The sequence below is a fragment of the Pseudonocardia sp. NPDC049154 genome, assembly GCF_040648315.1.
Classification (GTDB): Bacteria; Actinomycetota; Actinomycetes; order Mycobacteriales; family Pseudonocardiaceae; genus Pseudonocardia.
This window is the reverse complement of the sequence record NZ_JBEZDN010000009.1, coordinates 57521-113129: the sequence shown is the minus strand read 5'-3', so window position 1 is coordinate 113129 and position 55609 is coordinate 57521. Positions and strand designations below refer to the sequence as shown.

Here is a 55609-nt window from a genome sequence, read left to right as displayed (position 1 = left end):
GCCGCCTGCTCGGGGGTGCAGAGGCGCAGATAGTACGGCGTGGTCACGAAGAGGTGGACCGGGATCCCGCCGAGTGGGGCGCCCAGCTTGGCCGCCTCCTCCATCAGCACGTAGGGGAAGCGGAAGTCGTCGACCCCGCCGCCGCCGTACTCGGTCGGGACGGCGGTGCCGAGCAGACCCTGCTCGCCGGCCCTGCGGTACGCCTCCTTCGGGACCAGGCCCGCGGCCGTCCACTCGTCCGCGTGTGGGGCGAACTCCTTCTCGAGGAAGGAGCGGGCGAGGGCCCGGAAGTCCTCGTGGTCCTGCTCGAAGAGAGGTCTGTACATCGTGCGCCTCCTTGCCCGGTTCGTCTCCGGGCCTCCGCGTGGTGGTTCGGGGCCTCAGCTCTTGGTGTAGGGCCCCAGACCCTGTGCCGCCCGCTGGACGAACGACAGGTCGAGAGAGTCCTGCAGGCTCATGCCGGCGTCCGTCAGCCAGCCGCCCTGGCGGAAGAAGTCCAGGTCCTTCTGCAGGCTCTCCTCGTTGGGCGCTCCGGAGGGGTCGACCCCGTTGACGACAATGGCCTGCAGGGTCTCCTTCGGGGTCTGGGTCCGCTCAGCGAGGACGTCGATCACCTGGGGTGCCGTGGGCCCGCTGAGCTTGCCGTCGGGGCCGATGGCGTCGTTGAAGGCTCGGACGCCTCGCAGGTAGGCGCGCATGAACCGGTCCGCCACCTCAGGCTCCTCGGTCGCGAACCGCTCGCCGTAGAGCACGACGCTGGTCTGCTGTTCCGGGTACATGCGGTCGGACTCGGGGAGGCGCACCGCTGCGCCGCTGTTCACCGCGGCCGTCACGAACGGCTCGACCGTCACGCTCGCCGCCACACTCCCGTTCTCGAGGGCGGCCATGTGCTGCGAGCCCGTCAGGTAGGTCCGGTTGACGTCAGCGAGGCTGAGCCCCGCCCCGGACAGCCCGGCATTGAGGTAGGCCGACGTTGAGGAGCTCTCGGCGTAGTCGGCGACCAACCGGCCGCGCAGGTCGGCGAGCGAGGTGACCTGGCCGCTGTCGTACACGGGCTTGGCGACCAGCACGCCCATGTAGCTCGCGGTGTCCTGTATGCGGCCCTTGTCGGCGACGATCCGCACCTTCACCCCGCGCTCGATCGCGTTGTAGAGGGCCGCCGTGGCACCCGAGGCGCCCACCTGCAGGTCCCCCGTGCCGAGCGGCGCGATCATGTCGCTCGCCGAGGCGAAGTTCGACAGCTCGACCTTCACGTTCTCCTGAGCGAAGTAGCCCAGCTGGTCCGCGAGGTAGAAGGGCGCGTCGCTCACTGCGCCGCTGATCCCCACCCCGACCGTGGACTGCTCGTTCCCCGCGTCGCCCGACGAGCACGCGGCCACCAGGGACAGGGCGAGGATCCCGGCGGCGAACGCACCGATCCTGCCGAGCAGCCCCGGTCGCCCGGCTCCGTCGCGCCCGCGACGACTCCGGTCGATCGTCCTCATGACATCACTCCCCAGCACTCCGTCGTGTCGGAAGACGTGCCTCCGTACTCATGGGCGGACCGCCGGCTGGCGGCCCTCGTCCACCCATGTGCTTCGTGGCACGAAACAATCCTCACTCTCGCGCGTCCGGTATCGCGTGTCAAGGGCTCCGGTACCGACCACGCGGACGTCTGCGCGGCCTCATCCCGGCAGGGGGGCGACGTACGGACCGAGCTCCGCGCTCGCTTTCTCCGCGAACCCGAGATCGATGCAGTCGTCGAGGGCCACCGACGGGTTGGTCAGCCAGCCGCCCGCGGCGTAGAACCGGATGTCACGTTCGATCCCGTCCCGGTTCAGAGCGCCGCCCGGGTCGACGCCGTTCACGGTGATCCGCCGCAGTACGTCCTCCGACACGCCGGTCCGCTGCGCGAGGATCGGCACGACCTGGCCCGCGGCGGGCCCGGTGAGCCGCCCGTCCGGCCCGATGGCGTCGTTGTAGGTCCGTGCGGCGCGCAGGTAGGCCACCATGAAGCGCTGTGCGGCGTCGGAGTCCTCCTTGATGAACCGCTCGCCGTAGAGGAGCACACTCGTTTGCTGGTTCGGGTACATGTCGTCCGACTCGGGCAGCCGCACGGCGATGCCCTGGTCCACGGCCGCAGTCCCGAAAGGCTCGGGCGTGACGCTGGCTGCCACGCTGCCGTTCTGCAGCGCCGCGAGGTGCTGCGCCCCCGTGATGTAGGTGCGGTTCACGTCTCCGATCGCGAGACCCGCCTTCTCCAGGCCGGCGTTGAGGAAGGCCGAGGTCGTCGAACTCTCCTGGTAGTCCGCGACGGTCCGGCCGCGGAGGTCGGCCATCGACCGGACCTGGCCGGAGTCCCAGAGCCGCTTGTCGACCAGGATGGACTCGTAGCTCTTCCCGGGGATCACCCGGCCCTTGTCCGCGACCATGCGGACCCCGACCCCGCGGTCGATGGCGTTGTAGAAGGCGGCGGTCGCCCCGGAGGCGCCGACCTGCAGGTCACCGGTGCCGAGCGGCGCGATCATGTCGCTCGACGACGGGAAGTTGGTCAGCTCCACCGTGATGTTCTGGTCCTTGAAGTAGCCGAGGGCGTCGGCGAGGTAGAGCGGCGCGTCGCTCACCGCGCCGCTGATCCCGACCGAGACCGTGGTCGGCCCTCCGCCACTCCCGCCCGAGCCGCAGGCGGTGAGCCCGATCCCTAGGAAGACGGCCACCGCCACCCCCGACAGCCAACCCCCACTGCGGACCCGCGAGACCGTTCCCGTCCAGCGCCGTTGCCGTGACGACATGTCATCCCTCTCGTGTCAGGTGGTCGCGGTGGGTGCACCGCGATGGTGCGCGGCGATCGCCCGGGCGATCCCCATCCGCTGCATCTCCGAGCTTCCTTCGTAGATCTCCAGCACCCGCTGGTCCCGGTACAGACGTTCGACCGGGTGCGGCTTGGCGTAGCCCTCGGCCCCGAGTACCTGGACCGCGGCGTCGACCGCGCGGTGGGCGACCTCGGTGGCGTAGACCTTGGCCATCGAGGAGGCGGTTCGGTCCGGGCCCGACCCGCGGTTGGACCGTGCGGCCTCCCAGGTCATCATCCGGGCCGCGGAGATCTCCGTGGCCACGTCGGCGAGCCGGAAGCCGATGCCCTGGTGATCGATGAGCGCGCCGCCGAACGACTCGCGGCTCACCGCCCGACGGGCGGCCTCCCCGAACGCCGCCTCCGCCATTCCGCAGGCCATCGCGGCGGCCAGTACCCGGCCCGTGTTCAGCGCGCGCAGCCCGAGGGAGAGCCCCCTGCCGAGCTCACCCAGCCGTCGGTCGTCCGACACGGTGCAGTCGATGCGGAGGTTGCTCGTCGTGGTCCCCCGCAGACCCATCTTGTCCTGGTAGTCGTCCACGACGAGACCGTCGGAGTCGGCCTCCAGCAGGAAGGCGGTGAGCTTCGCGGTGACGTCGTCCCGGGCGAACACCGTGTAGAAGGACGCCGCGCCCCCGTTGCCGACCAGCCACTTCTCTCCGGTGACCCGCCAGCCTCCGCCGGACCGCACCGCCGTGGTCTTCACCGACGACGGATCGGAGCCGGTGTGCCGCTCGGTCAGCGCGAACCCGATCGCGCGACCCGCCACGACCTCGGTCAGGTAGCGGTCCCGTTGGGCATCCGTACCCGCGTGCAGGACGGGCAGGGCGCCGATCGCGTAGGAGCTCCAGACGGTGCACGTCGACGGGCAGACCCGCCCGATCGTCTCCGCCACGGCGACACCGGTGGTCAACGCCTCCGCTCGCCCGCCGTGGACCACCGGCAGCATGAGCCCGGTCAAGCCGGACTCGGTGAGCGCCTCGACGTGATCCCACGGGTAGTCGCCCGATGAGTCGACCTCCGCCGCCCGTGGGGCGAACCGGTCCCGGGTCAGGTCCTCGGCGACCTCCTGCCAGTGCCTCTCGGGCTCCGTCAACAGCGGTACCCAGGTCATCACGTCGTCCCAGCTCATTCGCGCTCCGTTCCGTCCCGCCGGTCGCCGAAGACCGGATCCCGCCGCTCGACCAGTGCCGCGACGCCCTCTCGGTAGTCCGCCGCGCGCATCATCCGCTCGGTCAGCTCCTTCCCCCGCCGCACCGAGGACGCCGGGTCACCGCCGAGCAGGTCGTCGCCGAGCTGGCTCTTGGCCGCGGCGACGGCCTGTGGCGACGCCGCCGCGAGCAGTTCGGCGTACTCGCGGACGCGCGTCTCGAACTCCTCCGGCGGGTACACGGCGTTGAAGAACCCGATGTCCCCCAGGAAGTCCGTGCTGACCACCCGCCCCGACAGCAGCAGGTCGGTGGCGTGCCCGCGAGCGACGAGCCGGGGCAGGATCCAGGACAGGCCGTACTCCACGGGCAGCCCCAGCCGCGACGTGGCCGCGGTGACCTTGGCACCGGTCATCGCGAACCGGATGTCGCTGTATGCGACCAGGGCGAGGGCGACCCCCGCGCACGCCCCGTTCACCGCCGCCACCACCGGGATCCGCAGGGCGCACTGCCAGGCGAGGTCCGCCGCCCACTCGGGACGCGGGTCCGGCGGGACCGGCAGTCCGTCCGCGGGGTGCCGACGGGCTGCCGCCCCGTTCCGCTCCCCCGCCTCATCGGCCTCGCCGACCAGGGCCCGACTGTCCGCGCCGACGCAGAACGAGCGTCCCGCCCCGGTCACGACGACCACGCGCACAGCGGGATCGGCGTCGAGCGCATGCAGCAGCGCGCGGTACTCCGCGTTCATCCGCGAGGTCCACGAGTTGCCCCGACCGGGCCGGTCGAGCACGACGGTGGCGACACCGCGCTTGCTGACGTCGAACCGGACGACCCGCAGCAGAGCCGCGAGCTCGCTCAGCTCCACGGAAGTGTCCACAGTATCCATGTCTCGTCTCCCGCATCGAGATACTCGCTTGAGAGGCAAGCCCGATTAAGTCGGGTACCGAACCATCCGGAGTCTCCTCACCTCGCCCCGAGGCTGTCAAGGGCACTCGACGGGCGATCTAGCTGCGGAAGGTCAACGCCTTCCCTGATCTCCAGGGTTGACGCTTGATTCGGTACCCGACACAATTTGTCCATGGCTGCCCGACTACCGACGCTGACGGACTTCGGCCGGATGCTGCGGCGCCCCCCGTCCGAGCTGGGCCTGCACGACATCGCGCAGGCGCTGCGGATCCCCGTACAGACCATCGGGGTGTGGCTGAGCGCCGGTTCGCGGCGGGCGATGCCGCCCGCCCAAGCCCGCGTGCTCAGCCAGCTGTCGGTGGGCGACTCGCTGGCGGTGTCCGCGCTCGCGCAGTCCCAGCAGCTGGCGAACTCCTCGATGACCGAGGTGGTCGCCCGCCTGGTCGCGGCGGGCCTGGTCACCAAGACCGCGTCCCCCGAGGACCGACGCGAGGTGCGGGTGAGCATCACCGCGGAGGGCAGACGCAGGCTGGCGGAGGTACTCGAGGAGCGCACCGCGCTGCTGGAGGAGCGCCTCGCCCACCTGTCCGACACTGAGCGCGAGGCGGTGGCCGCGGCGCTCCCGGCTCTGTGGCGGATCGCCGATCTCAGCCCCGACATCTGGCCCCGGATCCCGGTTCGCGAGCCACGCAAGCTGCGACGCGGCGGCGGGTAGCACCCCGTTCCCGCCGGAAGGAGTCACCGATGACGACGAGCACGAGACCGCAGCCGGCAGTGCCACCGCACGAGCGGCGCTCGAAGATCTGCACGCTCGCCGAGGCGGCATGCGCGGTCCCCGACGGCGCCACGCTTGGGCTCGGCGGGTGGACCTTCTACAACACCCCGATGGCGCTGGTCCGCGAGATCGTGCGCGCGGGGACCCGGGACTTGCGGCTGGTCGCCGCCCCGGGGGCGATCGGACCGGACCTGCTCATCGCGGGCGGCTGCCTGCGGGAGATCGCCACGCCGTTCCTCACCATGGAGCAGTTCGGCCTGGCGCCCGCGTTCGCGGCCGCGGCGGCGGCGGGCACGCTGCGGATCGCCGAGATCGACGGCCCGGCCCTCGCCGCGGCCCTGCGCTCTGGTGCCGACGATCTGCCCTACGGCCTGGTGCACGACCTGGGGACGGACCTGCCGACCGTCAACCCGGCCTGGTTCCGCCCCTACCCCGATCCCTTCGACACCGGCGCTCGCCTCCTCGCCGTGCCCGCCGTGATCCCGGACGTCGCCCTCGTACACGCCCAGCGCGCGGACGCGTACGGCAACCTGCAGTTCCTGGGCGCCACGTTCTTCGACCAGCTCGTCGTGCGCGCGGCACGCCGGGTCATCGCCACCGTGGACGAGCTGGTGGACACCGAGGAGATCCGGGCCGACCCGCGGCTCACTCGGGTGCCCGGGTACCTGGTCACCGACGTGGTGCCGATCGAGCGCGGTGCGGCTCCCTGCGGGAGCCACGGGCTCTACCCACCCGACCTCGACCATCTGGCCGAGTACACCCGGCTCGCCCGCACCGAGGTCGGCCGGGCCGAGTACCTGGACCGCTACGTGCACACCGATGCGGCGGTCTGAGGAGGCGTCATGACGATCACGACACCACCACCTTCCATGGACGAATTCCTCGCGGTGGTCCTGTCCCGTGCACTGCGGGACGACACGCTCGGTCTGCTCGGCACGCGGTCGGAGGTCGCCGCGGCGGCGTGCGCGCTCGCGCAGCGCCGGCACGCCCCGGGGCTGTCCGTCCTGTCCGGGCCGTCGGGGGTGGTGAACCCCCGCCCGGGGGTGCTCCGCCCGGTCGCCGACGACGGGTCGATCGCGGAGGCGGAGGCGCTCACCGACCTCACCGACAACATCGACCTGATCGACTGGAGCAGGCGGCGGATCGACTTCGCCGTGCTGGGCGGGATCCAGGTCGACCGGTTCGGCAACATCAACACGGTCGCGGTCGGCGACTGGGCCCGACCGCGGCTGCGCGGTCCGGGTGCGATCGGAGCGAGTGTGCTCGCGGGCCACGCCGCCACGACCTTCATCGTGCTGTCCGACCACGCGGTACGGAGCCTGCCCCCGGTCGTCGACTTCGTGTCCGCCATCGGGTTCGGCCGGACGGGCCGCGAGCGCGCCGAGCTCGGTCTCCCGGGAGGTGGGCCGTCCCTGCTGCTGACGCCGCTGGGCACCTTCGACTTCGAGGGTCCGGACCATTGTATGCGGATCCGGACGGTGCACCCGTGGTCGTCGGTCGAGGAGATCGCCGCCCGCACCGGTTTCCCCCTGGGCACACCCGATGGGGAACCACCGATGACCCCGGCGCCCCTCGCGGCGGAGCTCGCGGACCTGCGCGGTGCCGTCGACCGGACCGGGGTGCTCACCCGTGCCTGACGAACCACTGAGGAGAACACTCGTGAAACGGCCCCTCAACGGCACCTCCCTGGTCGGCGAAGTCGCTGTGGTGACCGGTGCCAGTCGCGGGATCGGAGCCGCGATCGCCCGCGCGCTGGCGGCGGAGGGCGCGGCGGTCGTCGCCGCGGCGCGCTCCACCAGCGAGCGCCCCGGCAAGCTGGCGGGAACGCTCGAGGAGACGGTCTCCGCGATCGCCGACGTCGGCGGACGGGCGATCGCCGTGCCCACGGACCTCACCGATCCCGCCGCCCGGGAGCACCTGGTTCGCGCCGCGGAGCAGGAGTTCGGCAAGGTCGACATCCTGGTGAACAACGCCGCCGTCGTCCACTTCGCACCGGGCAGCGCGTTCCCCGATCGGCAGGCCGAGCTCATGCTCGCGGTGAACGTGCACGCACCGTTGCACCTGTGCCGGATGGTGCTGCCCGGGATGCGCGACCGCGCCTCGGGGCGCATCTGCAACATCACCTCGGACGTCGCGGGCCATCCGCGAACCCCGCCGAGCCGCTTCGGACGAACCGGCACGGCCACGGTTTACGGGATGTGCAAGGCGGCCCTGGAACGGATGACCACCGGGCTGTCCGCCGAGGTGTGGGAGGACGGTGTGCGGGTCACCGCGCTCGGTCCGGCCAAGGTGGTCCCGACCCCGGGCACCGTCTTCCACGGCGTGACCCGGGAGGGCGATCCCCGCTCGGAACCGCCCACGGTGATGGCCGAGGCGGTTGCCCGGCTCTGTGGGCCCGAGGGCGCCGCGATCGGCGGGCGGGTTCTGCGGTCGCAGGACCTCCTGGACGAGCTGGCCGGGGCGGTGAGCAGCGATGTGTGAGCGCGTCCCCGTCGCCGACGTCGCCTGGCTGCGCGGGCTGCAGGTCGTCGAGGTCACGACCGGCGTCGCGGCGCCGCTGATCGGCCGGGTCCTCGGTGAGCTCGGCGCCGAAGTGGTGAAGGTGGAGTCCCGCGCCAAGATCGACGTGAACCGCGCACGGCTGCCCCGGCCGACCGATCCCGAGGGGTACCCGGCGAGCGAGGCGTTCCAGCTGCTGCACGAGGCCAACGCCGGGAAGCGCAGCGTCACGCTGAACCTCAAGACGGCGGATGGAGTGGCACTGCTCCGCACGCTGCTCGCGGACGCCGACGTGCTGATCGAGAACTTCGTGCCCGGTTGGTTGGAGCGGCTCGGGCTGTCGGTCGAGGGGCTGCTGGAGGAGTTCCCGCGACTGGTGATCGTGTCCGCTAGCGGGTACGGGCAGACCGGACCGTCGCGGACCCAGCGCGCGTACGCGCCCGTCATGACCTCGCTCGCCGGGGTCGAGGGCCTGATCGGGTACGCCGACGGGGAGGTGGTGGGGTGCTCGGCACTCGCTTTGGCCGACCTCAACTGCTCCTTCCACGGCGTCTTTCTCACCCTGGCCGCGCTGCACGGCCGACGCGCCACCGGACGGGGACGGCACGTGGACATTTCCCAGACCGAGGCGTGCGTGGCCATGATCGGCGAGGCGTTCGTGGGCAGGCAGCTCGGGCTCGACGAACCCGCGCCCCGCGGCAACACCGACCCAGACGGACGGCCGTGGTCGCTGCTCCCGGCGGCGGGTGAGGACCGGTGGGTCGCCGCCCGCACGGTCGCGGAGCCCGCCGTGAACGGCGGTCGTCCGGATCGGGCGGAGCTGGTGGCCCGGCTGCGCGAGCGCGGGATCGAGGCCGCGCCCGTCCTCACCCCGGCGGAGGTGGCCACCGACGAGGGATACGCCGCGCGGGCCTTCCTGCAGCGTGTGCCGCACCCGGAGCCGCTGATCAGCGAGGTGACCGTGACGAGCGTCCCCTGGCGGCTCGACGGCGCCGTTCCGCGCGTCAGGGCGGCGGCTCCCCGCCTCGGGGAGGCCGACGACGAGGTCTACGGGCGGCACCTCACGCCCGCCCGGCGGGCGGAGCTGGAGCGGGAGGGGGTGTTCCGGTGACGGAGATGCTGACCGGGCTGCTAGTCGTCGAGCTGGGGCGCACCCGCGCCGCGGCCTACGCGGCCAAGCTGATGGCGGACGCGGGCGCCGAGGTGCTCGCGGTGCACGACGACGGCCGGGACGCCGAGCTCACCCGGGCGGCCCGGCTCTACCTCGACGCCCCCAAGGAGGTGCTCGCGGGCGGTCCGCACACCGATCGCGGCGTGCTCGAGGAGCTGGTGCCGCATGCCGCAGTGCTGATCACCGACCTGCCCGAACCCGAGCTGGCGGCCCGCGGGCTGGACTGGGCGACGCTGCACACAGTGGCCCCGCGGTTGACCTACGTCTGGCTGTCGGCGTCCGGCGGCCCGGCGGGCCCGGACGAGGGCGAGCTGACCATCCAGGCGCTGAGCGGGCTCATGCACATGGTCGGCGACCCGGACCGGGAGCCGCTCGCGCTCCCGTATGGGATCGGCGCCGTCCAGCTCGGGCTGCACGGCGCCGGGGCCGCGGCGGCAGGGGCACTCGCGGCCGCCGCGGCCGGCGAGGGGCACCTCGTGGAGATCGCCGGGACCGAGGTGCTGGCCTCCTACGTGCGCATCTACGGCGGCGTCGCCGACTACTACGGCATCCCCCTGCGCCGGGCGGGGGCCCGGGCGCCGGGCTCGGGCGGCCGCTGGCCGTTCGGGCTCTTCCCCTGCAAGGACGGCCACGTCGCGATGATCTGCCGCAGCGAGCGCGAGTGGCAGAACCTGCTGGACATGATGGGCCGCCCGGAGTGGGCGACCCGGGAGCGCTACCGGAACCTCTACGGGATGGCGATCGAGTACCCCGACGAGGTCGACGCCCTGGTCGCGCCGTGGTTGCGGGCCCACACCCGAGACGAGCTGCTGGCGCTCGCACAGCGGCACGCGGTCCCGGTCGCGCCCGTGCGGTCGATCGCCGAGGTGCTCGACGACCCCCAGCTGAGCCGGCACCGGGACTTCTTCGACCGACTTGTCACCGAATCCGGCGTCGAGGTCCGGATGCCCGGCCGCCCGTGGCACTCGGGCGCCCGGGTCCTGCACGAACCGACGGTCTCGGACCCCGTCGACCCGACTCGCACGAAGGAGACCACCCCATGACCTCCGAGCACGACCGACCCCCGGTCCTCGTAGAGCGGGAGGGACCGATCGGCCGGCTGATCCTGGACCGGCCCGCCAAGTCGAACGCCCTCACCTTCGCCGACACCGCCTACCTCGTGGAGTGCCTGCACGAGCTGGAGGACGACGACGCCATCAAGGTCATCCTCCTCAAGGGGCGCGGGAAGTCCTTCTGCGTGGGCCACGACTTCGACGACATAGTGCGGGTCTACGGCCTGGACCAGCGGGACGAGCAGGGCCGACACGTCCGCATGAGCCAACGGCAGCGGCTGCGGATCGACCAGCGCCTCGCCGAGGAGTACATGGCCTTCCAGTACGCCGCAAAGCCGATCATCGCGCAGGTGCACGGCTCGGCGGTGGGTTTCGGGATATACCTCGCCGAGCTGGTCGACCTCGTCGTCTGCGCCGACGACGCGCGGTTCAGCCACGCCGAACAACGGCTCGGCTTCGCCGGCAACACCTGGCACCTGAACACCCTCCTGCTGCAGTACGGGCCGAAGAAGGTGCGCCAGCTGCTGCTATTCGGCTCCGACTTCGACGGCACCGCCGCCGTCGAGCTCGGGCTGGCGAACATCTCGGTCCCGCTCGAGAAGCTCGAGGAGACCGCGGAGAGCTGGGCCCGCGACGTCGCGAAGAACCCCCGCGACGCCCTCGTCACCGGGAAGGCCGTCCACCAGATGGCGCTGGACTCCCTCGGCGCGACCCAGCAGTTCAAGCGCGGGATCGTGGGCCACACCCTGGGCACGAACCTGTCCTTCGAGAAGGAGGACTTCAACTTCTTCCGCGAGCGCAGCCGGGCAGGCACGAAGAGCGCCTTCCGCGGGCGGGACGCTCGGTTCGCGCGGTCGGGGAGCATCGATGAATGAGGCCTTCGCGATCAGGGGCAAGCCGCCCGAGCGCGCGGCGTGGGGGCGCGAGGTCGTGACCGAGACGGTCGCGGGACGACCCTCGCCGGTCTACCGGGACCGGCGCCGGTCCGTGGCGGAGCTGCTCCTCGACGGGCGCCGGTGGCCGGAGCGCTTGCACCTGGTGCAGGACGACCGGCGGCTGACCTTCACCCAGCACGAGCACGCCGTCGCCCGCACCGCACGGTGGCTCGTCGATCGGGGCGTCCGGTGCGGTGACCGGCTCGTGCTGTCGTCGCGGAACCGGCTCGAGCTCGGGGTCGTCTACTGGGCGGGACACCTGCTCGGCGCCGTCGTGGTGCTGGCCAACGCGTGGTGGACGGCCGAGGAGACGGCGCGGATCCTCGTCGGCGTGGAGCCGCGGCTGGTCGTGGCGGACGAGACCGGCCGCGGGCGGGTGCCCGCCGGAACGCCGGTCGCCGCCGTCGAGGAGGTCGCCGACCTGCTGCTCGGGGCGCCCGTGGAGGGCCCGGGACTGCCGAAGGTGGCGGAGGACGATCCCGCCCTGGTGCTGTTCACGTCGGGCAGCACCGGCACCCCCAAGGGCACCGTGCTCTCCCAGCGCTCGGTGGTGAACAACCTGCAGAACCTGCTCGGCACGGCCCGCAGGCTGCCGAGCGAGCTGCCCGCTGACCACCCGGCCTCGGTCAGCCTGATGACCGTGCCGCTGTTCCACCTGGCCGGGATCCAGGTGCTGATGAGCCCTCTGCTCACCGGCGGCAGGCTCGTCTACCAGCCGGGCCGATTCGATCCCGAGCAGGTCCTGCGGCTTGTGGAGCGCGAGCGGGTGCAGACCTGGGGAGCCGTGCCCGCGATGGTGGTGCGGGTGATGGAGCACGAGGCGTTCGACGGGTTCGACACCTCCAGCCTGCGGTCCATCGGGCTGGGCGGGTCGGCGTCCCCGCCCGGCTTCCAGGACCGGATGCGGCGGGCGTTCCCGAACCTGCGCGGCGGCGGGGCGGGTTCGCTCTACGGCATGACCGAGACGGGCGGTCTGCTCGCGATGGGCGGCGCCCGCGAGCTGGCGGACCGCCCGGGGAGTGTCGGGCGGCTGCTGCCGGTGGCCCGCATCCGCATCGTGGACCCGGACGCCGACGGCAACGGCGAGATCCTCGCCCGCAGCCCCGGCCTGATGAGTGGCTTCCTCCCGCCGGCTCCGACCCCGGTCGACGACGAGGGCTGGCTGCACACCGGCGACCGGGGCCGCGTCGAGGACGGGCACCTCTACCTCACCGGCCGGTCGAAGGACGTCATCATCCGTGGCGGGGAGAACATCGCCTGCGCCCGGGTGGAGGAGGCGCTGACCGGGTTGCCGGACGTCGTGGAGGCGGCCGCGGTGGCGCTGCCGCACCCCGAGCTCGGAGAGCAGGTCGGGGCGGTCGTGGTGATCTCCGCCGCGACCACCCCCGCGAACCTGCGGGAGCAGGTGGGTGAGGTGCTGGCCCGGTTTCAGGTGCCGACCCGCTGGTGGCTGCGATCGGCGCTGCTACCCACCGGGCCGCAGGGCAAGGTGCTCAAGGCCGAGTTGCTGCGCGACTGGCTCGAGTCGGGCGCGCAGGACAGGGTCGACCTCGCGGGGGACGCCGGGTCCGCGGTGGGCGTGCGGTGACGGCTCCGGATGAAGCGGTCGGTGTCGCGCTGCCTCGGCCGCTGCTCGGCGGACGGAGCGTCGTCGTCACCGGCGCGGCTCGCGGAATCGGCCGGGCGATCGCCGTGGAGCTGGCTCGCCACGGCGGCCGAGTCGTGGTCGCCGACCTCGACCGGGCGGGCGGGGAGGACACCACCGCCGAGATCCGCGGGTTCGAGGGCGAAGCGGTGGCCGTGCCCACCGACGTGCGCGACCCTGCCGACGTGGTGGCGTTGGTCGACGGATGCCGTCGGCACTTCGGGTCGGTCGACGTGCTGGTCAACAACGCCGGCATCGTCCGCCCGGTCACCTTGCGCCGGATGGCCGACGACCACTGGGACACTGTGGTCGACGTCCATCTCAAGGGGGCCTGGCGGACCATGCGCGCGGCCTCGGCCGTCATGCGCGAGCAGGGCGGCGGCTCGATCGTCAACATCACATCGATCGTGGCGCGCACGGGCGGGGTGGCGCAGGCCCACTACGCCGCGGCGAAGGCGGGGATCATCGGGCTCACCAAGTCCGCTGCGAAGGAGTGGGGGCGGTTCGGGATTCGGGTCAACGCCGTGGCCCCGGGGCTGATCCGCACCCCCGGCGCGAAGGAGATGGGCGCCCCGGGCTGGGCCGAGCGGATCGCCGCGACCCCGCTCGGCCGTGCGGGCGAGCCCGTGGAGGTCGCCCGCGCCGTGCTGTTCCTCTCCGGGGATCTGTCGAGCTTCGTCACCGGGACCGTGCTCGATGTGACCGGCGGTCGGGACATGTAGCGGTTCTCAGCGGGTGCACACCTCGGCGAGCGCGACGAGGGTGTGCTCGGCGAAGCGGGGTCCGACGAGCTGGACCCCGACCGGCAGCCCGCGATGGACCTCGGCCGGGAACACGAGGGCGGGCAGGTACAGCGAGCTGGCGAGCCCCGTCCAGGAAGTAAGCACCAGGCCGGGTCGGTCCACGCCGTCGGAGCAGTGGATCATCCGGTCCCGGAAGCGGCCCCGGCCGTCGTGTGGGAAAGCGAGGGTCGGCACGGCCGGGCACAGCAGCACGTCGACGCGGGTGAACCACTCCGCCCACGCCGCTCGCTGGCGAGCCCGTTCGCGTTGCGACGCGACGAGGTCCCGCACCGGCAGGGGCGCGGCGTCGGGATGGCTCAGCACGGTTTGGGCCCGCAGGGTGGTGCCGAAGCCGGCGAAGATCTCGTCGAGCGGGACCGGGGGGGCCGGGCGGGAGACGATCGCGCCTGCGTCGGCGAGCCGGTCCGTGACCCGCCCGACCGCCGCGACGACGGCGGGGTCGGTCGTGGTGACCGGGTGCTCGTCGAGAACGGCCACGCGCAAGCCGCGCGGGATGTCCGGGCGCGCCCGGGGCAGGGCGACCGACCACGCCGCCTCGTCCCCGCCCGACGGGGCCGCGAGCACGTCGAGCACCACGCCGAGGTCGGCGGCGCTGTGTCCGATCGGCCCGAAGACGTTCATCTCGGGGCCCGGGTCGGCGGCGCCCGCCGGCGTGTCGAGGTAGCCGCCCGCCGGCACGAGACCGTAGGTCGGCTTGAGCCCGAACACCCCGCAGAACGCGGGCGGGATGCGGACCGACCCGCCGATGTCGGTGCCCAGGTCGAACGCGGACAGCCCGGTCGCGATGGCCGCGGCCGAGCCGCCGGAGGACCCGCCCGGCGTGCGGGCGGGGTCCCACGGGTTGCGCGTGACGCCGAAGACCGGGTTGCGGGTCTCCAGGTCGGACGACCACGGCGAGCAGTTGGTCTTCCCGACGAGGACAGCGCCGGCCGCGCGCAGCAGCCGCACAGCGGGCGCCTCCTCGGCCGGGACGTGGGTGCCCAGCTCCGGGGCGCCCGCGGTGCTGCGGATCCCGGCCGTGGCAATCGCGTCCTTGACGGTGAACGGCACACCGTGCAGCGGACCGACGGGGCCGTCCGCCATGAGGTCCTCGTCCCGCCGGGCGGCCTCGCCCAGCGCTCGTTCGGCGGCGACTGTGACCACGGCGTTCTCCGAAGCCGCCGCGATCCGGTCGAGCGCCAGCCGGACGAGCTCCCGGCTGGAGACCTCGCCCGCGGCGACCGCCCGGACGGCCTCGACGAGCCCCGGGCCGGGCCGGGCACCCGGCCGACCCGCCGCCGTTGCGACCCCGGGGAACGGTTCGCCGACGCCGGGCGTCACTCCTCCCCCGCGGGGACGGTCGTCGCCGGCCGCTCCTCCACCGCCGCGGCCTGACGTCCCGTGGTGCGGATCGCGAAGAGCCCCGCCACCGCGAGCAGGGTGATCACCGCCAGGACGATGAAGAAGTCGTCCTTGCTGCCCAGGACGCCCAGGAGCGCGCCGCCGATGGCCGGGCCGAGCACCGCGCCCCACCGGCCGACCCCGATCATCAGCCCCTGGCCGGTGCTGCGTGCCTCGACGGGGTAGGTCTGCGCGCACACGTTGTAGAGGACGTAGAGGCCGCCGTGGACGAACATGCCGGTCAGGGCCACCGCGACGGCGGTGAGCGCACCGGTGCCGGCGATGCCGGTGACGAACACGGTGAGCGCACCGAGCACGCCCCAGAGGATCAGCAGGTTGCGAGTGCCCAGCCAGCGGTCGGCGAGGTAGGCCCCGAGCAACCCGCCGATCAGGGACAACGCCTGCAGCGTGGCGCTCAGCGCGAACCCAGCGCTCATCGTGAACCCGCGCTCGATGAGCAGGGTCGGGGCCCAGCCGGTGATCCCGTAGGCGACGAAGAGCAGCAAGAACGCCGAATACCACAGGGCCAGGGTCCGGCCGAGGAACTCGGGGCGCAGCGGCAGCCGCCAGTCCCGGCGCGCGTGACCCGGACCGGCATTTGCGGAGTCCACGGGAGCCGGCACCGCAGCGGCGACAGCGGCGGCGCGCACATCCGCGGGGGCAACCCGGTCCAACACCGCCCTCGCCTCCCCCGCGCGACCGCGCGAGGCCAGCCACTCGGGCGACTCCGGCAGCACGAACGGGTAGACCGCCGCCAGCACGATCGTGACCCCGCCGATGTAGAACAGCGAGTGCCAGCCCAGCTCGGGCACCGCGTAGACGCCGAACAGCCCCGCCACGATCCCGCCGACGGAGAACCCGGCCGCGCCCAGGATCGCGAGCCGGTTGCGCACCTTGACCGGCAGGAACTCGTTCAGGTAAGCGATCGCGATCGGAAGGATCACCCCCAGCCCGAAGCCGGTCAGCACGCGGAAGGACATGAAGGACACCGGCCCGGTGGCCAGCGCAGCCGTCGCCACACTGAACACTCCCGAGATGAGCATGCCCGCCAGCAGCGCGGGCCTTCTGCCGGTGCGGTCGGCGATGGGGCCGTGCAGAAGCGCCCCCACGGCGATGCCGACCAGTCCGGCCGAAACGAGCAGCCCGCTCTGTGCCGCCGAGAGCCCCCAGTCCTTCTCCAAGAAGGGGATGGCGTAGGCGGGGACCAGGGCGTCGATGCCGTCGAAGACGACGGCCAGCATGACCAGGGCGAGCACCTTCCAATGGAAGGGTCGCAGCGGGACGTGGTCGATCTCGCGCCGGATCGTGACGATGTCGTCCATGACATCTCCTCGGGGTAGTGGTCAGTCCGTGGTGTAGTGCCGCTGCCTCGAGGCGAAGGCCTCGCGTGTCCCGGTGCGCGCGCGTTCCTTCAGGAAGTTGAACTCGTCGTCCTCGAAGCGCAGGTTGGTGCCGAGCGTGTGACCGACGTACCCACGGGCGAACTGGTCGCTGCCGCCGAGGGAGTCCATCGCCATCTGCCACATGGCCCGCCCCGTGACCAGCGCGTCGCGGGGGTGCTGCGCGATGCGGTGCGCCCAGTCCTCCACGGTGCGTTCCAGGTCGGCGCGCGGGACGGAACGGTTGACCAGGCCCATCTCCCGCGCGGCGGGTCCGTCGAAGTCGTCCCCCAGCAGCAGGAGCTCCCGGGCACGCTTGGGCCCGTACTGGAGGATCTGCGAGTTGAGGTGCCAGGTGTTGCCCGCCAGGCCGAGCCGCTGCTCCGCGTGGCTGAACCGGGTGTCGTCCGCGGCGACCGCGAGGTCGACCAGCTCGACCAGGTAAAGCCCCGCCCCTGTGCACACGCCGTGGACCTGGGCGATCACCGGCTTGAGCGCGTACTGGAAGGCCTTGTAGTTCTCCCCCAGCCTGCGGTCCCGGGCGAGCCGCTTGCGCTGGCTCGGGCGGCGGGGCTTGCGGCCGTCCGGGCCGGGCTCGAGGCCGTAGGACAGGGCGGCGTCGTTGTAGTCGTGGCCGGAGCAGAAGGACTTCCCGTTCCCCTTGAGCACGATGACCTTGATCTCGTCGTCGTCCTCGAGGCCGTGCAGTGCCTCGACGAGGACGTCGAGATCGTCGAACCGCAGCGCGTTGTGCTTGTCCGGCCGGTTCATGACCAGCCGCCCCACCGCGCCGTCGCGTTCGACGAGGATCGGGTCGGAGTCGACCATCAGGCTTCTCCCTCGATGTCGGGTTCGGGGTCGGCGGGCCATTGCGCGCGCACCGCTCGGCGCAGCACCTTCCCCGAGGCGTTGGTGGGCAGCGGTCCTTCGGCGAACCACCAGCGACTCGGCACCTCGTGGCGGGCCAGAGTGCGGGCGGCGTGCGCGGCGAGCTCCCGCTCGTTGGCCGACGCGCCGGGGCGCAGCACCACGGCCGCACCCACGACCTCACCCAGGTCCGGGTCCGGCAGGGGGACCACGGCGACCTCGGCGACGTCCGGGTGGGACGCGACGCCTTCCTCGACGTGTACCGCCGCGATGTTCTCGCCGCCCCGGATGATGATGTCCTTGCTGCGGCCGGTCACGTAGAGCCAGCCGTCGTCATCCAGCCGGCCGAGGTCGCCGGTGGCGATCCAGCCGTCCGGGTCGGTCAGCGGCGTCGGGTCGCCGAGGTAGCCGTCCGTCATGGCCGGAGTCCGCGCGTGGATCTCGCCGGTGCCGTCCGCTCCCGCGCCGTCGATGCGCAGCTCGACCACGGGCAGCGCCCGGCCGACGGCGCCCGGTCGGGCCGTGAGCTCGCGACCGGACCCAGCGGCCAGGATCCCGCCCGCCTCGGTGAGCCCGTAGAGGCTGCCGACCCGCGACCGCACCCCGGAGAACCGGCTCCCTACCCGCTCGCGCAGCTGCGGCGAGATCGCGGCTCCGCCCATCGGCACGGACGACACGCTGCTCGTGTCGTAGTCGTCGAAGCCTGGGTGGTCGAGCACGCGGGAGACCATGGTGGGGATCGCGCCCCACACCCGGACCCGCTCGGCCTGGATCAGCTCGAGCACCTCGACGGGGTCGAACCGGCCGCGGAGCAGCGCGATCCGCCCGCCCGAGAGCATCGTGGTGATGCTGACCTGGATCCCGGCGAGGTGGAACAGCGGCGCGGTGAGCAGCCCGACGGTGCCCGGGTGGTCGGCGGGCAGCTCGTCGGGCTGTCTGCCGGTCAGCGAGAGGACGTTCTGGATGTTCGCGACGACCGAGCGGTGCGACATCCGCACCCCCTTGGGCAGCCCCGTGGTCCCGGAGCTGAACATCACCAGCGCCGGCCCGTCCTCGGCGGGCCGGGCGAGGATGAGCTCGGGCCGGTCCTCCCGGTCGACCACCGCGCGGATCTCGTCGAACCGCACGGCGGGCACCGAGGGCACGTCCCGGTCGGTCACGGCCAGTGTCGGCGCGAGCAACTCGGTGATCGCGGCGACCTCGGTGTCGCTCCACCACGCGTTGCCCAGTGCCGCGACCGCGCCGATCGACTGCAGCGCCCAGAAGGTGACGAGCCACTCGATGCTGTTGAACCCCAATAGCAGGACGGTGTCCCCGGACCGAACCCCGCGGTCCCGCAGCGCGGCGGCGACCCGGCCGACCGCATGCTCGTGGTCGGGTCCGGTGAACCGGCGGTCGCCCTGCACGAACAGCACGCGGTCGGCCCAGCGGCGCCGTTCCAGCAACAGCTCACCCACCGAGCGAGGGCGCCGGCGGTAGACGAGGCAGGAGTGGCCGTGCACCGTGGCGCGCTCGACCTCGCGCCCCCAGCGCCGTTCCGCCACGCCCGTGGTCTCCGCGGCCGTCATGCCCGCCCCCGGGAGAAGTCCGGCTCGCGCCGCTCGAGGAACGCCGCGACGCCCTCTTCGTAGTCCGGCTCGCGCATCATTGTGCCGATCAGCCGTTTGCTCTCCTCCACCGCGGCCCGCGCGTCGGTGCTCAACGCGTCCGCCCAGAGCTGCCGCTTGGCGGTGGTGACCGAGGCGGGCGAGACCGCGGCGAGGCGACGGGCGTAGGCGCGCACCGCGTCGTCGAACTCCTCCGCCGGGTACACCCCGTTGAGGAAGCCCATCCGGTCGAGCTCCTCGGCCCGCACCACGCGGCCGGTGAACAGGACGTCCGCGCTGTGGGTCATGCCGATCAGCCGCGGCAGGATCCAGGACAAGCCGTACTCGGCGGGCAACCCCAGCTTGGGCGCCGCGGTGGTGAACTTGGCCCCGGCCACCGCGAAGCGCAGGTCGCAGAAAGCGGCGAGGGCGACGGCGATGCCGGCGCAGGCCCCGTTCACCGCGGCGATCATGGGTGTCCGCAGGCCCAGCTGCCAGGCGAGGTCCGAGTCGAACTCCGGGCGGACCCCGTATCCGGGGTTGGCGGGCTCGGCGGAGAGCCCGGAATCATAGTGCTCCTTGCCGACGTAGCCGCTCAGCGCCTTCGGGTCGGCGCCGATGCAGAACGTGGTCCCGGTGCCGGTCAGGACGATCACGCGGACGGCGGGATCGTCGTCGAGCTGCGCGCAGATCCAGCGGAACTCGTCGTGCATCCGCCCGGTCCAGGAGTTGCGGCGCTCGGGGCGGTGCAGCCACACCGTAGCCACGCCCGCCTCGTCGACCTCGTAGCGGGTCACCTTCAGGTCCATGTCACCGCTCCCCGCGACGACGCCGTCCGCCTGCCCAGCGCCGCTGCCGCGTCGTCCACCATCCGCTCGATCAACTCCCCGACCGAGGCCGTCTCCGTGATGCCGCTCGCGACCTGCCCCATCAGGACCAGGCCGCGCTCGACGTCCCCCTCGATCTGCGCCAGCCGCATCGCCGCGATCTTCTCCGCAGCGTGCGCACGCCCCTCGGCCTGCGCGGCGGCGATCTCCTCCGCGCCGGTGTTGCGCAGGACGCGGCACGGGCCGAACACCCCGTCGATCACCATGTCCTGGCTCTCCTCTGCGGCGAGCACCGCCTCCCGGTAGCCCGCGCTCCACTCCGTGTTCTCCCGGGTGGCCGCGAACCGGGTGCCCAGTGCCACCGCGTCCGCACCCAGGCAGAGGGCGGCGGCGAGGCCGCGGCCGTCCCGCACACCGCCGGTCAGGACGACCGGGACGTCGACGGCGTCGGCGACGTTGGGCACGAGGACGAACGTGTGCATGCGGCTGGTCGGCGCATGGCCGCCCATCTCGAAGCCGGCGGCGATGACGGCGTCCACGCCGGCCGCAGCGGCCTTGCGGGCGTGACGCGTCGAGCCGACCTTGTGCTGGTGCAGCAGCCCCTCGTCGTGCAGCCGCGAGGTCAGGCCCTCGGGGAACCCTGCCGACGTGGTCAACACACGCAGCTGCCGCTCCAGCCCCCCGTCCGCCCGCCGCGCCTCGAGCACGGTGTCCAGGTAGCGCAGGGCCGAGGGCGCCACGCCCCCGCGCCGCTGCCCGACCGGAATGTTGACCGCGAAGGGTCGCGAGGTCAGGGAGGCGCACTCCTCGACGCTGCGCCGCAGGTCGACCGCTGCTACGTCCAGGTCCCCGACGGCGCCGGGGACGCTAACAGTGCCCAGGCCGCCCGCCTCCGACACCGCCGCGGCGAGCCGCGCGGTCCGGAACGGGCCCATGCCCTCCTGGACGACGGGATGCCGGATACCCAGCAGCCGGGTGTACCGGTTCGCGAGCGGGCCGGTCACGGCCCACATCGCGGTGTCGAGATGTAATGCTTCGTTGCACGAACCACATGTGGACTGTCGCCGATCCGTCCGACCGTGTCAAGGAGCCCGAGACCGCCCGGAGTGCTTCGGACCCCGATACGCTTGAGCCCATGAGCGCGGACGCTGCCCCCGACCTCGATCGCGACCTGATCCGCCTCGTCGCCGAACGGAACCCCGCTACCCTGACGACCGAGCAGGTCGCTGCGGCCAGTCGCATCCCGCTCACCATGATCGGGAGCAGACTCCGTGAGACGACCGGGCCGATGGCGTTGACCGCCCCCCAGAGCCTGGTGCTCAGTCAACTCACTGCGGTCGAGGCGTTGCCGATCACAGACCTGGCGAACGCCGACGGCCGGGCGGTGTCGACGATGACCGAGATCGTCGGCCGGCTCGTCAAGGCGGGGCTGGTCCGCAAGCACAACGGCACCGAGGACCGCAGGCAGGTTCTGGTGAGCATTACCGACGAGGGCAGGCGGGCCCTGCGAGAGAGCCGGGCGCTGCGCAACGAGTGGCTCACCCGGCGGATCGCGGAACTGGGAGACCACGAACGGATTGCCCTCGCCGCCGCACTCCCCGCGCTGTGGCAGATCGCCGGTGCAGACCCCGAGATTTGGCCGCGCGTGCCGCCGCGCTCGGACCGGGTCCGCCGCACACGGCGCAGCACGCAGCCCGACTGAGTCTCTTGACATTGCCGTCACCGGCCTCGCACTATCGGAAAATGCTTGGGGCAACGAAACATTTATCCGGGGACAGCACCGTGGCCGTCGCCGACCTCGACTGGCTCGCGGGGCTACGGGTGGTCGAGGTGACGACCGGGGTGGCGGCTCCGTTGACCGGGCGGATACTGGCCGAGCTAGGCGCTGACGTGATCAAGATCGAGTCCCGGGCCAAACTCGACGTCAACCGGGTCCGGGTGCCCAACAGCGCGAAGGCCGGGATCGCCGACGAGGAGACCCTGCGGCTCGAGGGGTTCGGCCTGCTGCACGAGGCCAGCGCGAGCAAGCGCAGCATCCGGCTCGATCTCAAGTCTTCCCGCGGCAAGGACCTCTTTCTTCGGCTCCTGGACACCGCGGACGCCTTCGTGCAGAACTTCGCGCCTGGCTGGCTCGAGCGACTCGGCCTGTCCGTCGACGGCCTGCTGGAGCGCAACCCGCGCCTGATCGTGGTGTCCGCTACAGGCTACGGCCAGGACGGGCCGCTGAGCAGTCAGCGCGCGTACGCGCCGATCATGAGCTCGCTGGCCGGCATCGAGGGTCTCATCGGCTACGAGGACGGGGACGTCGTCGGCGCCTCCGCGACCGCGCTCGCCGACCTGAACTGCTCCTTCTACGGGGCCTACCTGGCACTCGCCGCGCTCAACGGGCGGACCGAGACCGGCGGCGGGCGCCACATCGACCTGTCCCAGACCGAGGCCTGCGCCGCCCTCGTCGGCGAGGCCATGATCGAGTACGCCCGCACCGGCAAGGCGCCCGGTCCGGTCGGGAACGCGACGCCCGCGGGCAGCCGCGAGGTCGTGCCGTGCGCCGACGGCGGCTGGGTGGTGCTCGAGGACCTGCCCGCCCACGGCGACGCCCACCGGGACCTGCTCGGCCAGGCGTCCGGACGCGCGGAGCTGGTCGCCGCCCTGCGGGCTCGCGGGATCCGGGCCACCGCGGTGCTCAGCCCCGACGAGGTCGTGGCCGACGCGGGCTTCCGCGACCGCGGACTGTTCCAGCAGGTCGAGCACCCGGTGCTGGGCCCGCTCACCACCTCCAGCATCCCGTGGCACCTGGACGGGGCGGTCCCCCGCGTCCGCGCCTCGTCCCCGCTGTTCGGCCACGACACCGCCGCCGTGATGGCCGAGCTCGGCCTCACGCCGGAGGAGATCGCGGAGCTCGAGACCGAGAAGGTGCTCTACTGATGTACGACTCCATGTCCGGCGTGACCGTCGTCGAAGTCGCCGGCACCCGGGCCGCGCGGTTCGCGGGCAAGCTCCTGGCTGACGTCGGGGCCACCGTGGTGCGGGTGTCCGACGCCGAGGCCGATACCTACTTCGACCGGCGCAAGACGTCCACGCGGGCCACCGCGGCCGAGCTGCTCGCCGGCGCCGAGGTGCTCGTCACCGACCTGACCGACGCCGAGCTGGCCGAGATCGGCCTCGACCCAGCCAAGCTGCGGGAGCGGTACCCCCGCCTCGTCGTGACGCTGCTGTCGGCCCTCGGCCGCACAGGACCGCGCGCCGGGCTCGCCGCGGGCGAGGCCGCGATGCAGGCGGCGTCCGGGTTCCTGCACCTCACCGGCTACCCGGACCGCGAGCCGCTGCTGGTCCCCTATGGCCTCGGCGAGCTGCAGCTGGGGATCAGCGGCGCGGGCGCGACCGCCGCCGCGGTGTGGCGGGCCCGCACCTCGGGGACCGGGGCGCTCGTCGAGATCAGCGGCGCCGAGGTCCTCGCCTCCTACGTCCGGATCTATGGAGCGGTCGGGACCTACTACGACATCGAGCTCGTGCGGGACGGCAGGCGCGCGCCCGGGTCCGGGGGGCGCTGGCCCTTCGGCTTGTTCCCCTGCAAGGACGGGTACGTCGCGCTGATCGCCCGGACCGCGCCGGAGTGGGACCGCTTCCTCGAGATGATGGGGAACCCGGCTTGGTCGAAGGACCCTCGCTACACAGACGCGCGGGCGATGGCGATCGACTACCCGGACGAGGTGGACGCACTGGTGGCGCCATGGCTGAGCGCGCATACGCGGGACGAGCTGCTCGACCTCGCCCAGCGGTACAAGGTGCCGATGGCCCCGGTCCGCCGAATCGACGAGCTGACTGCCGACGTGCAGATGCGACATCGCGGGTTCTTCGAAACCGCTAAGGTCGACGGCGTCGACGCTGTGGTCCCCGGTCGGCCTTGGGTGGAGACCCTCGCTTCGCGATAGATGGCGCTGCCACAGGGAGACCGGGCGAAGGACCTTCGCGACACCGACGCGCGCGATGGCGATGGATTATCCACACGAGTCGACGCCCTCATCGAGCCCTCGCACTGCGCGCACGCGGGACGAACTTCTCTACGTCGCCCAGGAGTACCGGATGCCGATACGCAGCTCAGCCCTGCGCCCGGAGCCCCGCCCGGATGTCCAGCTCCTCGGGGGCCCAGGGTCGGCGAAGTGTCGCGCGACGTCGTGCGGGGTGACGTCGGCGAGGGCGGCGGGCGACCACTGCGGTCGGTCCTCCTTGTCGAACAGCACGACGCGCATGCCCTCGACCGGGTCGGTGCCGTTCAGAAAGCGCATGCCAACTCGGTAGTCCTGCTTCAACACGTCCGGCAGCGGACGGTCGGCCGCCTCGGCCAACGCACGCTGCGTCTCCAGACGGCGCGCTCGCGTCCATCCCCTCGGCGGCTGCCTCGCTGAAGGCATCACCGGATGAGTCCCGGGGCCTCCGACCCCTTCCGATCCGGGTACCTCGGGTCGTTCCTCGCGCAGCCCGCCCGACGCACCTCTCGATGAGGAGATCATGCCTGACCCCCACCTGCCCGTCACCGACCGATACCGCGGAAAGGTCGCGGTCGTGACCGGCGGCGCGTCCGGAATCGGAGCCGCCATCGTCCGCAGGCTGCACGCCGAGGGGGCGCTCGTCGTCGCGGGTGATCTCAACGCCGACCTCCTGGCCCGGCTCGCGGACGAGCTCGACGAACGGCTGGTGGCGTTCCCGATGGACGTCACCGACGAGGCGGCCGTCGTGGGCCTGGTCGACCGAGCGGTCACCACGGGGGTCGTCTGGACGTCGCGTTCAACGCCGCCGGGCTGGGCGGCGGGAGCGCGATCGTCGAGCAGGAGCTCGACACCTGGAACCGCGTGATCGGATCTGCCTGACCGGCGTGATGCTCGGGATGAAGCACGAGGGCCGCGCGATGCAGGCCGCGGGTGGTGGCGCGATCGTCAACCTCGCGTCGCTGAATTCGGCCATCCCGATGCGCGGCGGGTCCGCCCACTGCGCCGCCAAGGCCGGCGTCGCCATGCTCTCCGCGTGTGGCGCCCTAGATGTTCTGCCCGGACAGGTTGGGGACGCGGCTGGCGGGTGGATGGCCGCCGATTCCGGTGTGTCCGCGGTGGTGATTGTAGAAGTGCAGCCAGCCGGGTAGGGCGGCTCGACGCTCGGACTCGGTCCGATAGGGGCGGGCGTAGGCCCATTCGTCGAGCAGGGTGCGGTGGAAGCGTTCGACCTTGCCGTTGGTCTGGGGCCGATAGGCGCGGGTGCGTTTGTGGCTGATGCCGGCCGCGGCGAGTTGCTCACGCCAGAGCCGGGAGCGGTAGCAAGCCCCGTTGTCGGTCAATACCCGCGCGACCGGCACGCCGGCGGCGGCGAAGAACGCCCGGGCGCGGGTCCAGAACGCCACCGCGGTCTCACGGCGCTCGTCGGTGTGGATCTCGGTGTAGGCCAGCCGGGAGTGGTCATCGAGCGCGCTGTGCAGGTAGGCGTAGCCCACCCCGCGGGCCGGTTGCGCTTGCCGTCGGCGCGGCCCAGGATGCGGTGGCCACCGCAGTCGGGGATGTTGCCCAGCTTCTTGACATCGACGTGGACCAGGTCGCCGGGGTGGGGGTGCTCGTAGCGGCGCACGACCGGGCGGCGGATCAGCTGCCCGGTGGCGCGGTCGAGCTCGGCCAGCCGGGGCAGCCCGAAGCGGCGCAGGACCCGGTGCACGGTCGAGGCCGCGATGCGAAGCAGCGCGGCGATGCGGGCCGGGCCCCAGCGGCGCACGACGCGCACCTTGATGATCCGCCGCTCCAGGCGGGTCGGGGTGCGCCGCGGGCTGTGGTGCGGGCGGCTGGAGCGGTCGACTATGCCGGCCTCGCCGTAGAGCCGGTAGCGATCGGCCCAGCGCTTGGCTGTGGTAACCGCGACCTGGAACCGCTCAGCGGCCCGGCGCAGCGGCCAGCCGCCGTCGACGACACACCTGGCCAGCCGTAGACCTCCGGTCTCGGACAGTGGGGCATTACGGTGGGGCATGAGGGCCTTCCAGGTCGTCGGTGCAGATGTCGTAATCCACACCGGACCTGGAGGCCCTCACCCATTTCAAGATCATCCCAGCCGTGTCGCCGTACTCAACCTCAGTGAGCAGTACACCTAGAGCTCGGGGAGCAGGGCGTCCGGGTCAACACGGTGTCCCTCGGACCTACCGACACCCCGCTCGCCGCGGCGCTGATGACGGTTCCCGGCGCACGGTCGACCTTCCTGGACCGCATCCCGATGCGGACCGTGGTGACACCCGAGGACATCGCGGCCGCGCCGCTCTACCTCGGATCGGACGACGCCGCGTATGTGTCCGGCGCCAACCTGTTCGTCGACGGAGCCTGGTCGATCAGCGGCTACCCCGACATGCGCCCGATTCGCGCCGCGCTGGCGGGCCCCGCGACCCCTTAGGGGACGAGGCCCTGGTCGGGCGAGCAGGACCGCCTGCTCCCGGCGCCGCGCGCCCAGCTTGCGCAGGACGGCGGCTAAGTATCCCTTCACCGTCTCCTCGGCCACGCCGAGGGCGGCGGCGATCTCCCGGTTGCGCCATCCGACCGCCACCAGCGACAGGACGTCGAGCTCGCGCGGGGTCAGGACCGTGGCGGGCGCACGCCGTGGCCCCTGGGCTGCCAGGAGCACTTGCCGCCAGGGCCTGCAGCCGCGCCCGATGCGCGGGGCGCGAGGTGTGCGCGGCCGCGAGCCGCAGGTCCGCGAAGAGCTCGCGGAGCTCCTCGCGCCGGGCCGGATCGCCGAACGCGACCGGCGGCATCGCCGGCGCGGCGCTCACGGAAGCTGTCCGACGGCACGCGCAGCGCTCACCGCTTCCAGCCTCGTGCGAGCACTCAGGGCCGCCTTGGCCCGGTGCAGCTGCCCCTTCACCCCGCCGAGCGACGTACCGAGCCGGGCGGCGATCCTCGCGTTGTCTAGCCCCAGCGCGACGCCGCGCAGGACCTCGACCTCGCGCGCGGTGAGGGACGGGCCAAGTGCCGCGGAGCCGGGGCGGACAGCCGGTCGTAGCACTCCACCAGCCGTCCGCGCAGCACCGGCCGTCGATCGTCGCGACGACGGCCCGCAGCTCGGCGACCAGCTCGCCGGGCGATGCGGTCACCGGTGGCCTCCGAGCCCGACGGCGCGCTGCCACGGCAACGTGTCCTTCGGGGGTGTCCCGCAGCCGCGAACCGACCTAACGTCCGATCTCGACAGCCGAGCACGGAGGTGGCACCAGTGCCCGCACGACCCGAGATCCACGGCGACGTCGCACCCGGCTCCGAGCCGGTGCGGAGCGCGTTCGAGGCCAACTTCAGCGACCGGGGCGACGTCGGAGCGGCCGTGGCCGTCTACCGGGACGGCGTCCCGATGGTCGACCTGTAGGGCGGGATCGCCGATCCGGCGACCGGCCGCCCCCTGGCAGCGCGATACCACCGGGATCGTGTTCTCCGCGACCAAGGGCGCGACGTCCGTCCTGGTCCATCTGTTGGCCAAGCGCGGCGTGCTCGACCTCGACGCGCCGGTCGCGACCTACTGGCCCGAGTTCGGCGCAGCGGGGAAGGACCGGGTCACCGTCACCCAGCTGCTCAGCCTCGCGCGGTGCTCGGCGACGTGCCCGGGCGTGTGCGGGTCCGGGGTCGCGGTGCCGCGTCGGTCGAGGTTCGCGGGCAGCCAGGCCCGGACCTCGGCGCGGAACTCGTCCAACGGTGTCATCGGAGCTCCTCCGCGTGGGCGGCGACGATCCGGTCGCGGTGCCGGTCGACGGTGCCGCACAGCGCGGCGTTCGCGGTGATCCGGCGCAGGTAGAGGTGCAAGTCGTGCTCCCACGCGAACCCGATCCCGCCGTGTACCTGCAGACAGTCCTGGCCGAACCGGGCGGCGCGCCCGCCCACGTAGACCTTGGCGATGCTCGCCACCTCCCCGGCGTGGGGCGCGTCCGCGGACACCGCGCGAGTGGCGGCGGCCAGCACCGCCTTCGCCGACTCCACGACCAGGCTGACGTCCGCGAGCAGGTGCTTGTGCGCCTGGAACGAGTCGATGGGGCGGCCGAACGCGATGCGGTCCAGCGCGTACTGCCGGGTCATCGTGAACAGCCGGTCCATCGCGCCGACCGAGTCCGCCACGGACAACAGGGTGGCCAGCGTGCGGGTGCGCTCCACGGCATGTGGGACGAGGGCAGCCGCCGGGACCCGCACCGCATCGAGGGACAACGCGGCGAGCCGCCGGGTCACGTCGAGACACCCCAGCGCGATGCGCGGCAGCGACTCGGTCGGGACCAGCGTCTGGACCGCGTCGCCCTCGAGCGTCGCGGTGAGCAGCGCCCACGACGCCGCCGGGTCGTCGACGACTACGGTGCCGCTGAGCACGAGGTCGGGCCCGGAACGCTCGGCGCGCAAGCCGTCGTCCCAGAGTGCGTCGCCAGCCACGGCGACGGTCGCGGAGGCCTTGCCCGCGGCGAGCTCGGAGAGGATGGCGTCCTGTCCGCTCAAGGCGCCGGCGACGGTGTTGGTGGCGGCGAAGGGCTCCGGCTGCAGCCGTGCGCCGCGCAGCTGCGCGAGCAGCACGGCGTCGGCAACCGGGTCGCCGGAGACGCTCCCGCCGCCGAGGTCCTCGTCGACGAACATCGCGAACCAGCCGAGCTGTGCCGCCGCCGCCACGTAGCCGGGGTCGAGCGGCGCCCCGTCGGCGAACGCGCGGACCGCCTCGATCGGCATCCGGTCGTCGACGAACCGGGCACTCGTGTCCAGCAGGAGGGCCTGCCCGTCGGTGGGGTCGAGGTCCATCAGGCCCTGTGCGGCTCGGCCGGGACGGCGGAGACGCGGTCCTTCACGGCGGGCAGCACCGGGCCCGCGTTCTTCCAGTTCGGCACGCCGTCGGACTCGTGGGCCCGAGCGACCTGCTCACCGTGGATCTCACCCCAGTGCGCGTGGTTGAGCTGGTGCAGGGTGAAGCAGGCCTGCAGGGCGTTGTGGAAGCTCTGGTTGTCCTGGGTCTGGTTGACAGACTCCTTGACCAGCAGCGCGGTCATCGACGGGGTGCGGGCGATGCGCTTCGAACGCCTCGGTGTTCTCCGCCAGGTCCTCGCGCGCCCACACCTTGGACACCATGCCGAGCGCGTGCGCCTCCTCGGCGTCGATCGAGTCGCCGGTGAGCAGCAGCTCCTTGGTCTTGCGGGCGCCGAACTCCCAGGGGTGGGCGAAGTACTCGACGCCGCACATCCCCATCCGGGTGCCGACGACGTCGGCGAACGTGGTGCCCTCCGCCGCGACGATCAGGTCGCAGCTCCACATCATCATCAACGCGGCCGAGTAGACCTTGCCGTGCACCTCGGCGATGGTGATCTTGCGGAGGTTGCGCCAGCGGCGGGTGTTCTCGAAGAAGTAGTGCCTCTCCTGGCGCATGCGCTGCTCGGTCTTGAGCAGGGTGCCGCCGGTGGTCCGGTGGGGGCCCTGCTCGGCCTACTGACCGCCCAGGAGTGCTCGGTCGGCTGCTGCGCGCAACTGTGCTCGCGCCGCCGGTCGCCTCGGTGGCCGACGGGTTCAAGGTGGAACCCTCTTTCCTGGTCTCGCCGCTGCAGGGGCTCTCCCGGCTGACGGACTCGACCGCGCGGGGCCACCTTCCTGGACGCGACCGGCCTCTCGGTAGGCCACGGCTCGGGGATTCAGTCGGGCCGCAGCTATGGGCCGTCCGCCCGGCTGCCGCAGCCGGCGGCCACCCTGCAGGGGCCGCGGACGCCTCGGACCTCGACCTCTGCGCACCGGCATGGTCGCTGCCCGGCTCGTCGCCTCTCCTCGGGAGCGCGGTGTGCAGCTGGCGGCCGAGGATCTGGCGGGCCCTGCTCTCGATGTCGTCCGGCCTCGGACGCTACGGTTTCGCGGCCACGAGGTGCACGTCCCGGCGGGCCCCAGCGGAGGGGCGAGCCCGCTGCAGGCTCTCGCGATCTGGCAGCGGCAGTACCCGAAGGGCGGCCCGGTGCTCAACGGCGTGGACCGCACGAGGCGGCTCGCGCTGACTCTGCGTCAGGCGTTTCGCCGACCGCTACCACGGACTCGGCGACCCCGACGTCGTTAGCGGTCCCCGACCTGCTGACAGCCTGCGGACGGCCCGAGCCGCCGCCGCGACTGAGCGTGATGCTGCGGTGGCGCTCGTCGTTCGCGGCGGGCATGCCTATGGCGGTGGTGGCCGTCTGGACCACCGATCCAGGACTACCGCGCACCGCGGACGGTCGGCTGCGTGACCGGCCGCCGCGGTCGCCCGGGTGTGGCCTCAGCTGCTGTGGTCAACCCGCCCGGCTGTCCATCTCTCGAACCTGGCCGCAGCCGTGCTCGCGAACGCCCACGGGCTCGACCTTGACCGCGACCTGGGCCGTGCATGGCGCGGGGCACGCCCGCCGCGAGGGGGCCATCGCTGTTCGCCCGCCCGACGACGGCGGCCACCCCGTTCGCGGGTAGTCCTGCGAGTCCGGGTCGCGCTCGAATACCGTCGGCGTGGCCACGCGAAGCGTCCGCGGCCCGACCTCCCGTTCGACGTCGCACGCCCGACGCACCTGGCCACGTCCTCGGACTGGGCTGCTGGACCCGCTGCCACCGTTCCCAGCAGGAAGTGGGCTCGGACCAGTGCCGCGGGCGACTGCGGCCAGCTTCTCCTCACAGCATTCGGGAACAACATCGGGAAGCCCGAGCAGCTGGCACAGTGGGCCGACTTCGCTGCGAGCGGGCTCGCGGCCTTGCGGCATCGGACGATCCGGTCCTACTTCCGCCGCGTGCTCGACGAGCTCCGGGACTGGACCGCTGTGGCCCGGCGCCTGATGGAGCGAACCTCCGGGCTACTGAGGACGTGCGCCTCGCAGCCTTTGCGGTCGCTCTCGGTCCGGATCCCTGACCTACGGCCCGGATGCTCGACCGCACCTCCGGCCGACAACGTCGTCCTAGTTACGATTCACTGAGTAGTGTCGCAGCCACGCTCGGCACACCTCGCACGACAACCGAGAGGACGACCGCGATGGAGCCCACCGCACTCTCCGTGGATACCAAGGACGGCGTGGCACAGCTCCGCCTCGACCGCCCCGGGCAGGCCAACGCCCTCGACCAGCGCCTGTGGCGGGAGCTGCGGGCCGCCGTCGAGGAGCTCGACGCCGACCCCGCCGTGCGGGTGGTGGTGCTGTCCGGCAACGGACGGCACTTCTGCTCCGGGATCGACCTCAGCATGCTGGCGACCCTGCGGCCCGACGACCCCGACCCCGCGCGTGCCGCGGAAGCGCTCCGGCGGGTGATCCTGGACCTGCAGGCGGTGATCAGCAGCGTCGAGCGCTGCCGGGTGCCGGTGATCGCAGCGGTGCACGGGGCCTGCATCGGCGCGGGCATGGACCTCGTCACGGCGTGCGACCTGCGCTACGCCACCGAGGACGCCCGGTTCGTCGTGAAGGAGATCGACATGGCCGTTGTGGCCGACGTGGGGACGCTGCAACGATTGCCGCACATCGTCGGCGAGGGCGTGGCGCGCGAGCTCGCCTACACCGCGCGCGCCGTGTCCGGCGCCGAGGCTGCGACGCTACGGCTGGTCAACCGGGCGTACCCGGACCTCGACTCCCTGACCGCCGGAGTGGCCGAGGTCGCCGCGGAGCTCGCCGCCAAGTCGCCGCTCACGCTGCGTGGGACGAAGCACGCGATCACCTACGGCCGCGACCACACCGTCGCCGACGCGCTCGACCAAGTCGCGACCTGGAATGCCGGGATGCTCTTCTCGACGGACCTGACCGAGGCCATCGCGGCGGCCACCGAGCGCCGTCGGGCGCTCTATCAGGACTGAGCGGGCCAGAGGACCGTTCGACTGAGCGAACAGAAACGGACACCTTGCCTAGCCGTCGTTAACTTCGGTAGCGTCGCGGCGACACTTCCGGGCCCAGCCCCCGTTCCAGGAGCTCGTCGATGACGACCGATGCAACCCCCGCTGAACTCGCGACCGCGTACCGCCACGCCGGCTACCGTGCCACCGGACTGTGGACCGACACCGACCTGGCCCAGCTCGTGGCCGACCGGGCTGCAGCCCACCCGGACCGCGAGCTGTTCCTGTTCGAAGGCCGCCGGGTCACCTATGGCGAATTCGAGAGGTGGACGCGCGCGGTCGCCCAGGACCTCGTCCGCCGCGGTGTGCGCCCCGGTGACCGGGTGCTCGTCCTGCTGCCCAACTGCCTCGAGGCGCTCGTCCTGCAGATCGCCGCGTTCCGGGCCGGGGCGGTCGACGTGCCCGTGGTGCCGATCTACCGCGAGCACGAGATGCGCCAGATCATCGGCGACTGCGCGCCCGCCGCGGTCTGCACCACGATCTCGCTCGGCTCGCGGGTCCCCACGACCGAGCTCGACACCCTGCTCGACGAGCTCGGGCAGAAGCCCGTCGTCCGGTATGCGGTGGGGGGCATGCCGGAGGGCTGGAGCACGGTGCCCACCGTGGACGCCCTCACCGACGAGCCGCTCCCCGCGCCCCGGGCGCCCGAGGACCCGGTGCTCCTGCTGTACACCTCGGGCACCACGGCGGCCCCGAAGGGGGCGATGCTCTCCAGCCGCGCGGTCGTGGCGCACATGGTGAACTTCCAGGACGTCCTGGAGGCGGGCGAACACACGGTGACCCTCGCGGCCACACCGCTGTCGCACCTGGGCGGGTTCATCGCCGCCGTGGTGTTCCCGACCTTCCTGGGCGGTCGCTCGGTGATCATGCCCGGTTGGGCGCCCGACGAGGCGCTCGCCCTGATCGAGGCCGAGGGCGTCACGCTGATGATGGGGGCGACGGTGTTCATCGCCGACCTCGTGCAGCGCTACGAGACGCTGCCGGCGGAGCGCTACCGACTCACGACCTATGCCGCGGCGGGCGCGGCCCTCGCCCCCGAGCTCGTCGACCGCGCCGCCGCCGCGGGCGTGTCGGTCGTGCGGTGTTACGGCATGACCGAGACCGCCGGGGTCCTGGCGGGGGCGGCGCGGACCGACCCGCTGGAGCGCCGCCGCGAGTGGGACGGCAGGCTGCTGCGGGGAATGGAGATGGAAGCAGTCGACGACGACGGCAACCTCGTCCCGCCGGGCACGATCGGCCGGTTCCGGATCCGCGGACCGCAGCTGCTCGACGCCTACACCGACCCCGTGGTGAGCGCCGAGCAGATCGACGAGAACGGCTGGTTCTACCCGGGCGACGTCGGCCGGATCGACGAGCAGGGCTGGGTCCAGATGGTGGGGCGCACCAAGGACATCGTCAACCGGGGCGGCGAGAAGTTCTCCACGATGGACATCGAGATGGTGGTCGGGTCGCACCCCGGCGTGGAGAAGGTCGCCGTGACCGCGATCGCGGACGAGCGTCTCGGGGAGGCGGTCGGCGCCTGGGTGGTGCTCGATGAACCCACACGGGCGGCGGGGGTGCAGCCACTGCTCGAGTACCTGGTGGAGCGCAGGCTCGCCAAGCAGAAGATTCCGGTCGAGTGGCACGTCGTGGAGGCGCTCCCGGCCACGGCGAGCGGAAAGATGCAGAAGCACCGGCTCGCGAGTCTGGCCGATCTGGAGGTCTGGACGGCGGGTCCAGGCTCACGCGCCTGACCGTTGCGGCCCGAGCACATGTGGCGAGCTCGGGCCACCTGGCGGTCGAGGCCGTCGCGAGATCGAGGTCGACCAGGACGCGTTCGGAGAGCGTTCACCGTCCGCCCCAGGATCTCGGCACCTGCATGTCTGCTCCTAGCCTAGCCGGGCCGGGTTCGACCTCGGTGACCGCGCCAGATCGCACCAGACGAGCCAGATGCTGCGTCGCCGTGCGTGCCTCGACGGTGTCCACGTATGGCGCCTCGACGTGCTTGCGGTAGACGAACCGGTGGTCGACCATGTCGGCCAGGGTGTGGGGCTCGGCGAGGAACTCGCGCAGAGCGCTGTCCCGACGCACGACGACCTCCCGATAAGCCGTCAACCGGCGACGGAACTACCTCGACCGTCGATCACACCCTTGTGGTGGAAGGTGCCGTACCACCGGGCTTCGACGGCACCGCAGCCCTCCAGCGAGCGCTCGAAGTCCGCGAGGCTGCTCCCGACGTCACCGTGGAACGGTCCGAGGGAGGAGAGGTCGATGTCGGCGACGTAAAAGAAGCCGTCGGGCTCGACCAGCAGACTGCAGTGCTCCGCCGTATGGCCAGGCAGGTGCACAACGGTCGCGGTGCGTCCACCGAGCTCGAAGCGGTGGCCGTCCGCGACGGCGAGCGCGTCCGGTCGACTCCGAACGTGAAAGTCCGAGGCGAGCGATCTCCCGAACTCCCGGGCCGCCTCCTCCGGCAGACCGGACCCGGCGAGCAGGACCTCGAAGGACCGAACCGCCGCCACATCCGCCTCGTGGACATGGACCGGGGCGGGCAGCTGGTCGATGGCGACGAGGTGGTCCTCGTGGGCATGACTGACGACCACCGCGTCGGCACTCGGCGCGCCGCGCTCGCCGACCGCGAGCGACGGGTCTACGAGCATACTGGCGCGCGCCCCCGGACGACGACGGAGTTGCCGTAGGGGTAGGCACCGGCATTCGTCGCCCGCAGCACGGTGACTCCGCCGTAGTCCACCGGCGTCCATCTGGGCAGGTCTGTCAATCGGCGCTGATCTCCACGTGATGTGGAAGTGGTCCGCTCCCGCGGCAAGGACGTCGACTCGCGCTCCAGCCGTCAGAGCTCGACGACCGCCACCTCACGAGCCTAGTGATTGATCACTAGGCTTGCAACCCGCGCTCTCGCGAACCCAACCCGTGAACCCCGCCCGACGGCCGCAACTCGTTACCGTCGCAAACGAGTGTTGGCCGTGCCGTCAGTCGCCCGGGGAACCGGGGCGAGTGACCACTCACTATCCTGCCGTGTCGACGACACGATGAGCGGCGGGGCAGGATCTGCGGACAGAGTGGGGAGGGACGACATGCCGGCTCCACGGGACCCACTTCCGCGGGCGGCGCGGCTCAGTGCCGCCCAGCGCCGCGACCAACTCGCGCACGTGGCCGCTCGACGCTTCCACGAACTCGGCTACCACCGGGTCTCCCTGGGCGATGTGGCCGCCGAGGCGGGAGTGACCGGTCCGGCCGTGTACCGACACTTCCGCAACAAGGAGGCGCTGCTCGCCGCCGCCATCGTCTCCGGCCTCGACCTCGTACAGGCCGCGGTCGACGAGGCCTCACCGGGCCCGCTCGAGGACCTCGTCACGGCCGTTGCCGAGGTCGGGCTCGCCCGGCCCGACATGTGGGTCCTGCTGCAGCGGGAATCGCGGTTCCTCGCTCCGGAGTCGCGTGCCGAGATCCAGGCCCGCTTCGCCGAGGTGATCGACGGCTTCTCCCGGAGACTGCGCCGCCAACGTCCCGAGATCCGACCCGAGGACGCCCGCCTCCTGGTCACCGCGGCCACCGCCGTGCTCTCGCTGCCGTCGACCACGCACACGAGTCTGACGCCCGAGGAGTACCGCCACGAGCTGACGTCGGCGGCATTGGCCTGTCTACGCACGAATGTCGCGTCAGCGGGGGCACCACCCGCGGCACCGGACACCGCCGCCCGAGCGCCCGAGCCGACGTCCCGGCGCGAACAAATCGTCGACACGGCTGTCGAGCTCTTCTTCGCGCGCGGATACACCGGTGTGAGCCTGGACGACATCGGCGCTGCGGTGGGCATCGCCGGGCCGAGCATCCTGCACCACTTCGCCACCAAAGCCGACATCCTCGTGACCGCCTTCGATCGCGCCTCCCAGCGACTGGCGGCCGACCAGGCCGCGCGCCGCACCTCCGGTCGTGCTCCGGACCTCGTGTCACTGGTGGCGGCGTACATCCGCTTCTCCCTGGAGAACCGCAGCCTGCTGGGCGTCTACGTGTCCGAGCTCATGCATCTGCCGCCGGACGCTCTGGCCAGGACCCAGGACACTCTCCGCACCGAGGTGCGGGACTGGACCCGAGCCCTGGTAGCCACCTCCTTCGAACTCGAGGAGCCGGCGGCCAGAGCCCACGTCCGAGCCGCCCTCACGGTCATCAACGATCTCGTCCGCCTTGGACACTTCGCCAAGCGGCCACGTATCGAGACCGAGATCCTCGCGCTCGCTTTGGCGACGCTGCGTGGCTGATGGCCTCGTCAGGCAGTGCGAAGATCGGAGATCAGCCAGCGTCCATCCACCTCGGACATGGTCACCAGTGCTTTGCTCGCATTCGAGCCCGGCTGGGCGCCCGGCTTCTCCGTCCGCTGCTGCAGGTAGAGCAGTACCTGAACCTGCCTCGGCGACGCATCCACCACCGCGGCCCGGCTCGCCGTGGTCGTGGTGGTGAGGCCCTGCGCCACCGCGGGCTGGACCAACGAACCGAGCAGCCCGTTGAACTGGGTGGCGAAGTCTCCGGTCACGTTGCCACGGGCTCGGTTCATGTCGGCGTCGATCGTCTGGGGTGCGTAGCTCAGTACCTCGGCCACGGCCGTCTCGGCTGCTGTGGTGGCCTCGACTCGCGCGGTGTCGGCGAGGTGCGAGCGGTACGAGGTCACGCCCGCGTAGAGCGCTGCGCCTGCCAACGCGAGAACCGCGACCGACAGCGCCACGATGACGACGAGGCGACGGCGCGGGGGCGGGATGCGCTCGGCGCGTGCCAGCACGGGCCCGGGGATGCGCGGCCGCGCCGCGGCCCGAACCTTCGTCGCGATGCTCACGGCGCCACCTCCACCGAGGACGCCATCCACTGGCCATCCTGCCTCTGCAGCTCGACTACCATGCGGTAGTTGCGCTGGGTCCCGTCGGGAATCTCCGTGTTGCTCACCACGGTGTTGGCAGTGACCAACACGGTGGCCCGGTCACCATCCACGGTCTCGACCCCGGCGGTGCCGATGGTGCCCGCCGACTTCACGGCGCCCTGCTGCAGGATCGCCTGAAAGGCCCCGGAGACCTTGGTGAGCTGGTCCCGGAACTCGCCGGTCGAGATGTTCAGCAGGGTCTCGACGTTGCCCTGGGAGTTCTGGCCGTCGATGGTGACCAGGCTCTGGACCGCGCGCGAGGCCACGTCGGTCACCACCGCACGGTCGGCCTCGCGGCCCGCCGCGAGGTGGTTCTCCACCGCGGTGCCCACGGCCAGCGCGACCGCTGCGACCAGCAGCATGAGCGCGACCGTCATCCCGGCCCACCACCGGCGACCCAACGGTGTCCGCTCGAGAGTGTCTCTGTGGGCCTCTGCTCCCCCGGCCGCGGGGACGGCCGGCGGTGCGGAGGGTGCGGTCGTCTCGGGGACGGCGACCGGCTCGGGCTCCACGTCGGTGTCCTGCGGAGCGGACCCGTCCGGGCCGGACGGGGTGTCGACCGACGTGGTGACTTTCGTGGACGGCTCGGTGCGCTCGGCTGCGGTCTCCTCCGCGGTCGGCTCGGCGGCGGACGCTACCTCGGCCTGCTCCGGCTGCTCGGCCTGTCTCCCGGTGCGCTGGGCCATCAGACCTGATCCAGCCCGCTGACGAGCCAGGTGCCGTCCACCCGGGTCATGGTCACCCGCGCCTGGACGGTGTCGAGCCGCTCCCCCACCAGCTTCGTGCTACTCGTACGCTGGTCGAGGAGCATCAGCACCGACGCCTCGTCGCCGTCGGCGGAGATCCAGGACGCCGAGGCGACCGTGGCGACGCTCGTCGCCTGCTGCTCCTGTGCGTTGGGCTTGATGAGCTGGTCGAACGTCTCGTGGAAGACCGTCTGGAACTGGCCGGTGGTGAGCTGGTCGGTGAGCGCGGGGATCTGCTCCACGGTGGTGGGGTCGTAGGACAGCAGCCTCGGCACCGCGTCCGATGCCGCCGCCACGGCCTCGGTGCGGGCCGTCGCGATGGAGTGGTCGGACCACACCGACCAGCCCAGCCAGCCGGAGACCCCGGCCAGTACGACCGCGGCCGCGGCGAGGGCGACGACGATGCGGCGGCGCGCGGCACCCGTCGGGTGCGGAACGGGGACGCGGGAGAGTCGACGCCGCCCGCCTGCCCGGCGGCGTCCCGCGGGCGCCTGCTCGGCGTCGACGGCGGGAAGCTCGCGGGTCCGGTCGTCGAGCCGGTCGTCTGTGGAGGTGCTCATGCCACGAAGTCCAATCCGGAGACCAGCCACCGAGCGTCGGACTGCTTCTGCAGGTCCATGTGCATGCGCCACTGGCGGGGTTCCCCGTCGGGGGTCTGGACGTTCTTCACGGTCGCGTTCACCACGACGACGACCTCGGCCTCGTCGCCGTCGAGCCGCTGCATGCCCGCGGCGGAGACGGTGCCCTGCGAGGACACCCCCGCGCTCTGCACGACCCGCACGAACGAGTCCTGCTGGGCCGCGAGGTCCGCGGCGAACTGCCCAGTCGCGGCCTCCTGCAGGTGGGCGAAGCTGGTGTTCGCGTTGTTGGGGTCCGTGCTGGTCAGGTTGAGCGCCGTCTGCCGGGCCATCGCCAGTACCTGAGCCTCGTCGTCCGCACGGTGGCTCGCCGAGATGGCGGACACCGCAAGCACGGCGGCGAGTGCGGTGAGCACGGCCACCACCAACGTCAGGGTGGGAAGCAGCGGCGGTCGGCGCCGCCACCGGGGCCGGAGGGCCTGCTCGCCCACTTCCTGAGCGGCAGACCGCTCGTCGACCTGTGTCATGGACTCTCCTCCGATCGCGGTCATCGCGTCGTCACCCCCAGCGGGTCGAGGAAGATGCCCTGCCAGTCCTTGGGTCCGGACGGCAGCGCGTCGCCGTAGATCATCGGCCCACCCGCTCCCGGCGCGAGGAACACGCCGGTGGCCAGGTCGTAGGGAGCCTGGGAGAGCGGCTGCGGGCGGCCCGCGGTCTCCGGGTCGGTGTTGGTCCGGCCGGGGGGCACGCGCCCGGACTCCACGACCGATCTCGGGTTGGTCTCGAAGATCTGCTTCTGGAACTCGATCGCCTCCGCGGCGGTGGCGTCGTCCTCTTCCTCGGTCTGGAAGTCCCAGCCGCACGCTCGTGCACTCGGGCCGCGGTCGGCGCCCGGCGAGCCCGGTGGACAGGGCGCGTTGTGCGCGCCCCGAACGGCCTGCGGGTTGCTCTCGGACACCTGACAGTAGTTGCCCTTGGCCGGTGGCGCGTAGCCAAGGTCGGTCGGCGCCCGCCGATCCTGGATGAAGCCGTTGGTGCAGGTCGGCGGGTCGTTGATGACGAGATCGAAGTCGATGCGGGTGGTGCCGGGCACACGGCTCGACACGACGGCGCCCGCCGGGTTGTTGATGGCGTTGGGCAGGATCGTCAGGGTCTGCGCAAGCTGCGGGATGTAGACACGCGTTACCTGTCCGATCGACGTCAAGTCAGTGAGCAGGCCGGGCAGCGTGGGCCGCAGGTCGTCGAACAACCCACCGACCTCGTCGAGGAAGGGTGGCGCCTTGTCCAGCGTGCCGCGCAGCGCAGGATCGCTCTGCTGCAGCTGGGTGGTGAAGTCCGCGAGGTTCCGCACGGCCGACTGCAGGTCCTCGCCGGTCCGGACCTGGGTCTCCAGTACCGGCTCGGCGTCGTTGACGAGCCCGAGCGTCTCCGGGAGCGCCTGCTCGGCCGAGTCGGTGAGCGAGCCCGCGGAGTCGATGAGCCGCCGGATGTCGGGCCCCGAGGTGTTGAGGGCCGCGTAGAGCTCGTCGACCGTGGAGTTGAGCTTCTCGGCGGGCACGCTTTGGACGAGGTTGTCGACCTTCTGCAGCACCCCGCCGATGGGGTCGGGCAAAGTCACCGCCGACGCCGGGATGACGGTGTCGTCGGCGATGAACGGCCCGTTGGAGCTGCGGGGCTCGAAGTTGATGTACTGCTCACCGACCGCCGACGTGCTGCGCACCTGCACGAAGCTGTCCAGTGGGATCTCGTAGCCGTCACTGATCTGGATGTGCGCGACCGCCCCGGTGTCGGTGAGGGCGACGTCGTCCACCTGGCCGATGGTGACACCCCGCAGCGAGACGTTGCCGTTGGGGTAGAGCCCGGCGCCGTCGGGCAGCTCCACGGAGACCGAGTGCCGCGCGATGCCGAGCAGCCGTGGCACGTTGAGGTAGGCGACCGCCCCGTACGTGACCATGACGACTGCGATCACGACGAACGCGACGAACTGGAACTTCGTCAGCCTGCTGATCATCGGGTGCCTCCACCGAGGAGCGGGCCGAGCAGTCCGCCCGGCTGCTTCGCGGGCTCGCCCGGCTGGGCGCCGGTCGTGGGATCGGTCACCGGCGGACCGGGGTTGGGCGGGGCCGGCTTCGGGATGGCGCCGATCAGCGGGTCGAGGACCCCACCGCCCGAGCCGTTGTCGCCGAAGACGTTCAGCGGATCCGGGAGCACCTGGCCCGCGCCCAGCGGGGGCGCGTTGAGCAGCTGGGGACCGCCGGTGCCGGGCAGCTTGAAGCCGCCGAGCATGTTGTCCGCGAGCACCTGCGGTGTGATGTCGAGGACCACGAACAGGTTGCCGTAGTCACCGCGGAAGATCGACGGGAACGACGTCGTCGCCGGGAACGGGAACGTGAGGATCTCCGGCAGCGACTCGGTGACGTCGGTCCCCGCCTCGTTCAGCTTCTCCAGTGCGGGCCGAAGGTTCGCCAGGTTCGCCAGCAGGTCACCCCGCACTGCGTCGACGGTGTCGGAGGTGCGCTCCGAGAACGAGGCGAAGTTCCGCAGCGTCTCGATGAGCTGCTCGCGGTCGCTGTTGAGCTCCTGCAGGGCGGGCGGCACCCGGTCGATGGCCAAGGCGAGCGCCTCGTTGTCCGCAGCCACCGTCCCGCTGAGCGTGTTGAGCCCGTCGACGGCCCGGACGATGTCGCCCTTCTGCTCGTCGAGCGCTCCGACCAGGGTCTGCAGGTTGTCGATCAGATGCCGAACGTCCTGCTCGCGCCCGCCGAGCACCGCGTTGAGCTCTTCGGTGACCGTCTTGACCTGCTGGAGCCCACTGCCGTTGAGCACCACTGAGAGCGCACCCAGCACCTCCTCGGTCTCCGGGTACCGGTTGGTGCGCTCGAGTCCGATGTGGTCGCCGTCGCGCAGCTGCCCGACGGCGGGCTGGTCGGTCGGCGCGGCGAGCTCCAGATACTCGGCACCGAGCAGGGACTTCTGCGCCACCCGCGCGATCGCGTTGGCGGGCAGCTCGGTCCCCTCGTTGAGCCCGACGGTCAGCACCGCGTGCCAGTCGTCGACGTCGGTCTTGACGACCGAGCCGACTGTCACGTCGGCGACCTTCACCTCGGCGTTGGGGACGAGGTTGGAGACCTGGGCCATGTCGATGGTGACCTGCATCGCCGAGCTGCCCGCCCCCTCCCGCAGCGGGAGGGGCAGCGAGCCCACCCCGGTGAAGTCACAGGCGGTGAGCGCGAGCGCGCACACCGCGCCTGCGGCGCCGAGGCGCAGCCCGCGGAGCACCCGAGCACTCCTCATCAGTTGGCCTCCGGGATCGGGACGAGCAGCTGGGGCAGACCTCCTGCGCCGGCGGGCGGTCCACCGCCACGGACCAGCGGGTTGGCCTGCACGGGGATGTTCGGCATACGGAAGACGTCGAGCAGCCCGCCGAGCGAGCTGCGACAGGCGTTGGCCGCGGTCGGGTCGGCGGCACCACCGGGGGCGACGGCGGCGGCGGCGTCACAGACGAACGCCGCCGGGTCCTGCAGGTTCGTCACGCCGAGCGCGGCGGTCACCGCACCGCTCCGGTCGTCCACGATGTTGGCGAAGTTCGACACCGCGCCAGGGGCGACCTGCAGGATGTCGGCCAGACCCTGGCGGTGGTCGGAGACCTCTTTGGCCACCACGCCGAGGGTCTTCAGGTTGTCCTGCAGGGGCCCGCGAACGTCGGCCACGAATCCCTCGATGATCGGCACCGTGCGGTCGATCGTGTCCAGGGTGACAGCCAGCGACTCGCGGTTGTCCGCCAGCACCTGCGACACCTGGTCGAGCTGGGTGTTGAAGCGCCCGACCTGGGCGTCGGCGTCCTTCAGGGCGGTCGCGAAGACGCCGAGGTTGCGCACCGTACCGAACAGGTCCCCGCGCCCGTCGGAGAGTGTGGTGATGGCGCTGGACAACGACGTCAGCGTGTCGTTGATCGCCGCGCCCTGGCCGTCGAGGTTGGCCGAGGTGGTGTCCAGCGCTCGTGTCACCGGCCCGGTCAGCGGCTTGTCGCCACCGTCCGGCTGCGGTCCGAGGGCGTCGGCCACGGCCGTGAGCTGGTTCTTGATCCGGTCCCACTCGACGGGGCTAACCGTGCGGGCCAGCGGGATCTCGCCGCCGTCGGCCAGTGCCGGGCCACCGGTGTAAGCCGGGCTGAGCTGGATGTAGCGAATGCCGACCAGGCTCGGCGCGATGATCGCGGCCTGCGCGGACTCCGGCAGCTCGACGTCCGCGTTGTAGGACATCGTCACCCGGATCCTGTCCGGCAGCGCCTCGACATCGTCGATGGTGCCGACCTGGACCCCGAGCACCCGGACCTCGTCGCCCGGGTACAGGCTGATCGTCTGGTCGAAGTCCGCGACGACCGTCTTCGTCGACGTCTGGGTGACGAGCAACGTGACGGCAGCCACCAGGACGACGGCCACGGCGACCGCGGCGATCTTCAGCGAGCGGGGTGTGCTGCTCATCGGGGCTGCTCTCCTTCCGCGGGGGCCGTCAGACCGGGCGGAGTCGCCGAATCGAGCAGGGACGGCAGGGTCTGCTGGGCGAGGTTCGTCGGAACGAGGTTCGGCACCAGCGCGTAGAACCACGGCCCGGACGCGATGGCCTCCCCGAGTGAGGTCGCGTAGGTGCGCAGGCCCTCGATGACCGCACCCAGGCTGCGCTGGTTGGCGGCGAGGATGCCGACTGCCCGGTTGAGCTCGTCGAGCGCGGGTCGGATCTGCTCGCGGTTGTCGTCGACGACGCCGTTGAGCTGGTTCAGCACCGCGGTGAGGTTCGCGAGCAGGGACTGGATGTCGGCGCGACGCTGGTAGAGCTCCTCGAGGAGCTGGTTGCCGTCGGTCATCAGCGTGGTGATTTGGCCGCTGCGCTCGGCGAGGATGCCGGTGACGCCGTTCGCTCCCGCGAGCAGCTCGCGCAGCGACTCGTCGCGTGTGGCGATCGTCTCGGAGAGCCTGCCCAGTCCGCTCACGGCGTTCGCCAGTGGCTCAGGGGTGTCCTGGAAGGTGTCCGAGACCGTGTCCAGCGCCCCCGCCAGCTGGTTGATGTCGATCTCCTCGGTTGTGCGGGTCAGCTTCTCGAGCAGCTCCTGCACGTCGTAGGCCGACAAGGTGCGTTCCAGCGGGAACTCGCTGCCTGCCTCCATCTCGCCGGGCCCGGCCGGTTGGATGTCCAGGAACTTCGTCCCGAGCGGGGTGGCCGTCTTGACCGCGGCGCGGGAGTCCTGGCCGATCCGCGGTCCGTTCTCCACGGTGAAGGTCGCGACGACCCTGTCCCCGTCGAGCCGGACGTCGCTGACCTTGCCCAGTGCCACTCCCCCGACCCGGACCTCGTCCCCGGACCGCATGCCGCCTGCCTCGGCGAAGACCGCCGTGTACGAGCGCGCGGTGATCGAGCGGTAGATGGCCCCCGAGTTCGTGGCCAGCAGGATCGCGGCGGCGATGAGCAGGATCGCCACGATCCCCACGTGGAGCGGGTTGCGCTCCGAGATCCGCTTGCCTCCTAGAACTGGCACCGTTCCTCCTGGCTCGCGACGGTGTCCGACATGACGGCCGGCAGACCGGGCAGCTCCAGCCGCACCTGGACACCGCAGAGGTAGAACTGGAAGGACGACTGGTACCCGCCGACCCGGTTCAGGTTCACGTAGTAGCCCGGCACCTTCTTCAGCAGGTCGTCGACGGCGGCCTGGTCGGCGTTGATCGTCGAGGCCAGGGTGCGGATCTGGGCCACGTCGGCCTGTACGTCCGGCCGGGCGTCGGCCAGCAGTCGGTCGACCGTCCCGGTCACCCGGTCGAACTTCGTGATGGCGTCGCCGAGCGGCTGCCGGTCGACCGCGAGGCCGCTGACGAGCTGCTGCAGCTGGTCGACGAGCGTCGTGACTTGGCCTCTCTTGGCGTTGACCGTGCCGAGCACCGTGTTGAGGTTGGTGATCAGGTCGCCGATGACGCGGTCCCGGTCGGCCAGCGTGGACGTCAGCGACCCCACCTGGTCGAGCAGGTTGGTGACGGCGCCGCCCTCGCCCTGCAGCACCCCGATCAGCGAGCTCGAGAGCTCGTTGACCTGCTCCGGCTGCAGACCCTCGAACAGCGGCGCGAAGCCGTTGTAGAGCTGGTCGAGGTCGAGCGCGGGTGTCGTCCGGTCCACCGGGATGACGCCGTCGGCGCCGAGCGGGGTGGGAGCCCCGGTGCCCTCGCCGATCTCCAGGTAGCGCTGCCCGACGAGGTTCTTGTAGCGGATGGTGCCGGTCGAGCCCGACATCAGCGGGGTGCGGGACTGGACGGTGAACGCCACCTGGGCGACTCCGTTCTCGGCCACCGTCACGTCTCGCACCTTGCCGACCGTGACGCCGGCGACACGGACGTCGTCGTCCGGGCGCAGGCCCGAGACGTCCGTGAACTCGGCAGTGTACGGCGTCGTGTCCTGGAATCGCACCCGACCGTAGGTGATGATCACTGCCGCTGCGAAGACGACCGCCACGAGTGCCAGCACGGCCAGGCGCAGGACCGGCCCGATGGTTCTCACCGACCTGCCTCCTTTCCGGCCTCACCGAAGAGGAGCACGGCCAATGGCGGGTTTCCGACCTCGAGAGGTTCGTCGCGGGTCATGAGGGGCGGAGCGCCGTCGTCGTGGGGCACATGCCTGGGTGCCTCGGTTCCCGAGGGGAACTCGGGGTTGCAACCGGGCTGATCGACGCCCAACGTCAAGAGGTTGTCCGGGTAGCGGTAGCCGCGCTGGCCCGGTCCGAAGCTCGTGAAGGTCCGCAGGCCGGGCTGGTTCCCGCCGAACGACGGCTCGGTGATCTTGCGGAGGCTGTTGAAACTGTGGAACAGGCAGGGGAACATCGTCGAGTACCTGGCCGCCAGCGCCGTGGTCGGACGCAGGACGTCGAGGCTCTCCCGCAGCGGTCGGTCGTTGACGTCGAGGAAGCCGTTCGCGTCGTCTGCCAGCCCGGACAGGCTGACCATGAACGCGTCGAACGCCGCGCTCTTCTCGGTCAGTGTGTCCGCGGTCGTCGGGAACGTCTGAAGCAGCCCGACCAGGTCCGGTGACAGGCCGGCGAGGACGTCGGACTCCTGTCCGAGGAGCTCCAGGTCACGCTGCACGGTGGGCAGTGCCGGGTTGAACGCGTCGAGGTAGCGGTTGAGCTCCACCAGGTACTCGCCGATGTCGTCGCCCTTGCCCTGCAGCGAGGTGGACAGCGCGCCGAGGCCGGCGTTGAGCTTGGCGGGCTGGACCGTCGTCAGGACGGACATCAGGCTGTCGAAGACCGTGTTGACCTCGATTTGGGTCACGGCCTTGTTCACCGTCTCGCCCGCGGCCAGCCGCCGCTGGGTGGGCTGCTCGGGGATCAGCAGGTCGACGTACTTGGGGCCGAACACCGTGGGCGCCACGAGTTGCGCGGTGACGTTGGCAGGCAGCCGGTCGAGCTGGTCGGAGTCGATCCGCACGTCGATGAGCGCGCCGTCGTCCCCGTCAGGCGACACCTTCGTGACCTTGCCGATCTGCACGCTGCGCAGCGACACGTCCGACTCGGGGCTCAGGAGGAGTCCCGCACGGTCCGCCTTGACCGTCACCTCGACCCCCGGGTCGAACACCTTGAGGTACGCCGCCAGGACGGCTGCCACGGTGAGCACCGCGACGACGACGCCGATCAGCCCGAGCATCTCGAGCCGCATCTTCTGCCAAATCATCTCCGGATTACCTCGACAGGTGGAGCGTGTCGGAGTCGCCGTAGAGGATCAGACTCGTGGCGAGCGCAGTGAACATGACGGCGACCAGGGAGAGCCGCACGGCTCGCCCGACCGCCACCCCGACGCCCGCGGGCCCGCCGCTGGCGTTGAAGCCGTAGTAGGTGTGGATCGACATCACCACGACGACGATGACGATGATCTCGATGAAGGAGTACATGACGTCCGCGGGGATGAGGAAGGTGGAGAAGTAGTGGTCGTAGGTGCCCGGCGACTGCCCGAAGCCGAGCACGACGAGCAGCTTGGTCACCCCGAAGGCCGAGAACAGAGCCACGGCGTAGAGCGGGATGATCGCGACGGCCCCGGCAATGATCCGCGTCGTGACCAGGAAGGGGATGGAGCGGATGGCCATGACCTCGAGCGCGTCGATCTCCTCGCTGATGCGCTGCGAGCCGATCTCGGCGGTGAAGCCCGCGCCCACCGTGGCGACCAGGCCCACGCCCGCGATGAGTGGCGCGGCCAGCCGGACGTTGACGAAACCGGTGATGAACCCGGTCAGGGTGTCGACCCCGATGGCGTTGAGTGCCTGGTAGCCCTGCAGGCCCCCCTCGATGCCCGCGCTCGCCGTCAGGACGGAGATGATCACCACCGTCCCGCCGACCGCCGCCAGGCCGCCCGCGCCGAAGCTCACCGTCCCGAGCTGGCGCAGCACCTCCTTGCGGTAGCGGGTCAGGACGAAGCCGATGTAGCCGAAGGACTTCAGGTAGAACGAGACCTGATGGCCGACGGCGCGCAGTCCGGATCGCGGGGCGGCGACGATCCGCGCGGCTCGTGGGCTGTCGAGTACCACGGTGTTCCTTCCCGCGATCAGAGCTTGGTGTTGCCGAGCTGGAGGTACGTGGTCGAGATGATCACGTTGATGACGAAGAGCAGCACGAAGGCCAGCACGACCGTCTCGTTGACGGCCTCGCCGACGCCCTTCGAGCCGCCGCGCACGTTCAGCCCGCGGTAGCAGGCGACCAACCCGGCGACCGCGCCGAAGACGAACGCCTTGACCAGGCTCACGTAGAAGTCCGCGTCGGTGGTGAGCACGGTGAGCACCGCGACGAACTGGCCGGGCGCTGAGCCCTGGAGGCCGACGGAGATGAAGTACGAGGTCACCACGCCGACCACGGAGATAAGGGCCGTGAGGCACAGCGAGACGAAGATCGAGGCCAGCACGCGCGGGAGCACGAGCCGCTGGATGGGGTCGATGCCCAGCACCTTCATGGCGTCGATCTCCTCGCGGATGGTGCGGGCTCCCAGGTCCGCGGCGATGGCCGTGGCGCCGGCCCCCGCCGTCACGAGGACGGCCGCCAGCGGGCCGATCTCGCGGACGACCGCCAGCCCGGTGACCGTGCCCGCGAGGTCGATCGCGCCGATCTCGGCGAGCAGCTGGTTGAGCAGGAAGATCACGACACCGACGAAGGGGAACGTGATCATGATCGCCGGTAGCAGGGACACCCCGGCGATGAAGGAGGTCTGCGCGACGAACTCCTGGTAGGCGAAAGGCCGGCGGCCCAGTGCACGCACGGTCTCGACCGTCATGGCACTGAAGCCTCCGACGGCCTTGGTCGCTCCTGTCACGGTGGGCGGCATGCGGCAAGCTCTCCGGTCATCGTCATTGATCGAACTGCGCCACAGTGGGGCGCTTCGAAGTACTCAACGAGCGTCCTCGGAATTGGTGACGAACACCGTGTACGACAACACGTACGGAGCAGTGGCGCGGTCGAAGGCGCGTGGCGCTGCGACGCACGGTAACGCTACGGACCGCCCGAGCCCCGAGCGTTCGTCCGTTCATGCCACCGTGAACCTGCTGCCGAGCGACGAAAACACTGCGAGCAACCATTCACAAAAGCGCTGGAAACACAAAGAACTCCCGCCGGAAATGGCGGGAGTTCTCCGTGCAATCGACCCGGACGCGGGCTAGAAGAAGCGACGCATCAACTTCTTCTTCGACTCCGTGTAGGGCGGGTACATCACCGACGGGTCCGGCTTGGCGGGCTTGACCAACACCGCCTTGCGGTGGCTGAAGGTCTCGAAGCCCCAGCGACCGTGATAGGCACCCATTCCACTGTGGCCCACGCCGCCGAAGGGCAGTTGCGGAATCAAGCAGTGCATCGCCGCGTGGTTGATGACGACACCGCCCGAGCTCGTCTCGTTCAGCAGCCGTTCCCGATCGGACCGGGAGGACCCGAAGAGGTAGGCGGCGAGCGGCTTGGGCCCGCTGTTGATGCGACGCAGGGCGTCGTCCAGCGAGGAGGTGGTGACCACCGGCAGCACCGGCCCGAAGATCTCCTCCTGCATGAGCGCGGAGTCCGGGTCCGGGTCCAGCACGACGGCCGGGTCGAGCGTCAGCGCCTCGCGGTCCAGCGAGCCTCCGCGGAGGAGAGTGCCCCCGTGCCCGTCGAGCAGTCTGCTGAGTCGGTCGAACTGGCGCGCGTCGATGATGCGGCCCGCCGGCTCGCCGACCTGGAACTCCTCGATCGTCGCCGTCAGCGTCGCGAGGAACTCGTCCCGGACCCGGGAGTCGACGAGCGCGTAGTCCGGCGCGATGCAAGTCTGCCCGGAGTTCAGCAGCTTCATCCAGGCGATCCGACGCGCGGCGACCGGGATGTCAGCGTCGGCGGCCACGATCGCGGGACACTTGCCGCCCAGTTCCAGAGTCACCGGCGTGAGGTGCGGTGCGGCACCCTCCAGGATCCGTCTGCCGATCTCCGGCCCACCGGTGAAGAGCACGTGGTCCATGGCCTGAGCCAGCAGAGCCTGGGTAGCGTCCGCCGCCCCCTCCACCACTGCGACGGCGGCAGGATCGAGGTACTGCGGGATCAGGCGGGCGAGCAGCGCTGAGGTGGCGGGTGTGTGCTCCGAGGGCTTGAGCACCGCGCAGTTGCCCGCCGCCACGGCCGCGACCAGCGGGCTGAGCGTGAGGTAGACCGGGTAGTTCCACGGCCCGATCACCAGCACGACGCCGAGCGGCTCGTACCGGTACTCCGCACGACCGGGCAGCATCGAGAGCGGCAGCCCGGTGCGCTGCTTGCGCATCCACCTGCGGAGGTGTTTGCGCGCGAACGCGGCCTCCGCCACGGTCGGCGCCACCTCGCCGAGCCACGCGTAGTGCGCGGTTCGCCCCTGGTCGGCGGCGAGGGCCTCAGCGATCTCGGACTCCCGCTCGGTGACGAGCCGCTCGATGGCGTCGAGCTGCTCCAACCGCCAGCCGATCGCGCGGGTGCGCCTGCTCGCGAAGGTCCTCCGCAGGCCTGCCACGACCTCCGCGACGTCCTGCACCTGCGACCCGGCCGAGCCGGGCAAGACCGACGTCATGATCGTGACCTCCTCGCCCGTCGCCGTGGCGGGGTCACCGCGGGGTGAACTCGCACCGCTGCTCCTGGATCCCGTTGATGAACGTACTCACGAGGTACTTGGGCTCTCCCACCGCCCGGATATCCGGGATCTGCGTGTAGAGCTCGCGGAAGATCGATCGCAACTGCGCCTTGGCCAGGTGGCTGCCGAGACAGTAGTGCACGCCGCCACCGCCGAATGCCACGTGCGGCCCCGGCGTGCGGGTGATGTCGAACTCGCGCGGTCTGTCGACCACCGTCTCGTCGCGGTTGCCCGAGCTGTAGAACATTGTGACCTTGTCACCGGGCTCGATCACCTGGCCGCCCAGCTCGAAGCGCTCGAGCGCGGTACGACGAAAGGTCATCACCGGGGATGCCCAGCGGACGAACTCCTCGATCGCCGGGCCGATGCGGGCATCGTAGTCGGCGAGCAGCCAGTCGCGCTGGGCCGGGTGGTCGGTCAAGGCGCGCAGTGTGTGGGTCGTCGTCTGCTTGGTCGTGTCGTTGCCGGCCACGCAGAGCAGCACGAAGAACGCGCGGATCTCGTCGTCGGTCAGGTGCTGACCGTCGACCTCAGCCCTCAGCAGCGCCGTGATCAGATCGTTCTCGGGCTTCTCCCGACGAGCGTCGATGACATCCTGACAAGCTCCGTGAAGCGCGACGATCCCATTCAACATCACGGTGGCCGAGTCGGACTCGGCGATCGTGTCGTCGTCGCCCCAGCCGACCATCGCGTTGGCGGCCTCGACGACCTCCTGCCTGCGGTCCTCCGGGATGCCGATCATCTCGGAGATCGTCCACAGCGGCAGCCGCGCGGACACCGCGTGTACGAACTCGACCTCGCCCTTGTCCCGGATGGCCTCGACGATCAGCCGCGCCTGGTTGGCGATCTGCTCCTCGATCAGCTTGACCCGCTTGGGAGTGAACACCGAACTGACCAGCTTGCGCACCTTCTGATGCCGGGGGTCGTCCATCGTGAGGATCGAGGTGGCCATCTCGAGGATCTCGTCCGGCATCTCCTCGAACGTCACTCCGCCCGACGCCGACGAGAAGACGTCGGACCGTCGGCTCACGGTGGTGATGTCCTCCGCGCGCACGACCGCCCAGTAGCCCGGCGAACCGTCGTCGCCTCCCATAACGGGGCTGTAGACGGGCCGTTGCCAACTGACGGGCGCCTCGGCCCGCAGCCGGGCGAAGGTCTCCTCCCGCTGATCGGGTGTCCTCCGCCAGAAGTCGTCCGCGGAGATGTCGATCGGGTGGTGGGTCCGGTTCTCGGCTATCGAGGTCATCGTCCCCCCTCAGCTCACGATGAGGTCGGAGCGGCCGTTGTCGGCCAGCATCTTCACGTAGCGCGGGTAGAGGTCCTTCGCGATCGGCGCGAGCTTCAGCAGTTGCGACGCCGACCCGCCGATCTTCACCTTGCCGCGGGCCATCGCCAGCGGCAGGCTGACCTTGCCCTGCCAGTACTGGTTCGCGGTGTCCGCGGTCATGCTGAGGGTCGCGTCCGAGTCGATGGCCGCCGCCTCACCGACCAGGATCTCCTTGCTCGCGAAGTCCACGCGCACAGTCGTGTCCGGATCGGTGTAGTCCATGCGGAGGCTCATCCCGGTCGCCGCCAGCTTCGGGCCGACGAAGTCGTCCTTCAGTGCCTCTTCGAAGATGCCGCCGAGGAAGTGGTGAACCTCGTCTGCTGCGTGGAAACCGCCCATGATCTCTCCCTTGAAAATCCGGCGCCCCGTCGACCGGAGCCTAACATAGACTGTTCTATGATCCTACGATCCGTCGGCGGCCAGGACCGCCTTCTTCAGCTCGCCCTTGACGAGCTTCCCCGTCTCGGTTCGCGGCAGGGAGTCGACGAACCTCACCTCCTTGGGCGCCTTGTAGGACGCGATACGCGCCTTCACGAAGCCGATCAGCGCGGCCTCGAGCTCGGACCCGGTCGCCGTGCCCGGCGACGGCTGCACGAAGGCGACCACCCGCTCCCCCATCTCCGGGTCGGGCAGGCCGATCACTGCGACGTCGTGCACAGCCGGGTGCAGGGCCAGCGCGTCCTCGGTCTCCTGGGGGTAGATGTTGACACCACCTGAGATGATCGTGAACGCCTTGCGGTCGGTGAGGAACAGGAACCCGTCCTCGTCGAGGTGCCCGATGTCGCCAAGCGTCGACCAGTTCTCGTGATCCGGGTGCTGCGCGGCTCGAGTCTTCTCGGGATCGTTGTGGTAGACGAAGACGACGGCCTCGCGCTCGACGAACACCAGACCCGTCTCCCCGGTCGGTAGCTCAGTACCGTCGTCCGCACAGATGTGCAGGACGCCGATCGCGGGCTTGCCGACCGTGCCGGGCTTCGCGAGCCAGCTCGCGCTGTCCACCATGGTCATGGTGTTGCCCTCGGTGGCGCCGTAGTACTCGACGAGGATGGGGCCCCACCACTCGATCATCTTCTGCTTCACCTCGACCGGGCACGGTGCGGCGGCGTGCACGGCGAGCTTGAGGCTCGACAGGTCATAGCTCTCGCGCACGAGGGCGGGCAGCTGCAACATCCGCACGAACATGGTCGGCACGAACTGGGCGTGCGTCACCTTGTGCTCCGCGATCGCGGCCAGGCAGCCCTCGGCGTCGAACCTCCGCTGGACCAGCACCGTGCCACCCGCGGCCTGCACCGCGGCGCACCAGCGAAGCGGCGCGGCGTGGTAGAGCGGGGCCGGGCTCAGGTAGACCGTCTGCGGGCTCATCCCGAAGGACTTCACCAGCAGCCCCATCATCGGGTCGCCGACCTCGGTGATCTGCGCGTCCGGGAGTGCGGGCCGAACCCCCTTCGGCCGCCCGGTCGTACCCGACGAGTACAGCATCGGCATGCCGTGCGGCTGGTCCTCGGGCGCGACGTCCGAGGCCGCCGCGAGTGCCTCCTCGTACGGCTCGAACCCGGCGACGCGGCCGTTGAAGGCGAGCTTCAGCGCGATCCTCGGGACGTTGGGCAGGACCTTCTCGGCCGTCTCGGCCTTGTTCGCGCTCACGATCAACGCCGTCGCGCCGGAGTCGTCCACGATGTAGGCGACCTCCTCCGGGGAGAGGTGATGGTTGATCGAGGTGATGTAGCAACCGGTGCGCAGCGCCGCCCAGAAGATCTCGAAGGCGCGCAGGTCGTTGTCCGTCAGCAGGGCGACGACGTCACCCCGGCCCAGGCCGGCTTCCCGCAGCACGTTGGCGAGGCGGACGGACTGCTCCTCGAGCCGCCCGTAGGTGAGCGACTCGCCGGTGTCGAGCATCAGGGCGGCGACCTGGTCGGGCGCCGTTGCGGCGTGCGTTCCGGGATACATCGGGTACCTCCGCGGGGGATCGATGGTTGGGTTCAGAGTCGCCGGGCGCGCACCCACAGGCCGCGCCAGCGGGCCGCCCACCACTGAAGCCGGGCCGCCCACAGGTGCTCGCGGCGGTAGCGGGTCATGCCGGGGGCAGCGCGTCGAACGAGTCGTTGTGCAGCACCTGGTCCGCGTGGCGACGCAACATGGTGGAGAACATCCGGTCCCCGCGCTCGGTCTGCTCCACCTGGACGGCGGTGACCATCGTGACCACGAAGCCCGCGAAGGCGTGTGCCCGGTAGGCCGTGACGCAGTCCTGCCAGGAGAAGACGTCTACACCGCCCGCGAGCAACTCATCGTGGTACTCCCGCAGGAGGTCGAACTCGTGGGCGCGTCGGTCGGACTCGGTCAGCCCGTTGCCGAGGAAGTAGCTGACGTCGGCCACCGGCGGCCCGGGCATCAGCCCCTGCCAGTCGACGATCACCAGCGGGTCCGCGGCGTCGTCCGGCCGGAAGAGCATGTTGTCCAGCCGGTAGTCACAGTGCCAGAGGCACTGCCTGGTCAGGGTGGACAGCCAGCGCGGGAACGCCTCGACGAACCGGTCCCCGATGGCGAGGTGCTCCTCGGGGACCAGGTCGGCGTACCGCGCCCGACATCCGGCCTGCAGTGCAGGCAGGTTCGCTCCCAGGTGCCCCCAGAAGGGCTTCGGGTCTCGCTGCCACGGCAGGTCCAGGATCTCCGGGCGCCCCCACGACGACGCGTGCAGCCGGGCCGCCTGTCGGACCGCCAGGGCGGCGCCCGTGGTGGTCGCGCCCGTCAGCTGGTCCTGGATCTCCACCGGGTCGATGTCCTCGAGCAGCAGCACGAAGTCCTGCTCGTCGGCAGAGACGCCCAAGTGGTAGCAGGTGGGGGTCCGGACCGTCAGGCGGTCGGCGATGTCCCGGTAGAAGTCGACCTCGGTCGCGTAGAGCCGGGCACCCCGCGCGAACTCGAGGCTTGCGGGGTCCTTGGACGGCAGCTTCGCCACCAAGGTGGCGGGCGCGCGGCCCGCGTCGCCCGAGTAGGTTGGGATCAGCCGGTGGCACTCCGCGATCTGGCCGCTGCCGACCCGCTCGGTGCGCAGTGCGGTCACCTCGACGTCGGCGGGAAGCACCGACCGATGGAGCACGTCGGTCAACCTCTGAGGGTCAATCGCCTCGGCGGAGAACATCGAGTCGGTCGTGGCGGGGGAATTCATCGTTGAATCTCCTTGTTGGGGCGGTTGGGACGGATTCAGTCCTCAAGCTTGAGCGCGGCGGTGGGGCAGCCGCTGACGGCGGCTTCGACCGCGTCCCGGTCCTCGGGCGACACGTTCTCCCGCAGGACGACGAGCTCGCCGTCGTCGTCGATCTCGAAGTGGTCGGGGGCCAGGGACTCGCAGACGCCCAGGGCGGTACACAGCGACCGGTCGACGACGATCTTCACGGGATCTCCCTCTTCGAGGCCTCGGCGGCCTGCGCGATGGCGGACGGTGGTGTGGTGGCGTACTCCTTGACGACCGGGCCGAGCTGGTGCGGTGTCGCGCCGTGCAGGATGACCCCGTCGACGCCCAGGTCGAACTGCGCGCGGACGGCGGCTGCGCACTCCGCGGGGGTTCCCGTCGCGGACGGGGCGAGCCACTCGTCGGGCAACAGCTCGGCGACGTGCGCCAGCTCCTCGTCCGATGCCGCGCCGTCCAGCAGGCCCCGGAAGCCGGCGACCAGCGAGTCCTCCCGAAACCGCCGCAGCACAGCGGGATCCCAGTCGTTCGTGTGGACCATCAGGTCGCCGTACATCTGCAGGTAGGTGGCGAGCCGGCCGACCATCTTGCGACGTTGCTCGACCTCCGAGAGGTGGTCGCCCACCGTGGCCAGACACGCCCAGACCTTCACTGCATCCGGGTCGCGACCGACCCGCTCGGCGGCGGACTTCACGGTGTCGACGCATCGCCGGGTGGTCTCGTCGGTGAAGAAGGTGTGCAGCACGACGGTGTCGAAGACCCGCCCGGCCAGGTCGAGCGTGCGCGGCCCGAAGGCGACCAGCCCCAAGGGGATGTCCTCGTCGAACGACGAGTCCAGCGCGAGCAGCCTGTAGTCCCCGGCCGGGCCCGAGTGACCGACGATCGCCTCGCCCCGCCACAGCCTGCGCATCAGACCGGCGAAGTCCTCGAGTTCCGCCGTCGTGATCGCCGGCAGCCCGAACATGTCGTACATGACCTTCGCGCCCCGCCCCAGTCCGAGGGTGAACCGGCCACCGGTCAGCCGGTGCATGGTGGTCGCGAACGACGCGGTGACCAGCGGGTGGCGGGTGTTGGAGTTCGTCGCAGCAGTGACGATCTGCAGCGAGCTGCTGACCGCGCCCGCCGCACCGCTCAGGCTCGCCGCCTCCTTGATGTTCCACCGCTCGGACAGGAAGGCGGACCCGAGCCCGAGCCGCTCGGCCTCCGCCACCTGGTCGATCAGGTCGCGTGGTGACTCCGGCGCCCCCGCCAGGAGGTAACAGCCGAGCTCCGGGTGTGACACGGTGCTGCCCTGCATGTCGTTCACTCCTGACGTCGGCGTCACAGAAGGGGCCACGAACGGTGTGTCGACTATCACCCCTACATTGGCACAAAGAAATCAGCCGAGGGAAGTCGGGTCGAACACCGTGTACGGCAGCGTAACATAGACGACTCTATCATCCAAGGGCGGACGACGGCTCGTGCACGTGCGATGCTGACACCGCCCGCACCGCCCGAGGGGGAGGACGTCCTTGCCGCACTACGTCAGTCGAGACGACTACTTCGAGGCGGCGATCGCGATCTTGTCCGAGGTCGGCTACAAGGGCCTCAAGATGACGGCGCTGCACCAGCGCCTCGGCGTGACCAGCGGCTCCTTCTACAACTACTTCCGCAACTGGCCGGACTTCGTCGCCCAGTTCCTGGAGCACTGGGGTGGCCGCACCGACCGGATCGCCGAGCTGGCCGCTGCGCCCGGCGACCCGCTCGATCGGCTGGAGCTGCTGCGCAAGCTCGCGCGCACCGTCCCCCACGACGCGGAGGCCGCGATCCGGGTCTGGAGCACGATCGACCCGGCCGTCGCTGCGATTCAGCGCGACGTCGACCGGCGCAGGCTCACGCTGATCCGAGGCGCTGTCGCGGAGATCGTCGGCGCCGACGCGGACATCGACGGACTCGCCCGCTTCTGTCTGGCCCTCGTCGTCGGCACTCAACAGCTCGGCAGCCCGGTGGACGTCGAGATGCTCGACGATCACCTCGAGCGGTTCATCCGCATGGTCATGGGCGGCGGGGGGGGCGCGGCCCACCCCCCCCCCAGTAGGCCCGCGGGACCGAGGGGCCG

At 71.3% G+C, this 55609-nt stretch carries 57 protein-coding genes and 4 pseudogenes (1 of these 61 only partly in view); 22 read left to right on the top strand and 39 right to left on the bottom strand.

Features of this window, described 5'->3' with window-relative positions; genetic code table 11:
• From AB0B41_RS07875 to AB0B41_RS07855, 5 genes are all read right to left on the bottom strand, one after another.
• Positions 1-326, bottom strand: the start of a protein-coding gene (locus tag AB0B41_RS07875; RefSeq protein WP_358200226.1) for an acyl-CoA dehydrogenase family protein. The gene continues 823 nt to the left of window position 1, outside the view; only the first 326 of its 1149 coding nucleotides appear in the window; the start codon lies at positions 324-326; its stop codon lies off the left edge, out of view.
• A 54-nt stretch (positions 327-380) separates the two neighbouring features.
• Complete coding sequence (locus AB0B41_RS07870) at positions 381-1484, bottom strand: ABC transporter substrate-binding protein (RefSeq protein ID WP_358200224.1); 1104 nt, start codon at positions 1482-1484, stop codon at positions 381-383.
• Between the two features lie 180 nt (positions 1485-1664).
• Entirely contained in the window at positions 1665-2696 is a 1032-nt protein-coding gene (locus tag AB0B41_RS07865; RefSeq protein ID WP_358200222.1) for an ABC transporter substrate-binding protein, read from the bottom strand.
• A 90-nt stretch (positions 2697-2786) separates the two neighbouring features.
• Entirely contained in the window at positions 2787-3962 is a 1176-nt protein-coding gene (locus AB0B41_RS07860) for an acyl-CoA dehydrogenase family protein (protein ID WP_358200220.1), read from the bottom strand.
• A complete protein-coding gene (locus AB0B41_RS07855) occupies positions 3959-4861 on the bottom strand; it encodes an enoyl-CoA hydratase-related protein (RefSeq protein WP_358200218.1) in 903 nt (300 codons plus the stop codon). The genes AB0B41_RS07860 and AB0B41_RS07855 overlap by 4 nt, the downstream gene beginning before the upstream one ends.
• A 192-nt stretch (positions 4862-5053) precedes the next feature.
• Between AB0B41_RS07855 and AB0B41_RS07850 the strand changes: the two genes are divergently transcribed.
• From AB0B41_RS07850 to fabG, 9 genes are read left to right on the top strand one after another with little or no spacing between them, the layout of a single operon-like run.
• Positions 5054-5596 carry a MarR family transcriptional regulator gene (locus AB0B41_RS07850; protein WP_358200216.1) on the top strand — a complete coding sequence of 181 codons (543 nt, stop codon included), beginning with the start codon at positions 5054-5056 and terminating at the stop codon, positions 5594-5596.
• A gap of 29 nt (positions 5597-5625) precedes the next feature.
• Positions 5626-6489, top strand: coding sequence for a CoA-transferase (locus AB0B41_RS07845; RefSeq protein WP_358200214.1), 864 nt, complete (start codon positions 5626-5628; stop codon positions 6487-6489).
• A gap of 9 nt (positions 6490-6498) precedes the next feature.
• Positions 6499-7293, top strand: a complete 795-nt coding sequence (locus AB0B41_RS07840; protein WP_358200212.1) for a CoA-transferase — start codon at positions 6499-6501, stop codon at positions 7291-7293.
• Between the two features lie 22 nt (positions 7294-7315).
• Positions 7316-8137: an SDR family NAD(P)-dependent oxidoreductase gene (locus AB0B41_RS07835; protein ID WP_358200210.1), complete on the top strand. Its 822-nt coding sequence runs from the start codon at positions 7316-7318 to the stop codon at positions 8135-8137.
• The gene (locus tag AB0B41_RS07830; protein WP_358200208.1) at positions 8130-9266 is read left to right on the top strand and encodes a CoA transferase; all 1137 of its coding nucleotides are present in this window, start codon (positions 8130-8132) and stop codon (positions 9264-9266) included. The genes AB0B41_RS07835 and AB0B41_RS07830 overlap by 8 nt, the downstream gene beginning before the upstream one ends.
• Positions 9267-9271: 5 nt before the next feature.
• On the top strand, positions 9272-10369 hold the full coding sequence (locus tag AB0B41_RS07825) for a CoA transferase (protein ID WP_358200263.1): 1098 nt from the start codon (positions 9272-9274) through the stop codon (positions 10367-10369).
• The gene (locus AB0B41_RS07820) at positions 10366-11253 is read left to right on the top strand and encodes an enoyl-CoA hydratase/isomerase family protein (protein ID WP_358200206.1); all 888 of its coding nucleotides are present in this window, start codon (positions 10366-10368) and stop codon (positions 11251-11253) included. The genes AB0B41_RS07825 and AB0B41_RS07820 overlap by 4 nt, the downstream gene beginning before the upstream one ends.
• Positions 11246-12901, top strand: a complete 1656-nt coding sequence (locus tag AB0B41_RS07815; RefSeq protein ID WP_358200204.1) for a class I adenylate-forming enzyme family protein — start codon at positions 11246-11248, stop codon at positions 12899-12901. Before AB0B41_RS07820 ends, AB0B41_RS07815 begins: the two co-directional genes overlap by 8 nt.
• A complete protein-coding gene (gene fabG, locus AB0B41_RS07810; protein WP_358200202.1) occupies positions 12898-13680 on the top strand; it encodes a 3-oxoacyl-ACP reductase FabG in 783 nt (260 codons plus the stop codon). The genes AB0B41_RS07815 and fabG overlap by 4 nt, the downstream gene beginning before the upstream one ends.
• Positions 13681-13686: 6 nt before the next feature.
• Here the strand turns inward: fabG and AB0B41_RS07805 are convergent, their stop codons facing one another.
• Genes AB0B41_RS07805 through AB0B41_RS07780 form a run of 6 tightly spaced genes read right to left on the bottom strand, consistent with a single transcriptional unit; the run spans position 13687 to position 20804 of the window.
• Entirely contained in the window at positions 13687-15081 is a 1395-nt protein-coding gene (locus tag AB0B41_RS07805) for an amidase family protein (protein WP_358200200.1), read from the bottom strand.
• Positions 15078-16463 carry an MFS transporter gene (locus AB0B41_RS07800; protein WP_358200198.1) on the bottom strand — a complete coding sequence of 462 codons (1386 nt, stop codon included), beginning with the start codon at positions 16461-16463 and terminating at the stop codon, positions 15078-15080. The genes AB0B41_RS07805 and AB0B41_RS07800 overlap by 4 nt, the downstream gene beginning before the upstream one ends.
• Before the next feature lie 21 nt (positions 16464-16484).
• The gene (locus tag AB0B41_RS07795; RefSeq protein ID WP_358200196.1) at positions 16485-17348 is read right to left on the bottom strand and encodes an enoyl-CoA hydratase/isomerase family protein; all 864 of its coding nucleotides are present in this window, start codon (positions 17346-17348) and stop codon (positions 16485-16487) included.
• Positions 17348-18955, bottom strand: a complete 1608-nt coding sequence (locus AB0B41_RS07790; protein ID WP_358200194.1) for a class I adenylate-forming enzyme family protein — start codon at positions 18953-18955, stop codon at positions 17348-17350. The genes AB0B41_RS07795 and AB0B41_RS07790 overlap by 1 nt, the downstream gene beginning before the upstream one ends.
• Entirely contained in the window at positions 18952-19782 is an 831-nt protein-coding gene (locus AB0B41_RS07785) for an enoyl-CoA hydratase-related protein (protein ID WP_358200192.1), read from the bottom strand. The genes AB0B41_RS07790 and AB0B41_RS07785 overlap by 4 nt, the downstream gene beginning before the upstream one ends.
• Positions 19773-20804: a nitronate monooxygenase gene (locus tag AB0B41_RS07780; RefSeq protein ID WP_358200190.1), complete on the bottom strand. Its 1032-nt coding sequence runs from the start codon at positions 20802-20804 to the stop codon at positions 19773-19775. The genes AB0B41_RS07785 and AB0B41_RS07780 overlap by 10 nt, the downstream gene beginning before the upstream one ends.
• Before the next feature lie 47 nt (positions 20805-20851).
• Between AB0B41_RS07780 and AB0B41_RS07775 the strand changes: the two genes are divergently transcribed.
• The 3 genes from AB0B41_RS07775 to AB0B41_RS07765 all read left to right on the top strand — a co-directional run bounded on the left by AB0B41_RS07775 (position 20852) and on the right by AB0B41_RS07765 (position 23732).
• Entirely contained in the window at positions 20852-21502 is a 651-nt protein-coding gene (locus tag AB0B41_RS07775; RefSeq protein ID WP_358200188.1) for a MarR family transcriptional regulator, read from the top strand.
• Between the two features lie 80 nt (positions 21503-21582).
• Positions 21583-22725, top strand: a complete 1143-nt coding sequence (locus AB0B41_RS07770; protein WP_358200186.1) for a CoA transferase — start codon at positions 21583-21585, stop codon at positions 22723-22725.
• A complete protein-coding gene (locus AB0B41_RS07765; RefSeq protein WP_358200184.1) occupies positions 22725-23732 on the top strand; it encodes a CoA transferase in 1008 nt (335 codons plus the stop codon). The genes AB0B41_RS07770 and AB0B41_RS07765 overlap by 1 nt, the downstream gene beginning before the upstream one ends.
• A 129-nt stretch (positions 23733-23861) precedes the next feature.
• On the opposite strand, the gene AB0B41_RS07760 is transcribed toward AB0B41_RS07765, so the two are convergent.
• Positions 23862-24212, bottom strand: coding sequence for an enoyl-CoA hydratase/isomerase family protein (locus tag AB0B41_RS07760; protein WP_358200182.1), 351 nt, complete (start codon positions 24210-24212; stop codon positions 23862-23864).
• A 97-nt stretch (positions 24213-24309) separates the two neighbouring features.
• Between AB0B41_RS07760 and AB0B41_RS07755 the strand changes: the two genes are divergently transcribed.
• Together AB0B41_RS07755 and AB0B41_RS07750 are read left to right on the top strand one after the other, a co-directional pair.
• Positions 24310-24654: an SDR family NAD(P)-dependent oxidoreductase gene (locus tag AB0B41_RS07755; protein WP_358200180.1), complete on the top strand. Its 345-nt coding sequence runs from the start codon at positions 24310-24312 to the stop codon at positions 24652-24654.
• Between the two features lie 22 nt (positions 24655-24676).
• On the top strand, positions 24677-24937 hold the full coding sequence (locus tag AB0B41_RS07750; RefSeq protein ID WP_358200261.1) for an SDR family NAD(P)-dependent oxidoreductase: 261 nt from the start codon (positions 24677-24679) through the stop codon (positions 24935-24937).
• On the opposite strand, the pseudogene AB0B41_RS07745 reads toward AB0B41_RS07750, so the two are convergent.
• A pseudogene (locus tag AB0B41_RS07745) lies at positions 24833-25803 on the bottom strand (IS481 family transposase). The gene AB0B41_RS07750 and the pseudogene AB0B41_RS07745 sit on opposite strands and share 105 nt — an antisense overlap.
• A gap of 129 nt (positions 25804-25932) precedes the next feature.
• Here AB0B41_RS07745 and AB0B41_RS07740 point away from each other — a divergent pair.
• Positions 25933-26217: pseudogene (locus AB0B41_RS07740) on the top strand (SDR family oxidoreductase); the annotation flags it as partial.
• 30 nt (positions 26218-26247) lie between these two features.
• Here AB0B41_RS07740 and AB0B41_RS07735 read toward each other — a convergent pair.
• Together AB0B41_RS07735 and AB0B41_RS07730 are read right to left on the bottom strand one after the other, a co-directional pair.
• Positions 26248-26445, bottom strand: a pseudogene (locus AB0B41_RS07735) (helix-turn-helix transcriptional regulator); the annotation flags it as partial.
• 144 nt (positions 26446-26589) lie between these two features.
• Positions 26590-26826, bottom strand: a complete 237-nt coding sequence (locus tag AB0B41_RS07730) for a helix-turn-helix transcriptional regulator (protein WP_358200178.1) — start codon at positions 26824-26826, stop codon at positions 26590-26592.
• Positions 26827-27030: 204 nt separating this feature from the next.
• Here AB0B41_RS07730 and AB0B41_RS07725 point away from each other — a divergent pair, with 204 nt between their 5' ends.
• Both AB0B41_RS07725 and AB0B41_RS07720 read left to right on the top strand, forming a co-directional pair.
• Entirely contained in the window at positions 27031-27177 is a 147-nt protein-coding gene (locus AB0B41_RS07725) for a hypothetical protein (RefSeq protein WP_358200176.1), read from the top strand.
• A 58-nt stretch (positions 27178-27235) separates the two neighbouring features.
• A pseudogene (locus tag AB0B41_RS07720) lies at positions 27236-27325 on the top strand (serine hydrolase); the annotation flags it as partial.
• Here the strand turns inward: AB0B41_RS07720 and AB0B41_RS07715 are convergent.
• The 3 genes from AB0B41_RS07715 to AB0B41_RS07705 all read right to left on the bottom strand — a co-directional run bounded on the left by AB0B41_RS07715 (position 27325) and on the right by AB0B41_RS07705 (position 29216).
• Entirely contained in the window at positions 27325-27507 is a 183-nt protein-coding gene (locus AB0B41_RS07715) for a hypothetical protein (RefSeq protein ID WP_358200265.1), read from the bottom strand. The pseudogene AB0B41_RS07720 and the gene AB0B41_RS07715 overlap by 1 nt on opposite strands.
• The gene (locus AB0B41_RS07710; RefSeq protein WP_358200174.1) at positions 27504-28577 is read right to left on the bottom strand and encodes an acyl-CoA dehydrogenase family protein; all 1074 of its coding nucleotides are present in this window, start codon (positions 28575-28577) and stop codon (positions 27504-27506) included. The genes AB0B41_RS07715 and AB0B41_RS07710 overlap by 4 nt, the downstream gene beginning before the upstream one ends.
• A 129-nt stretch (positions 28578-28706) precedes the next feature.
• Positions 28707-29216 carry an enoyl-CoA hydratase-related protein gene (locus tag AB0B41_RS07705; RefSeq protein WP_358200259.1) on the bottom strand — a complete coding sequence of 170 codons (510 nt, stop codon included), beginning with the start codon at positions 29214-29216 and terminating at the stop codon, positions 28707-28709.
• Positions 29217-29472: 256 nt separating this feature from the next.
• Here AB0B41_RS07705 and AB0B41_RS07700 point away from each other — a divergent pair, with 256 nt between their 5' ends.
• From AB0B41_RS07700 to AB0B41_RS07690, 3 genes are all read left to right on the top strand, one after another.
• Positions 29473-29865, top strand: a complete 393-nt coding sequence (locus AB0B41_RS07700) for a gamma-glutamyltransferase (RefSeq protein WP_358200172.1) — start codon at positions 29473-29475, stop codon at positions 29863-29865.
• Between the two features lie 930 nt (positions 29866-30795).
• Positions 30796-31602 (top strand): crotonase/enoyl-CoA hydratase family protein, encoded by an 807-nt coding sequence (locus tag AB0B41_RS07695; RefSeq protein ID WP_358200170.1) that lies wholly within the window; start codon positions 30796-30798, stop codon positions 31600-31602.
• Positions 31603-31721: 119 nt separating this feature from the next.
• On the top strand, positions 31722-33371 hold the full coding sequence (locus tag AB0B41_RS07690; protein WP_358200168.1) for a class I adenylate-forming enzyme family protein: 1650 nt from the start codon (positions 31722-31724) through the stop codon (positions 33369-33371).
• A gap of 94 nt (positions 33372-33465) precedes the next feature.
• On the opposite strand, the gene AB0B41_RS07685 is transcribed toward AB0B41_RS07690, so the two are convergent.
• On the bottom strand, positions 33466-33708 hold the full coding sequence (locus AB0B41_RS07685) for a hypothetical protein (protein ID WP_358200166.1): 243 nt from the start codon (positions 33706-33708) through the stop codon (positions 33466-33468).
• Between the two features lie 20 nt (positions 33709-33728).
• Positions 33729-34277, bottom strand: a complete 549-nt coding sequence (locus tag AB0B41_RS07680) for an MBL fold metallo-hydrolase (RefSeq protein WP_358200257.1) — start codon at positions 34275-34277, stop codon at positions 33729-33731.
• A 390-nt stretch (positions 34278-34667) separates the two neighbouring features.
• Here AB0B41_RS07680 and AB0B41_RS07675 point away from each other — a divergent pair, with 390 nt between their 5' ends.
• Positions 34668-35894, top strand: coding sequence for a TetR family transcriptional regulator (locus AB0B41_RS07675; RefSeq protein WP_358200254.1), 1227 nt, complete (start codon positions 34668-34670; stop codon positions 35892-35894).
• Between the two features lie 8 nt (positions 35895-35902).
• Here the strand turns inward: AB0B41_RS07675 and AB0B41_RS07670 are convergent, their stop codons facing one another.
• The 19 genes from AB0B41_RS07670 to AB0B41_RS07580 form a co-directional block, all read right to left on the bottom strand.
• Positions 35903-36463 carry a hypothetical protein gene (locus tag AB0B41_RS07670; protein WP_358200164.1) on the bottom strand — a complete coding sequence of 187 codons (561 nt, stop codon included), beginning with the start codon at positions 36461-36463 and terminating at the stop codon, positions 35903-35905.
• Positions 36460-36921, bottom strand: a complete 462-nt coding sequence (locus AB0B41_RS07665; protein ID WP_358200162.1) for a hypothetical protein — start codon at positions 36919-36921, stop codon at positions 36460-36462. Before AB0B41_RS07665 ends, AB0B41_RS07670 begins: the two co-directional genes overlap by 4 nt.
• 308 nt (positions 36922-37229) lie before the next feature.
• The gene (locus AB0B41_RS07660; protein WP_358200160.1) at positions 37230-37850 is read right to left on the bottom strand and encodes a hypothetical protein; all 621 of its coding nucleotides are present in this window, start codon (positions 37848-37850) and stop codon (positions 37230-37232) included.
• Complete coding sequence (locus AB0B41_RS07655; RefSeq protein ID WP_358200158.1) at positions 37847-38395, bottom strand: hypothetical protein; 549 nt, start codon at positions 38393-38395, stop codon at positions 37847-37849. The genes AB0B41_RS07660 and AB0B41_RS07655 overlap by 4 nt, the downstream gene beginning before the upstream one ends.
• Positions 38396-38415: 20 nt before the next feature.
• On the bottom strand, positions 38416-39879 hold the full coding sequence (locus tag AB0B41_RS07650) for an MlaD family protein (RefSeq protein ID WP_358200156.1): 1464 nt from the start codon (positions 39877-39879) through the stop codon (positions 38416-38418).
• The gene (locus AB0B41_RS07645) at positions 39876-41162 is read right to left on the bottom strand and encodes an MCE family protein (protein WP_358200154.1); all 1287 of its coding nucleotides are present in this window, start codon (positions 41160-41162) and stop codon (positions 39876-39878) included. The genes AB0B41_RS07650 and AB0B41_RS07645 overlap by 4 nt, the downstream gene beginning before the upstream one ends.
• Positions 41162-42352, bottom strand: a complete 1191-nt coding sequence (locus AB0B41_RS07640; protein WP_358200152.1) for an MCE family protein — start codon at positions 42350-42352, stop codon at positions 41162-41164. Before AB0B41_RS07640 ends, AB0B41_RS07645 begins: the two co-directional genes overlap by 1 nt.
• Positions 42349-43401, bottom strand: a complete 1053-nt coding sequence (locus AB0B41_RS07635) for an MCE family protein (protein ID WP_358200150.1) — start codon at positions 43399-43401, stop codon at positions 42349-42351. Before AB0B41_RS07635 ends, AB0B41_RS07640 begins: the two co-directional genes overlap by 4 nt.
• Positions 43389-44408, bottom strand: a complete 1020-nt coding sequence (locus AB0B41_RS07630) for an MCE family protein (protein WP_358200148.1) — start codon at positions 44406-44408, stop codon at positions 43389-43391. Before AB0B41_RS07630 ends, AB0B41_RS07635 begins: the two co-directional genes overlap by 13 nt.
• A complete protein-coding gene (locus AB0B41_RS07625) occupies positions 44405-45577 on the bottom strand; it encodes an MCE family protein (RefSeq protein ID WP_358200146.1) in 1173 nt (390 codons plus the stop codon). The genes AB0B41_RS07630 and AB0B41_RS07625 overlap by 4 nt, the downstream gene beginning before the upstream one ends.
• 7 nt (positions 45578-45584) lie before the next feature.
• Complete coding sequence (locus tag AB0B41_RS07620) at positions 45585-46424, bottom strand: ABC transporter permease (RefSeq protein ID WP_358200144.1); 840 nt, start codon at positions 46422-46424, stop codon at positions 45585-45587.
• Between the two features lie 17 nt (positions 46425-46441).
• Positions 46442-47161: an ABC transporter permease gene (locus AB0B41_RS07615; RefSeq protein WP_358200142.1), complete on the bottom strand. Its 720-nt coding sequence runs from the start codon at positions 47159-47161 to the stop codon at positions 46442-46444.
• A 378-nt stretch (positions 47162-47539) separates the two neighbouring features.
• Positions 47540-48937 carry an aldehyde dehydrogenase family protein gene (locus tag AB0B41_RS07610; RefSeq protein ID WP_358200140.1) on the bottom strand — a complete coding sequence of 466 codons (1398 nt, stop codon included), beginning with the start codon at positions 48935-48937 and terminating at the stop codon, positions 47540-47542.
• A 34-nt stretch (positions 48938-48971) separates the two neighbouring features.
• Complete coding sequence (locus AB0B41_RS07605; RefSeq protein ID WP_358200138.1) at positions 48972-49970, bottom strand: cytochrome P450; 999 nt, start codon at positions 49968-49970, stop codon at positions 48972-48974.
• 282 nt (positions 49971-50252) lie between these two features.
• Complete coding sequence (locus AB0B41_RS07600) at positions 50253-50663, bottom strand: SCP2 sterol-binding domain-containing protein (protein WP_358200136.1); 411 nt, start codon at positions 50661-50663, stop codon at positions 50253-50255.
• A 63-nt stretch (positions 50664-50726) separates the two neighbouring features.
• On the bottom strand, positions 50727-52271 hold the full coding sequence (locus tag AB0B41_RS07595; RefSeq protein WP_358200134.1) for an acyl-CoA synthetase: 1545 nt from the start codon (positions 52269-52271) through the stop codon (positions 50727-50729).
• A 124-nt stretch (positions 52272-52395) separates the two neighbouring features.
• Complete coding sequence (locus AB0B41_RS07590; protein ID WP_358200252.1) at positions 52396-53421, bottom strand: phosphotransferase; 1026 nt, start codon at positions 53419-53421, stop codon at positions 52396-52398.
• A 104-nt stretch (positions 53422-53525) separates the two neighbouring features.
• Complete coding sequence (locus AB0B41_RS07585; protein WP_358200131.1) at positions 53526-53717, bottom strand: ferredoxin; 192 nt, start codon at positions 53715-53717, stop codon at positions 53526-53528.
• Positions 53714-54808, bottom strand: coding sequence for a TIGR03857 family LLM class F420-dependent oxidoreductase (locus AB0B41_RS07580; protein WP_358200129.1), 1095 nt, complete (start codon positions 54806-54808; stop codon positions 53714-53716). The genes AB0B41_RS07585 and AB0B41_RS07580 overlap by 4 nt, the downstream gene beginning before the upstream one ends.
• Positions 54809-55022: 214 nt before the next feature.
• Here AB0B41_RS07580 and AB0B41_RS07575 point away from each other — a divergent pair.
• A partial coding sequence (locus AB0B41_RS07575; RefSeq protein WP_358200127.1) for a TetR/AcrR family transcriptional regulator occupies positions 55023-55609 on the top strand: 587 nt, incomplete at its 3' end.

Bases quoted from the DNA above. Each gene is read 5' to 3' on its own strand.
- AB0B41_RS07870 (WP_358200224.1), bottom strand. From the start codon at position 1,484: ATGAGGACGATCGACCGGAGTCGTCGCGGGCGCGACGGAGCCGGGCGA.
- AB0B41_RS07860 (WP_358200220.1), bottom strand. From the start codon at position 3,962: ATGAGCTGGGACGACGTGATGACCTGGGTACCGCTGTTGACGGAGCCC.
- AB0B41_RS07855 (WP_358200218.1), bottom strand. From the start codon at position 4,861: ATGGATACTGTGGACACTTCCGTGGAGCTGAGCGAGCTCGCGGCTCTG.
- AB0B41_RS07850 (WP_358200216.1), top strand. From the start codon at position 5,054: ATGGCTGCCCGACTACCGACGCTGACGGACTTCGGCCGGATGCTGCGG.
- AB0B41_RS07845 (WP_358200214.1), top strand. From the start codon at position 5,626: ATGACGACGAGCACGAGACCGCAGCCGGCAGTGCCACCGCACGAGCGG.
- AB0B41_RS07840 (WP_358200212.1), top strand. From the start codon at position 6,499: ATGACGATCACGACACCACCACCTTCCATGGACGAATTCCTCGCGGTG.
- AB0B41_RS07830 (WP_358200208.1), top strand. From the start codon at position 8,130: ATGTGTGAGCGCGTCCCCGTCGCCGACGTCGCCTGGCTGCGCGGGCTG.
- AB0B41_RS07825 (WP_358200263.1), top strand. From the start codon at position 9,272: ATGCTGACCGGGCTGCTAGTCGTCGAGCTGGGGCGCACCCGCGCCGCG.
- AB0B41_RS07820 (WP_358200206.1), top strand. From the start codon at position 10,366: ATGACCTCCGAGCACGACCGACCCCCGGTCCTCGTAGAGCGGGAGGGA.
- AB0B41_RS07815 (WP_358200204.1), top strand. From the start codon at position 11,246: ATGAATGAGGCCTTCGCGATCAGGGGCAAGCCGCCCGAGCGCGCGGCG.
- AB0B41_RS07800 (WP_358200198.1), bottom strand. From the start codon at position 16,463: ATGGACGACATCGTCACGATCCGGCGCGAGATCGACCACGTCCCGCTG.
- AB0B41_RS07795 (WP_358200196.1), bottom strand. From the start codon at position 17,348: ATGGTCGACTCCGACCCGATCCTCGTCGAACGCGACGGCGCGGTGGGG.
- AB0B41_RS07790 (WP_358200194.1), bottom strand. From the start codon at position 18,955: ATGACGGCCGCGGAGACCACGGGCGTGGCGGAACGGCGCTGGGGGCGC.
- AB0B41_RS07785 (WP_358200192.1), bottom strand. From the start codon at position 19,782: ATGGACCTGAAGGTGACCCGCTACGAGGTCGACGAGGCGGGCGTGGCT.
- AB0B41_RS07775 (WP_358200188.1), top strand. From the start codon at position 20,852: ATGTGGACTGTCGCCGATCCGTCCGACCGTGTCAAGGAGCCCGAGACC.
- AB0B41_RS07765 (WP_358200184.1), top strand. From the start codon at position 22,725: ATGTACGACTCCATGTCCGGCGTGACCGTCGTCGAAGTCGCCGGCACC.
- AB0B41_RS07760 (WP_358200182.1), bottom strand. From the start codon at position 24,212: ATGCCTTCAGCGAGGCAGCCGCCGAGGGGATGGACGCGAGCGCGCCGT.
- AB0B41_RS07755 (WP_358200180.1), top strand. From the start codon at position 24,310: ATGCCTGACCCCCACCTGCCCGTCACCGACCGATACCGCGGAAAGGTC.
- AB0B41_RS07750 (WP_358200261.1), top strand. From the start codon at position 24,677: ATGCTCGGGATGAAGCACGAGGGCCGCGCGATGCAGGCCGCGGGTGGT.
- AB0B41_RS07715 (WP_358200265.1), bottom strand. From the start codon at position 27,507: ATGACACCGTTGGACGAGTTCCGCGCCGAGGTCCGGGCCTGGCTGCCC.
- AB0B41_RS07710 (WP_358200174.1), bottom strand. From the start codon at position 28,577: ATGGACCTCGACCCCACCGACGGGCAGGCCCTCCTGCTGGACACGAGT.
- AB0B41_RS07700 (WP_358200172.1), top strand. From the start codon at position 29,473: ATGGGCCGTCCGCCCGGCTGCCGCAGCCGGCGGCCACCCTGCAGGGGC.
- AB0B41_RS07695 (WP_358200170.1), top strand. From the start codon at position 30,796: ATGGAGCCCACCGCACTCTCCGTGGATACCAAGGACGGCGTGGCACAG.
- AB0B41_RS07690 (WP_358200168.1), top strand. From the start codon at position 31,722: ATGACGACCGATGCAACCCCCGCTGAACTCGCGACCGCGTACCGCCAC.
- AB0B41_RS07680 (WP_358200257.1), bottom strand. From the start codon at position 34,277: ATGCTCGTAGACCCGTCGCTCGCGGTCGGCGAGCGCGGCGCGCCGAGT.
- AB0B41_RS07675 (WP_358200254.1), top strand. From the start codon at position 34,668: ATGAGCGGCGGGGCAGGATCTGCGGACAGAGTGGGGAGGGACGACATG.
- AB0B41_RS07665 (WP_358200162.1), bottom strand. From the start codon at position 36,921: ATGACGGTCGCGCTCATGCTGCTGGTCGCAGCGGTCGCGCTGGCCGTG.
- AB0B41_RS07660 (WP_358200160.1), bottom strand. From the start codon at position 37,850: ATGAGCACCTCCACAGACGACCGGCTCGACGACCGGACCCGCGAGCTT.
- AB0B41_RS07655 (WP_358200158.1), bottom strand. From the start codon at position 38,395: ATGACACAGGTCGACGAGCGGTCTGCCGCTCAGGAAGTGGGCGAGCAG.
- AB0B41_RS07650 (WP_358200156.1), bottom strand. From the start codon at position 39,879: ATGATCAGCAGGCTGACGAAGTTCCAGTTCGTCGCGTTCGTCGTGATC.
- AB0B41_RS07645 (WP_358200154.1), bottom strand. From the start codon at position 41,162: ATGAGGAGTGCTCGGGTGCTCCGCGGGCTGCGCCTCGGCGCCGCAGGC.
- AB0B41_RS07640 (WP_358200152.1), bottom strand. From the start codon at position 42,352: ATGAGCAGCACACCCCGCTCGCTGAAGATCGCCGCGGTCGCCGTGGCC.
- AB0B41_RS07625 (WP_358200146.1), bottom strand. From the start codon at position 45,577: ATGATTTGGCAGAAGATGCGGCTCGAGATGCTCGGGCTGATCGGCGTC.
- AB0B41_RS07615 (WP_358200142.1), bottom strand. From the start codon at position 47,161: ATGACGGTCGAGACCGTGCGTGCACTGGGCCGCCGGCCTTTCGCCTAC.
- AB0B41_RS07610 (WP_358200140.1), bottom strand. From the start codon at position 48,937: ATGACGTCGGTCTTGCCCGGCTCGGCCGGGTCGCAGGTGCAGGACGTC.
- AB0B41_RS07605 (WP_358200138.1), bottom strand. From the start codon at position 49,970: ATGCCGGACGAGATCCTCGAGATGGCCACCTCGATCCTCACGATGGAC.
- AB0B41_RS07600 (WP_358200136.1), bottom strand. From the start codon at position 50,663: ATGGGCGGTTTCCACGCAGCAGACGAGGTTCACCACTTCCTCGGCGGC.
- AB0B41_RS07595 (WP_358200134.1), bottom strand. From the start codon at position 52,271: ATGTATCCCGGAACGCACGCCGCAACGGCGCCCGACCAGGTCGCCGCC.
- AB0B41_RS07580 (WP_358200129.1), bottom strand. From the start codon at position 54,808: ATGCAGGGCAGCACCGTGTCACACCCGGAGCTCGGCTGTTACCTCCTG.